The following is a 57,671-nucleotide window of genomic DNA, read 5'->3' as shown; positions in this document are numbered from 1 at the left end:
CCTAACGAGAAACCAGTCAACACCTCAATAGCTTTGGCCACCAATTTATCATTGGCTCCCAGTCCCGGCGCGAAATACTGAACCAGCACAATAAAGAGTCCGCCAAGACCCAATACTGCCAGTCCGGCAACACCCAATCCCATAACCGAACCTCCTGTAAAAGAAACGTTAAGCGCTTTGGAAAGGCTGGTACGTGCTGCCTGAGCAGTGCGTACATTGGCTTTAGTAGCAATGCGCATTCCAATATAACCGGCCAGGGCACTGAATACAGCCCCAACAATAAATGCCAGTGCAATTGTCCAGTGTGAATGTTCATTACGGCTTGCCATGAAGCCTAACAGGATTGAAACGATCACAACGAAATAACCGAGGATCTTCCACTCTGCTTTAAGAAAGGCCATGGCACCTTCAGCAATATAAGTGCTGATCTCTTTCATGCGGTCATTGCCAGCATCCTGTTTGGAAACCCATGCAAACTTCACAAAGGTGTACAGCAAGCCGATGACACCCATTGCAGGGACCAGGTAAAACAATTTGTCCATAATAGATACTTGTTAACAAAAATTTTAGAGTGGGCAAAAATAGGGGAGAAAAGCCAAAAAAGGCACTATTGCTGTTTTTGGGTTGTGTCTACAGCCGGCTTTTTCTTTCTGAGGATGTCCTTTATAAGGCCTTTTGCAGCATCTGAAGCTTTTTTCGGAGCCTGTCCGCTGCTGGTATCTCTGGCCATAAGTGTATCTTTTGCAGAGGTGCTATCCCGGCCAAATATCTGTTCCTTCACTTTTTTCTTCGCCTCCTGTACCGCTTTCTCACGGATTGCTTCCAGCGAATCCTTTGCCGCCTGTTTGGCCACCCCAAGGGCACTGTCAGCTTTTACTTTCTGCTCCATGGCCAGATCACGCACAAGGTCTTTCATTTCCGTAGCCAGGCTCTCTGTGGCATCCTGGAGATTATAACTTAGGGTTGGACTTTTAATACTGCCACCCATTTTGACCTTAAGGTTTACTGTTTCTCCAAGTTTAACGGGAATTCCTTTTTTGGTCAATTCACCTACAAGGCCATCAACCACCTGGTTCGCACCAGTTCCAAGTTTGGAGCGCGGTACTTTGAGATTGATAATATATTCAAGTGACTGGTCAAAACCGTGCATCCCTCCGATTTCCATGTCTATGTCTTTTACCTTAACCGTGAAGGGCTTTACAAGAACCTTCCCATTCACGAATTCAAAATATTGTTTTACATCTTTGAAACTTATATTCTGCAGTGACTCAATCTTAAGCTTATCCGCAAGAACTTCCAGAGGCTTGAATTTGCTCAGAAATCCTTCTATTAACAAGATCATCCCATTACCTGAGAGTGACCCAAGATCCGGCATCATTTCCTCCCCAAGTATTCCGTAAACTGTGAGTCCCGAACTTAATTTTCCGGTTATGAATTCACCTATCGGCATCAGGAACTTGACTGTATTAAAAGCGTTAAAGGTTTTTTGCACATCCAGGTTTGAAAGCTGGAAAGCCAGTCTGATCGCTGGTTTGGCCTTATTCAGGCGCGTGGAATAGGAACCATTAAGATTCATTGTACCATCAAGTGCCTGCATAGTGAGATTATCTAAGCTTATGGTTTCGTTGGCAATTGTAAGTCCCCCCTTTACTGCTTTGTAAGAAACATTATCATATACCACTTCATCAATATCAGTACTAATGTTGAAACGGATATTGGCTGGCACTTCAAATGGTTTCGTTGTAGCTTGCGATGTTTTGGTGCCGGCAGGTGTTGTACCCATCCATTTATTAAGATCAACTTTCCCCGCCTTCAGATTCATTGTACCGCTCAATGGTTCATCCTTAAGTGCATAGCCTATGGCATTATGAATTTTTCCATTGCCATTAAAGTTGGTTTGCATAAAATTTCCATTCGCATTACTTATCTCAATATCCTTTGGAGCCAGGGTTAACACAGCATTTTTCAACAAAAAACCATCCTGGTATTCGGGGGTCTTGTAGATGAGGTCCTTAACTACTACTTTACCCGATGATTGTATGGCATCATATTTCTCCTGGTCAACATAGGATTTCTTTCCCCGGATGCGAATATCCGCATCGAGATGGCCATCTATACTAGTGCCGGGTTCGAAAGTGTAAAACTGCTTCGCACGGTCGAGTTGGAAGCCCCCTTTTGCACTTACATCAAAATTTGGATCAGTGGCAGGGTGAGTAAGCAGCAGGCTGAAATCTATTTTATCTGTACCGAATTCTGCATGCCCTGCAGGAATTTTCACCACAGTATTATCGGCAATGCCATCTGTATTGCTTACTAATATTGTTGCACTCGTATTCCGGATCGGTTGAGGAAATTCCCTTGAGGCATATAGCAGATTACTCAATTCAAAGAAGCCATTTGCCTGGAAGGGTCCTCTCTGTTGTTTTAATACAACATTCAGGTTTCCCTTTCCGGAAATGTCGGCCTTTACCTGGCCCGACAGTTTCGTACCCTCTTCCAGTTTAACAAACTGTCCGATTGTACCCAGGTCAAGATTTCCTTTGGCAGCAGCATCAATAAACTGTATCGTTTCAGGATTTTTATAGAGCACCCGAAAACTGAAAGGCTCTTCCCCAAATTTCAGGGTTGCATTGCTTATATCAATTATGGTATTATCTGGTTGACCATCTACGTTAGTGGCCTTCAACTGGAGGTTAATATCCTTTACTGGTTTTGGAAGATCCGGATATTGAAAGAATCCATCTTTTATAATGGCATTCACTGAATATGCGGGAATTTTCCCAGGTGCATATATTCCTCTTACAAACCCTTCAAAAGCTGCTGTCCCTTTTGTTGTAAGATCCTTGAAATCTTTTTGGTAGATCGCTGGTACCAGTGAAAGTATATCCCTGAATTCATTGGAAGGGGTTTTGAAAACGATATCCATATTATAGGTGGAATCGTTCACCAACTGGAAAAACCCATCCCCATCAATCTTTAGTTCGTTGATAATGGCTTTAGCTTTGGCGAAGCTGTATTTGTTCTGGGGAAGGTTAACATCAATAGCAGCATCAATTGTGGTTTTTGTTCTTGCCAGGTAAGGTATTCCCGCATAGGTAAAGCTGGCTTCTCCAGCAGTGGTAGCCGTTTCCAAAAGAAAATTATCGGCTGTAAAATTTCCACTTCCTTTATGGTTAAGATGAGAGAGGTCCATATACATGTCAGCCTGAACATCATCATAACGCAACTTTCCGTCAATAAGCTCATAGCGATTTAGTTCAACAGAAACTTCTGAAGCTGAAGAATCTGCTGCTCCGGTTTCTTCAGTAGACTTAATTATATCCCAGTTAACCTTTCCCATTTCATTAACCATCAGGTGAATGGAAGGTTTGTTGAATACGACGTTATTAACTTTTACCGGACCTGAACCCAAAAGACTGAAAAGGTTTATGGCAATATCCACCCTGTCCGCAACCAGTAGGGTATCGGAGGAAAAGTTACCAGGCCCACCTATATACAACTTTTCAAGGCCAACACTAACCTTTGGGAAGTTGCGAAAAAGTGATATAGAAACATCTTTGAATGTAGACTTTGCAGTTAGTTGTTCGTTTAGCTCTTTTTCGGCGATCATCTTAAGTTTGTCCCCAAACAAAAAGGGGACGGCTGCTGCAAATGCCAGCATGGTTCCCAATATGATGGCCATGATCAGTAGTATTTTCTTCCCCATATTGTTAAATGTTTATACGTAAATATTGATTCTCTTAAATTGCGATCATGAAACAGGTCGCGCTTTTATTCTTATTCTTCTTTGCATCTGTTTGTAGCAAAGCCCAGATGGTAAAGAAAATTTCCATTAATGAGCTTGACAATTATATACGCAACAGCAATAAACCAATGGTGGTCAATTTCTGGGCCAGTTTCTGCAAGCCTTGTATAGAGGAGATCCCTTATTTCCTTGAATCAGCTGCCAAAAATGATTCAGTGGAAATGGTGCTTGTTAGCCTTGATCTGCCTGACTTTTACCCGGCAAAAGTAGAATCCTTCCTGAAAAAAAGAAACTTTCTTGGCGCTACCCAGTTCTGGTTGAATGAGACCAATGCAGATGATTTCTGCCCACGCATCCACCCTTCCTGGCAAGGTGCAATGCCGGTTACTTTATTTGTTAATAATAACCGTGCTTACCGAAGGTTTGTTGGGCGCCCCATGACGCAACTCCAGGTTATTGAAGCATTTGACCTGTTAACAAAATAAGAAATCAGCTTTTCCTCTTAATGCCACAACCCACTGATCTCGTTTCCTTTACTGAAACGTCTTTCCCTGCAATAGTTTCGTTGATGGCTTCACGAAGATGTATACGCGAAATTTTAGATTCATCGGCGGGACTATCATCAATGGCCCCATGATATACCAGTTTTCCATCCCCGTTAAACAGAAAAACCTCTGGAGTTCTTGCTGCACCGAATGCGTCTGCCAACTCATTATTACTATCAATGGCATAAGGCCAGTTATACCCTTGCTTTTTTGCATAGGCTTGCATAGCATTGTAAGAATCAGCTTTGGAACGATCACCTTCATTGGAATTCAAAAGGATCACACCAATATTTTTTTCCAGTGCATATTTGCTGATCCCGCGGGTGCGCTCCTGGTTTTTTAAAACGTATGGACAAGTATTGCAACTGAACATTACAAGTAACCCATTGGGCGTTTTTATATCAGCAAGGGAAAGGATCTTTCCCGAAACATCCTTCATTTTAATATCCGCTTTGGGAATATCTGATCCAATGGGCAATGAACCCTGTTGCATAGTGAATGCAAAAGCAGAAATAGCAATTGCGGCAAGCATCAGTAATTTTTTCATGTCCTTTTTTTTAATAAATACCGCAATCCCGTTAGGGATCCATTCTAAAGTTCGTTAAAATTTTTAAGATTCCTTCTGCTCAAGAGCTTCTTTACGGGCTCTTTCAGCCGCCATCATCTTCAGTGAATGGATACTAACGTTGAGTTCATATCCAATAAGCAGTACCAGCGCGCTAAAATCGATAAGCACCATCAGGATCATTATTGTTCCGATAGAGCCATATACTTTGTTAAAGCTTCCGAAAGTATTCACCCAAAAGGAAAAAATCAGTACTGTAAGGATGATCAGACCGGTTGCGAGGATGGTGCCAGGGGAGGAGAGCTGCCAACGTTCATGTATAGCCGGAACATACTTGTAAATGATTGCTATACTATAATATACAAGAGCCACAATAAACACCCAGCGAAGATTAGCCACAAGCCAGGAAACAAGCGGCGTATTAATATCCAGTTTATCAAGAATCCAATGCAGGAAAGTGCCCTGTGCTATCAACAGTATGATAACAATGAAAATCATTAAAATAAGAATGGTAGTGATCTTCACTGCCACCCATCTGCTTAAAAGAAAATTCCTGCTGGTAGCATAGAGAAGTGATTTATTAAAAGTTCTCATTATGCCCAGCACCGCGTTTGAGGCATAAAACACTGCTATAAAAAAACCGAGTGAAAGCAGTCCGGAGCGTGGTGTTTCCAGGAAGTCCACCAAAAAATCTTTCACCATCACGTAGGTGGTCTGGTTAGGGGTGAGGTCGTGGGTTAACAACAATAGTTCTGCCGTAATCTGTTTGGAGAATGGCATATAGGGGATAAGGGTACAGAGAAATATTGTAGCAGCAGGTATCGCCATCAGCAGATTAAATGAAATGGCCGCAGCCCTGTCATTCAATCCCACTTTTTTAACCTGCTGCAAAAAAAACACGATCACATCATAAAGGGGCAGGCCTTCAAATCCCGGTAGGGATATCTGCTTGCTTTTGCTCGTCAGGAAGCGCATCGGCGCGCTTTCGAGTATGATGCGTTCCAGTTTGATCATTTGCCGTTATTACCGGTATCTTCAGGTTGATTCTTTTTCTTCATATATGTATCCAATGCCGATTGATATGCCTTCGCATACTGCAGGTGTTGATTATAATTTTCGGCAAACACATGATAACCTGAGAAATCGGGCCTTGCTACAAAGAAAAGGTAATTTGTTTGTGGTGCCCTCAGAACAGCATCAATTGTCACTTTTTGAGGGGTGCAAATTGGGCCTGGTGGCAAACCAGCCACCCTATAAGTATTATATGGTGATTCAACCGCAAGATGCTTGTTGTATATGCGCTTAAGCCCGAAATCACGGAGTGCGAATTTTACGGTTGGGTCTGCACCAAGCCGCATCCCTTTGTTGAGCCTGTTAATATAAACGCTGGCTATAGTATCTTTTTCATCATTTTTGTTTGTCTCCTCTTCCACAATGGAGGCAAGGATAACTACCTGCTCTGGACTAAGTTTCAAACCTGTGGCTTGCTGTTTGCGCTCCTCATTCCAAAAGCTTTCCCTGGATCGCATGATCTTGGCTATCACCTTTGATGGAGTTGTATTCCAGAAATAAGTATAAGTATCTGGCATCACTCCTGTCATCACGGTATTACTATCTAACCCATATGCTTTAAGCGAATCATTATTATTCAGGAAACTGATCATGGCGGTGGAATCAAATTCCAGCTTTCGGGCTGCGAGAGAGGCAAGGTCTTCTTTGGTTCGAAGTTTTGTGATCACCAGGTTCACAGCATCCTGCTGCCCGTTTCTAAGCTTGCGGATAATACTGAGCATGCTGCTGTTTGCAGGGATGGAATAACGCCCCGCCTTAACACTTTCAGGGTAATCAAGCTGCGAAGCAATAACCCCGAATAAAGATGGATTCTTAACAACGGTATCTTTCCTAATTATTTCAAGTACCTGCTCATTGCTACTGCCAGTAGGTATCTCGAGATAATATGTTTTTGCGGTGAATCCCGTTGCAGGGCCTAAAACTTTCCAGGCACCAATTGATGCGGCCAGCACTACTAATAACAGAATTATCAAAAGGATTCTTTTCATGGATCTTCGATTGCTTTGTAAAATAAAGAAAAAACCCTGCCACTGGCAGGGTCTTTATAACTAAGCTTATCAGATTATTATTTTGTAGTATCTGTTGTAGCAGGAGCCGGAATTAGGGGTTGTGCATTCTGCGCAGGAGGTGTTTGCGCAGGTGCAGTTGCTGCTGGCTTTGTATTCAATTGCTCAAGCAGATTGTTGTTGCTGGCAGTGGTCTTCGGAATAAACATGGCACTGAAAAGGCAAAGCAAAGCAACAACGGTTGCAAAGATCCAGGTCCCTTTTTCAAGTACATCAGTAGTTTGCTTTACACCCATGAACTGATTACTGAGCCCCGCAACACTTCCTGCCAGTCCGCCGCCCTTGGGATTCTGTACGAGAATAATAAACCCCAGTATCACACTAGCCAGTATTACTAATATCAGGAAAAGAATTGTCATCTTATCTATGTTTTATATTTTCAATTCGTGCCGCAAAATAAGCGGATTTGTCGGGATAAGCCAAACTTAATTTGCGATATATATCGATGGCCCGGGCCTTATTTCCCTGTTTTAACAATACCTCCGCCATGGTTTCTGTCACAACTTCCTTCATTTCAACGGATCCTGCAGCCATGGCAACTATATTCTCACCATTGCTGGTATCAAGCAGCTGTTGCTCCATTTCAGTATTGGGAAGCCTTTTCATTGTGCGTATCCACTCAGTGAAACTTTTCAGCTGTTTTCCCAGCTTATCCCCAGGCTTGACGTCCTGGCCCAATTTGATACCCTGTGAGGCGAAATAATCTATTGTGTGATAAGGCTCAAACACCGGCATCTCGTCGGTTCGGGGACTAATATCACGCAACGAAGGGATGGGGATAGGGGATTCCATCCGAAGAAGGTCGGTGCGCAGCGGTGGTTCGGGGGTATCATCATGCTGTTCCTTAGAAAACTCCTCTGATTCCTTGCCTTCCTCTAAATATGGCTCTGGGGCAATTTCGGTTTCATCTTCTTTTATTGGCTCCATTTCCAATAATTGCTCCAGCTCTTTGACTTGAACTTCCTCTACCTCCTCAGAATGCGATTGCGCGTTCTCAATTTCATACCCCGGCTCAACTGTACTTCGCTCCGGTTCAACCTTTGGTTCCTCCTTTTCCTGTACTGGCACTAACTCCCTTACAAAAGGAGATGTAAAATTTTCATGAACCGGTCGATCCCTTAAAACACTATCGATCTGGTAAATATTGGGAACAAATAATGCGGCCTTTGCATATTGATCATCTGTTTGACTCAATTTCAGTTGTTGCTGCTTTTTCAGTAACAACAGTTGAAGTGCTCCCACATAGGGATAACGTTCGGTTGCCCGACGGATCTCATCAATATCAACCACATCCAGATGCGGCTGGTGGAAAAAATGTTGTATGGTTTTATTCAATTCCATTTAACTGGCAGGGCAATATACTGGCTTATTACCAGTTGGAGAAAATACGGTTGAAAATTTCATCACTGAGGTTGTTCACTATTGTTTCACTCAGTTGCGTTTCTGCCTGGGGTAAACTCAGGCTGGCATTAAAATCAAAATTGCGGGTTATATCTGCCTCAAAATCTTTCTTCTCATCCAGCCTGTTCTTAAATATAATATGAACTGTTACATTCAAACGGTTGCTCGCGGCCTGCTTATCTGAAATACCTGAAGTAGTAAGAGAGTAATCAGTTATGGTGGCACTGATATCATAATGCGCCTCTTCTCCCTGGATCTGCGTGAGCTTAGTCTGGTTGTTTACTTTCTGACGAAGTTTGTCTGTAAGCTGCGGACTAAGCAATGGATTAATATAGCGGGCTTTATTTTCAATGAAATTGATTCGAACCGTCTTAACCTCCGGGGGAATAGAGATATCGCGGAATGAATAACAGCCACTTAATAAGAATATGGATGCCATCAGTATAGTGAGCAATCTAGTCATTGATATCATATTCTTTTAGTTTTCTGTAGAGCGTTCTTTCACTGATGCCCAGGTCAGAGGCGGCGTCTTTTCTTTTTCCTTTATGCTTTTTAAGTGCTTTTTCTATCAACTCCTTTTCCTTATCCATAATATTCAGCGACTCTTCCACCTCCTCATGTGCATAGATATCATCATGTGGCATGATCATGGCCGGCTGCTGAACTGCCGGTTGTACATAAGAGGAGGGCAATACGGCTGTGGCCGGTTGTTGTATCTCCATATTCATGGGATATTCACGCATCAGGCTTTCCTTGGTGTATGCCACTGCAGCAGAAGCCTCTCCCGGATTCTGGAGTATCTCTACAAACATCTTTTTTAATTCTGTTACGTCCTTTTTCATATCGAAAAAGAGCTTGTATAATAGTTCCCTTTCATTGCCGAATTCCTGCTTGTTGCCGTGCATGGGACTATTAACGAGCATGGGTAATCGATTCTGGTTGGTCTCCGGCAGAAAACGGCGAAGCCCCTGCGCGCTGATGATCTTATCAGTTGACAATACAGAGATCTGGTCTGCAATATTTTTCAGTTCCCTAACATTGCCGGGCCAGGGATAATTTACCAGGATCTGCCTCGCATCATCATCCAGTTGTACAGGTGCGGTTTTATATCGTTCCGCAAAATCAACTGCAAACTTTCTGAAGAGGAGAGGAATATCCTCCTTCCTGTCTCGCAGTGACGGAACCCTGATTGGTACTGTACTCAGACGATAATAAAGGTCTTCCCTGAATTTTCCGTTCTGTGTAAATTCCAGCAGGTCTTTGTTTGTTGCAGCAATAACCCGAACATCTGTCTTCTGCACTTTTGATGATCCCACACGGATGAATTCACCTGCTTCCAATACTCTGAGAAGCCTGGCCTGGGTACCGATTGGGAGTTCACCGATCTCATCAAGGAAAATAGTTCCCCCGTTCACTGTTTCGAAATATCCCTTTCTGCTATCCACTGCACCAGTGAAAGCGCCTTTCTCGTGTCCAAATAACTCAGAGTCAATTGTGCCCTCAGGGATGGCACCACAGTTTACTGCTATAAAGGGATTATGTTTCCTGGCAGAAAGTGCATGTATGATCTGCGAAAATGCTTCTTTACCTACACCGCTTTCCCCCACGATCAGCACAGTGAGATCAGTGTTCGCCACCTGGGCTGCTACATTAAGCGCATGGTTGAGGGCAGGGGAATTGCCTATTATGCCAAACCTGTTTTTTATACTTTGAATCTCCATGTTTATTCGTCAGAAGGTCTATAGTTCAGTTAACGATCAATTCTCCGAGTAAAGTCGCCTGGGTGCACTCGGATACTTTCACCCATGCATAATCGCCTGCTTGCAAATCACCCGCTTTCGGGAATACCACCACTTTATTATGACTGGTCCTTCCCATCCATTGCTGGTCACTTTTTTTGCTTTCTCCTTCTATCAACACCTTGAATGATTTGCCCAGGTCTCTCAGGTTGCTTTCCCTGCTAAGCCTGCCCTGAAGGTCAACAATTTCCTGCAAGCGTCTTTTCTTCACAGCTTCCGGAATATCATCCTCAAAACGTCGTGCAGCAAGAGTTCCGGGCCGCTCACTATAGAAATACATATAAGAGAAATCATACTTGCTATACTCCATGATAGAAAGTGTATCCTGGTGGTCCTCCTCCGTTTCTGTACAAAATCCGGCTATAACATCTGAAGAGATTCCACAATCAGGCATGACCTCCCTGATGCGGTCAACTTTTGCCATATACCATTCGCGGGTATAGGTGCGGTTCATGAGCTGCAACATGCGCGAACTTCCACTCTGTACAGGCAAGTGGATATAACGGCAGATATTCTCATGACGCGCCATGGTATACAAAACTTCATCCGTGATATCTTTTGGATGGGAAGTGGAGAATCGAACCCTTAGCTGGGGCGATATCAGAGCCACCCTTTCAAGTAGCAAGGCAAAGGTGACGGGAGCATCCATCTGCTCGTTCACATAATAATAGCTGTCAACATTCTGCCCAAGTAACGTCACTTCCTTGTAACCTTCTTCGAAAAGATTTCTGCATTCAGCCACGATACTTTCCGCGTCCCGGCTTCTTTCCCGGCCCCTGGTAAATGGCACCACGCAGAAAGAACACATATTATTACAGCCACGGGTAATGCTTACGAATGCAGTAATGCCATTGCTGTTCAAGCGCACAGGTGAGATATCGCCATAGGTTTCATCGCGACTCAGCATTACATTCACCGCTTTCTGGCCCGTGCCGGCTTCTTCAATAAGGGCGGGAAGTGTTCGGTAGGCATCCGGACCAACTACCATATCCACCAGTTTTTCTTCCTCCAGCAGCTTTGATTTAAGCCGCTCTGCCATGCATCCGAGTACACCTACCAGCATACCCGGCCTCGCTCTCTTGGCTTTTTTAAATTCTGTAAGTCGCTTTCGTACCGTCTGCTCTGCCTTCTCCCTTACAGAACAGGTATTGAGTAAAACCAGGTCAGCCTCTTCTGCATTCCGGGTAGCTCCATAACCATATTCATTAAGGATAGACGCCACCACCTCGCTGTCTGCGAAGTTCATGGCACAGCCATAACTTTCAATATAGAAATGCTTTTTATAGCGGTTCGGGTCCATGGCAAAGGGAGCAAATGCCTCGCCCTGCCTGGCCTCCTCATATTCTTTTTGGATCATCAAATCCCCCATTCAACTCAAATTAAGAGGGCAAAAATAGCGAAAATGAGGGATTAGTGCCAAATTGACAGACCACATTCCTTACCAAAGCGGTTTGCCCTGGTAATAATCGAGGATCTTAGCCCTCAGCACATATTCATACCGGGCGATGATCAGGTTGTTATTAGCGCGGTCAAGGTTATTCCTGGCCACCAGGTAATCCACCGAATTAAGGACCCCTTCATTGAACCTGGCTTCTGTTCCCCTGAACGACTCTTCAAAGGCCGCTACCTGGTTAAGTAATGCGTTATATCTGTTGTACGTGGCGGTCATATTTAACCATGCCTGCTCCACGGCCTGCTGAAGCCTGATCTTCGTCGTTTTTTCCTCATAGCTGGCATTCTGCACCACCAGCCTGGCCTGACTGATGCGGTTCCTGTTCTGCATAGCATTCAGGATGGGAATCCGAAGACTCAGATTGATATTGGTGCTGTAGTTATTCCTGAACTGATCGCTGTAGGGAATTTTGACCTGGTCATAATAATCCACCGTAGTGAACACGGGCGACTTGGCACCATTCATCAATACATAATTGTTGGTAGCGATATCCTCTGACCTCAGTAAATTTTGGGTGCTGGCGGCATTTGAATAGTTCGTGAACAATCCCGCATTAAGGCTTAGTGTGGGCCAAAGCGCCCCTTTTCTTGCCTTAAGACCCTGCTCCGCACTCTGCGTGCGTAATACGGCTCCTTTAACTATTGCCAGTTGTTGGAGGGCCACCTGGTAGATGCTGGCGGCATCTCCCTGATAGCTCGAAAGAAAATTTTCAGCTTCTATCCTTTCCAGGCGGATACTGGTATCATAGGGTTGGTTCATCAATTGGGCCAGCTGCAGCTTCGCTGCCTCCAGCAGGTTCTTTGTATTTACCAGGCTCACTTCATCATTTGCCAGTTGCCCCTTCAGGTCAGTATATTCTGAAGGCGTAATAGTTCCTTCATCATTCAGGATCTTAAGCCGCTCCACCTGCCTTCTACTTAACTCTACCTGGCGATTGATCTGAACCAGCTGGTCTTCATTACTCAATACCTGCAGGTATGCCACAATGATCTGGAGGGTAAGATTATCCTTCTGCTGCTGAACATCCATCTGTGCGGCCTCATATGCATAGCGTTGCTGTTTGATGGCCTGCTGGTATACCAAGCCGCTAAAGAGAACCACGCCACCCGATAAGCCATAATTGGCATAGTTTATATTCTGGTTCAGGTAGGAGTTGGTAAAGGGATCAATGCTTCGTCCCTGGTTGAGACCATGCTCAGCAATACCATTCACTAAAGGCAATAAATTCTGCCGGCTCTGACGATAATCTATCTGAGAAGAAGCCGATTGAAGCTCTGCCTGCTTCAATTCAAGATTCTGACGGAATGCTATCTCCATACATTCCTGCAGGCTAAGACTGTTCGTTGAATCCTGGGCAATTGTTTCTGAAATAACCAGCGCCAGCATTACTAAAACGGCAGTTGCCCTTAACCGGTATATATCGATCTTTTTCATATTCGTTTATGCATGATGGTTAATGCGGCCGTCCAGGAGGTTGATAACCCTATGGCCGTATGCAGCATTTTTTTCTGAGTGGGTCACCTGAACAATAGTGACGCCATCTTCTTCATTTAATTTCTTAAAGATCGCCATGATCTCTTCTCCCTGCTTTGAATTCAGGTTACCCGTGGGTTCATCAGCGAGTAGTAATTTTGGTTTCGCAATGAGTGCCCTCGCAATACCTACAAGCTGTTGCTGCCCTCCGGAGAGTTGGTTTGGGAAGAGATCCTTCTTGCCAACTATATTAAACCGGTCGAGCATATCAGCCACAAGGGCTTTCCTTTCTGAAGATTTTGTGTTCTGGTAGAGCAGAGGTGTTTCAATATTCTCATAAACCGTTAACTCATCAATCAGGTGGTAGGCCTGGAAAACAAAACCGATATGTTGCTTATAAACCTGTGCCCGTTGTTTTTCTTTGAGTTCGTGAATGGGTTGGCCAAGGAACCTGTATTTGCCTTCATCAGCATCATCAAGCATACCGATAATATTCAGCAGGGTCGATTTTCCCGAACCGGAAGGTCCCATCACAGACAGAAACTCCCCTTCATTGATATCAAGATTAATATCTTTCAACAAAAACACCCGGTTACCGCCATTGGTCACCCATTTTGTTATATTCTTTAATTCTATCATGGAGATCTTATTCTGCTTTTAAACTGGTCACGGGCTTGGCCAATGCCGCACTATATGCCTGGAATCCGATTGTCATTAGCGCGATCAGCGTTACAAGCATACCAGCCGATACAAAGATCCACCAGCTTATCTCCGTGCGGTAAGGATAGTTCTCTAACCATTTATTGGTAGCCCACCATGCTATCGGAAAAGCAATTAATGCAGCTACCAGTACCAGCTTCAGGAAATCAAGGGATAGGTTTCTTACAATGCCATAAACAGATGCTCCCAATACTTTTCTTATGCCTATTTCCCTGGTTCTTTTCTGTGCCGCAATGGTTGCCAGTCCAAGTAACCCGATACTGGAAATAACAATGGTTAAGATTGCACCCATCGTTATGATCTGTTTCCACTTGGCTTCAGATTCATAAGCAGCAAGGTTTTCATCCTCCTTGAATTTTATGGAATATGGTCTGAAGGGAAAGAATGATTTGAACGTTTTCATCATATGGTCCTGTGCTCCAGCCAAACTACCGGAACTTATCTTCAGGTAAACGTCATTATATGAATGGGATGGATGAAATGTAAAGAGCTGCGGCTGGATGGTTTCATTCAATGAAGCATAATGGTAATCGCGGATAACACCCACTACCTTCATTTTCCGGTTATGGTAAAAGAAATCTACTTCCTGGTCGAGCGGGTTTTTCCATCCTGCTTTCTTCACGAAACGCTCATTAACGATTACTCCGTTTGCAGTATCAAGGGGAAAGGAAAAATTCCTTCCTGCAATCACAGGTATTTCAAACAAAGGCAGATAGGTTTCATCAATGTATTTATAGTCAAAAGTTATGTCTGTGCCATTATTAATTCTGGCACCTGTAATCCATCCGCCTCCCTGGTCGGCAGCTACTTTTTCTATACCTGGATGCTTCATCAGTTCTGTTCTTAGTACGTCAAGTTTAGCTTTGTCCATCCTGCCTGCCGATACATGTGCCACACCCTTATCATTATAGCCAAGGTCATAACGGGTGAGGTAATTGAATTGTGTATATATAGTTATAACAGCTATTATCAGGAAGGTACTGAGGGTGAACTGGAATACCACCATCCCCTTCGATAGGTAGTTTTTACCGCCATAGGTTTCCCTTCCGTATAATGTTTTCACCGGGTTGAAACCCGACAATACCAGTGCCGGATAAAAACCTGCAAGGAATGCAGTAACACATAACAGCAAGGCATAACCCAAAACCAGTTTTATATTGAAAAGATAACTGAAAGAGAGCGCCTTATTAGCCAGCGTATTGAAATAGGGGAGTACCAGATTTACCAGCACCAATGCAAACCCAAAAGCGATCACAGACACGATAAATGATTCTCCCAGAAATTGTACTATGAGCTGGCTTCTTTGTCCCCCAACACATTTCCTTATACCGATTTCACGGCTTCGCTTAAGCGACCTTCCAATGGTAAGGTTCACAAAGTTGATGCATGCGATCAGCAGTATCAGAATCGCAATTGCGGAGAGTATATAGGAGTAAACCGGATTACTGGCATCATAAAGCCCGTTCATGGCCTGGAATCGTGTGCTCAGGTGCATATCAAGCAGAGGTTGCAAACCGAAACTTACCTTCTCCTTAAAGCCATATTTTTCGGCATTCACCTTCAGTTGTTCAGCAGCCTCCCGCTGGAACACCTGCTGGAACTTGTTTTCAACCGCCGTAATATTGCTGCCCGGTTTAAGTGCCACAAATGTGTTGAGGTAAAAATTGATCCACTCCGTATCCTTGTTTCTCGACTCGGCAAACTTCATGGGCAGCAGCACCTTGATTTTCAGTGATGAATTCTGCGGCGTTGTCTTTGCCACCCCTGCTACCTCAAAGGGCTCGAAATCTTCGCCAAATTTTAATTCCAGCGTTTTACCAATGGCATCACGGGTCCCGAAATATTTAATGGCAAGTTCTTCGGAAAGAACTACGGATCTCAAATTGTTGAAGACAGTTGTAGGGCTGCCACTTAATAAAGGAAAACTAAAGAACCTGAAAAAGTTCTCATCAACATATTGCGCTTCCTGGTCATATACCTCATTGTTATGGCGAATCGTGAGTCCTTCATTCTGTATCCGCACATAACTCTCTATTTCGGGTATGCTGTTTTTGAAAGCAGGCCCCGGCATCATGCCTGTAATTCCTGTTTCATTTTTTGATCCATCAGGTGATACTATGGTTGATGTAATGCGGTAGAGATTCTCTTTATTGGCATGAAACTTATCATAGCTGAGCTCATCCATGGTGTATAGATATATCAGCATACAACAGGCAAGGCCGATACTCAATCCGATGATATTGATAGCGGAAAACACTTTGTTTCTCCAAATATTCCGGATGCCGATCAGGAAATAATTTTTTAGCATGAGATTGGTTTTACTCTGATCGTAATGATTGTGTGGGATTGTTAAGTGCAGCGCGAAGGGCCTGGAACCCTACAGTGAAGAGGGCTATCAATGCGGCCATCAATCCGGCAACAATAAACACCCACCAGCCGATATCAATGCGGAAGGCAAAGTCCTGCAGCCATTTGTTCATTACAAGCCATGAGATCGGGAACGCTAGACAGGCTGAAATAGCCACCAGCTTCAGGAAATCCTTTGATAACAATACCATGATCTGGTTTACCGAAGCACCCAGCACCTTCCTCACACCGATCTCTTTGGTGCGCTGCTCAGCCATAAATGCAGCCAATCCAAATAAACCCAGGCAGGCAATCAGTATTGCAAGCACCGCAAAACTGAAGGCCAGTTTACCCGCCTTTTCTTCAGCCTTATACATTTCATTGAAAGACGCATCTAGAAATGAATACTGGAAAGGGAAGCCGGCCGCCTGTGCATCAAATTTCTTTTCAATCTCTTTCACCATGGTGGGAATACGCGCAGCATCCACTTTCATGGCAATGGTATAGTCGGCCCTTCCCAGCCGCATGCAAAGTGGACCAATCTGTTGCTTCAATGATTCAAAATGGAAATTCTTTACTACTCCAATAATGGTAAATGCTAACAGCTCCGATCCTACATTACTATTACTCTTGTATATTTTTTTGCCAATAGGATCCTCATATCCCAGCATCTGGGCAGTGGTTTCATTGATCAGTAATGCCATGGAATCAGACTGGAATTCCCTTGAAAAATTACGTCCCTGCTTCAATTCCATTCCAAGTACGGGAATATAATTTTCATCAATATTCCATACCTGCATATTGAACCCATTTTTCATATCCATCACCGCTTCTTTCGAAAAGGTGTTGTCATTTCTGCTGCTATTATCTACCGGCAGGTATCCACCATCGGTAACCATCTTCACCCCGGGAATGCTTAAAAGTTCATTTTTGAACGCCTTCGTGCCTTCTCCCAAAACCTGTGTATTATGGATCACCACCACCTGGTCTTTAACGAAGCCAAGTTTTTTCTGCTGGATATACCCCAGTTGACGGTATACAACAATGGTACCCACAATCAGTAATATCGCCATTGAAAACTGGAGTATTACCAGCACACTCCGCAGGTTGCTCTTTTTACTGCCTCCACTGAGCTTGCCTTTCAATACGGTAATCGGTTTGAAAGAGGATAAGTAAAATGCGGGATAGATACCTGCCAGCAATCCTATCACAAAGGGTATGGAAATTAATACTACCACGAACAAAGGCTGGAAAAATTGGGAGGCACTTATCTGTTTTCCTGCAATACTATTAAAGAGCGGCAGGGCAAACACCGCTATTGCAATGGCAATTACCAGTGAAAAGAAAGATAATAGTGTTGATTCTGTGAGGAACTGCCTGATAAGTGTCTGGTATGTGGTTCCTAATACTTTTCTTATGCCCACTTCCTTTGCCCGGTTGGCAGACCTTGCCGTACTCAGGTTCATAAAATTTATACAGGCAATCAACAGGATGAAAATGGCCACCGCCATAAATATGTATACATACTGTATATCACTGTTGATAGACAATTCAGCTCTTCTTCCTGAATGCAGATGTATATCTTTTATGGGCATCAGGCTATAGGTTAAACTGTTGCCTGATTTTTTCATATCATCCAGGTTTTTAACCTGCATCACCTGTTGTAGTATAGGGAAGATATGCCTGTTCATATAATCAGGGAACTTTGCTTCCAGACTTTTAGCTGTAACACCTGGCCGGAGTAACAGGTATGTCGCGAAATTGTGACTAAGGTGATCGCCGAAACCATATTGCAGGTTATCCATTGAGAAGAGAAAATCATATCGGAAATGCGATTGCTTTGGCATATCCTTAATTACCGCAGTAATCTTGTAAAGGGTACCGCCATTATCGTTTACATCCAGCGTTTTTCCTACTACATCAAGATTGTTGAAATATTTTTTTGCTGCTGTTTCTGAGATCACCACAGTGTTGGGTTCATCCAGGGCGTTTTTGAGATCGCCTGCAACAGGCTGAAAACTGAATACCTCAAAAAAAGTGGAATCAACATGGCATACCAGCATCTCTTCCAGGTAATCACTGCCTTTTTTTATAAGCCTTGAACCATTGGATGCATATATCCTGGTAAATTGCTCTACTTCGGGATAGTCTTTTTTCAAGGTTTGACCCATCATGTCTGAACTAACTGCCAGGGCCATACTATTTCCTCCAAATAAAATATCTGAGTTGACCCGGTATATGCGATCCGCTTTCTCATGATAGCGGTCATAACTCAGTTCATCAATAACATATAGGGCAATCAGCAGGAAACAGGCAAGGCCCGTTGCCAGTCCGATAATATTAAGCAGCGAAAAAAACTTATTCTTTATTAGTGTTCGCCAGGCGATTTTAAGATTGTTGAATAACATAGAATTGGTTTATTCGGAACGCAATGATTTTACCGGATTGCTCAGCGCCGCACGGGAGGCATTGAGACTAATAGTGATAAAGGCAATTAAAAGGATTATCAGGCCTACCAGCACAAATACCCCGGCACTGATATTTACACGGTATTCGAAGTTGTTCAGCCACTCTTTCATGGCCCACCATGCTGCGGGTATTGCTATCAGGAAGGCAAGCCCGATCAGCACCAGAAATTCAGCTGACATCGGAAGCAACAATTGCTGCAGACTTGCACCCAATACTTTCCTTATGCTGATCTCCTTACTTCTTCTTTCGATGCTGAAGGCGAGCAGACCGAATAACCCTAAACAACAAACGAAGATGGCAAGCGCAGAGAAGATAAGGGCCAGCTGGCCTATGAGCTTCTCATTCGTGAACTTCTCCTGGAACACCTCATCCATGAACCTGTACTCAAATGGATTTTCCGGATTATGCCTGGAGAACACCTGCTCAATTTGCACCAGGGCTTTCCTGATATCCACTCCCTGGTTCAGGCGGATATTTATCTGGTTCGACCAGTTGGGTTCGTATACGATCATGGCCGGACTCGCACTGGTATAGGGCGAGTTCACCACCATATTTTCTATCACACCACTGATGATCCGTCTCCGGCCGGCCCACTCAATTTCTCTTCCTACCGGATCCTGTATTCCCATAACCTTAATAGCTTCCTGGTTAAAGATCACATGGTTGGTATCATTGATCCGGAAATCCTGCCCCGAAGCCATCCTGGCACCAATGGTCTTCGCCAGGTCATGACCCGCAAACATGAACCCGATCACCAGGTTATTGTTCTCAGGAGCCCCCGGCCAGCGGATGCCTGAAGTAAATCCGAAGATATCACTCACGGCGCTGCTGGTATGGGTTACAGATTCTACCATGCCTGTTGTGCGCAGGTCATTGCGAATGGCCTCAAGATTTCGATGTGCCTGACCTGATGAACTTACCAGCACCAGATTATTGACATCATACCCAAGCTCACGGTTACGCACATGCTGTAATTGCTGGTAAATGATCAGCGTAGCAGAGATCAGCAATATTGAAATTACGAACTGCGCAGTAACAAGGATCTTCCGCGGCAACAAAGCTTTCTTGCCGGGAAGAAAAGTTCCCTTCAATACTTTCACCGGCCTGAAGCTGCTCAGGTATATCGCCGGATAACTTCCCGCGATAATGCCGGTTAATAATATAATGGAAAGGATGATGATCCATATGGATGGTTCGTTAAAGGGAATATTAATTTCCTGGTTGAGCAACTGTCCGAATGCCGGCAGTACTAACCAAACTACCAGCGATGCAAGGATAAATGCAATGATGGCGAGCAATACCGATTCAGAAATGAATTGAAGCAGCAACTGCTTCCTGCCTGATCCCAGCGTTTTGCGGATGCCTACTTCTTTTGCCCGCTTTTCAGATCTTGCTGTAGAGAGATTCATGAAGTTGACGCAGGCGATCAGCAATATGATGATGGCTACCCAGGTAAATAATTTTACATAAGCAATACGTCCTCCGGTATTTCGGCCATCCCGGAATTCTTCATAGAGCCTCCATTTGCTCATGGGATGCAGTATAATAGAACCACGCGTCGTCACGTTTTCGCTGGATGCATTCTTTCTGATCAGCTCTAAGGTCTTTTTTTCCAGTGATGCGATATTGGCACCCGGCTTCACAAGGAAGAAAACACGGTTGCCGCAGTTCACCCAGTCTGTTTGTGCCTCACGGTACTCGGGTGTGGATTGATTGAATGGTTGCAAAACTTCAAATCGGACTGTTGAATTTTCGGGAAGATCTTTTACAACTGCCTTTATGGTCGCACTGCGGCCATTATTCACTTTAACCGTTTCACCTATCACCCTTGTATGACCGAAAAACGCTATCGCAGTACTTTCTGTTACCACCAGCGCATCCGGATCCTGCAATACTTTTGCACTTCCTTCAATGAATTGCGCACTGAAAACATTAAAGAATTCGGGGGAGGTGGTAAGGGTTTGCCGGCGGATCATTTTATCTCCTACAGTAAATAGTGGTGTGCCTCCAAAATCCACGATCACAGCCTCTTCCACTTCCGGGAAACTGGCAGCGGCAGCAGCAGGCAGCGGAAACATCATATCCGGACCAGAAGTGATCTGCCCATTAAAATCTCTGTTCGCATACACATGGTAAACATCCTGGTAATGTTCATTATGCTTATTCCAGGAGCGCTCATGGTACACCCATAAAAAGATGAGCAGGGTAGCTGCCATCCCTATGGTGAGTCCCGCAATATTCACCAGCGAAAAGATCCTGTTCTGCCGGAGATTGCGAAACGCTATTTTGAAATAATTGAATAACATGGATACGGTTTAATGATTATACCATTATATTCTGCATCACTGTTTGTCCGTCGAGCATCCTGATGATGCGATGGCTATAGCGGGCATCATGCTCACTATGCGTCACCATCACGATAGTGGTGCCCTGCTCATTGAGGTCGGTCAGTAACTGCATCACTTCATTGCCATTACTTGAATCAAGATTACCGGTTGGTTCATCTGCCAGTATCAGCTTGGGATTGTTCACAACAGCCCTTGCTACGGCTACGCGTTGCTGTTGTCCACCCGATAATTGCTGTGGATAGTGATTGCGCCTGTGCATGATCACCATCTTGTCAAGCACTTCCTCAACAATCTTCTTTCTTTCAGCGGGTTTAACCCCGGTATAGATCAGCGGTAACTCTACATTCTCGAAAACAGTGAGCTCATCAATCAGGTTGAAGCTCTGGAAAACGAAGCCAATATTATGTTTGCGAAGATCGGCCCGCTTGCGTTCGTTAAAACCTGCCACCTCAATGCCATTGAATAGAAAGCTTCCGGCATCAGGGTCATCCAGCAGTCCAAGGATATTCAGCAGCGTACTCTTGCCACAACCCGATGGGCCCATCACGGCAACGAATTCTCCTTCCTTTACTTCAAATGATAGTTTGTTGAGTGCTACCGTTTCCACCTCTTCGGTCCGGTAAATTTTTTCCAGGTTCGAGATCTTGATCATATTATGGGGTTGAATATATTAGATATAAAGTAATACGGATAGGGGGGAAGCTGCTTCTTCAGGAGCTTCTTCATATTCTGCATCGGGCAGATCTGCCGGTAACACTGTCGGTTTAGGCATGATGCCAGCCACACAATAGTGTTCACCACTTTTGGTTTCCGCAGAAACAACCAGGAGCAGTGCAATTGCCAGGCTGATCTTTAAAAAGGACTTTCTCATAAAAAAAGGTTCAATGGTTAATGGTTGTTTGGTTGCCTATTTATTTTTCAGGATAAGCTCCTGGTTGTTTCCGAAATTTTCATAACTGCTGGTGATCACTTTATCGCCGGGATTCAATCCCTCAAGCACTTCATAGTAATCCGGGCTCTGCATGCCCAACTGTATATCAACACGGTAGGCCTTGCTGCCATCTTCGCTCACCTTGTAGATCCAGTTTCCACCGGTCTGCTGGTAGAATCCACCCTTCGGCAACAGTATGGCCTGCTTCTCCTCACTCAATGCGAGTTTTACCTGCAATGTTTGTCCGCGGCGAACACCCTTCGGCACTTCACCTTCAAATTCCATATCTACCTGGAAGCGTCCGCCTGATACCTGCGTATATACTTTCCTGATAGTAAGTGCATAATCCTTTCCGGCAAAGTTGAAACTGCCTTTAAGGCCGGTGATGATCCGACTTATATAATGTTCATCAATATCCGCACGTACTTTGAATCCACTGAGTACATCCAGTTGCCCAAGCCGCTCACCTTTATTCTTCTGCTGACCGATTTCGGCATCAAGGGAGGTTAGCTGTCCATCCACTGGGGCACGAACCACCAGGTCGCCTACTTTGCGGCGCATCAGCTGAAGGGCATTCTGCATGCGCTCAAAGGATTGCTGCATCTGGTTTAATTGCTGGCGACTTGAAATAGAATCTTTCCGCAAAATATCAACAGTAAGCGCTTTTCTTTTCTGCTGGTACTGGTGCAGGTTCTCCGACGATTTATATTCTTGTGATCCAATAGCCCTCTGATCGTAGAGACGTTTGTTGGCCTGGTAAACACGCTCCGCTTCCTTAAGGGCATTGTCAACTTCTGCCATCTGGTTCAACCGGGTGATGGTATTCTGGTCGGCATTGTTGCGCGATATCTGCATCTGGGTAAGTACATTGAAAACCTGTGTTTCCTGGTTACTTAAACTCAGTTCCAGGTCGGTATTACTAAGCCGCAGGATAGGCTGGCCCTTGGTCATGATGGCACCATCATCCACATATTTCTCTTCCACCCGTCCGCCTTCAATGGCATCGAGGTAGATGGTGGTAACCGGGAGAACAATACCATTTACCGGGATGGTTTCCTGGAAGGCGCCCTTCTTTAATTCATTGATGGTGATCCGCTCAGTATCAACATTCAGGCGACTTGCACCGGCGGTATAATAATAACTGGCAGCTATAAGCGCCACCAGCGCGGCTATTCCGATGATCGTCCAGATCTTCCGGTGAGTCCATTGCTTTTTTTCGATTACTCTGTCCACTTTATTAGAATTGATTGTTTGGCTGCAGTAATGCTTATGCAATGGCGTGCCAATTTCTAACTGATTTAAAATGAAATAGTTATATTCTTATCATGAAATCAACTGTCCGCTTTTGATACAGTCACTGTCCGCTTTTGCTGCACGCGTACAGTGTAAATAAATCCTATCATTGTGCTTTCAATTATGACACTGAAAGAAGCCACTATACTGGTAGTTGATGATGATACCGATGTACTCACAGCGGTTCGCCTCCTGCTTAAAACGGAAGTAAAAGAAGTTGTCACGGAAAAGAATCCCGAGCACATCCCCAACCTGCTGGCGGCCAAACGGTTTGATGTGATCATGCTCGACATGAATTTCACCAGCTCCATCAACACCGGCAATGAGGGACTATTCTGGCTTCGTCGTATCAAGGAACTCAAGAGTGATGCAGGGGTTATCATGATCACTGCTTATGGGGATGTTGACCTGGCAGTGCAATCACTTAAGGACGGTGCGGCCGATTTTGTAGTGAAGCCCTGGCATAATGATCGCCTGGTGGGAACCATCAAAGATGTTCTACGTAAGCGGTCAGGAATTAAGTCAACAGAAATTACAGATACAAAGGATATCATCCGGACAGAACTGCTGGGCGAGAGTGAGCAGATGGAAGCCATCTTCTACAAGATCGAAAAGATAGCACCAACGGACGCTAATATCCTTGTGCTGGGAGAAAATGGAACGGGCAAGGACCTTATCGCCAAAGCCATCCACCAGCACAGTCTCAGGGCCACTAAACCTTTTGTAAAAGTGGATGTGGGAGCACTTACCGATTCACTTTTTGAAAGTGAATTATTCGGACATGTGAAAGGCGCGTTTACTGATGCCCGTGAGGATAGGGTGGGTAGGTTTGAATCAGCCAGCGGTGGCACTATCTTCCTCGATGAAATTGGAAATATTTCACTGCAGCAACAGGCAAAACTCCTCAGTGTATTACAGAACCGGCAGGTGACAAGACTTGGGTCCAATACTCCCATACCGGTTGACCTTCGATTGATCTGCGCCACCAACCTGCCCATTGCTGAGCTGGCCAATGAGAACCGTTTCCGAAAGGATCTTATCTACCGGATCAATACTGTTGAGATCATTGTACCTCCTTTACGAAAGAGAGGCCGTGATATCCTCCTGCTGGCAGATCATTTTAACCGGATCTATAGCAACAAATATTTCAAGCCCCTGCTGAGTTTTGACAAGAGTGCAAGAGATAAACTTTTACAGTACCCTTTTCCAGGTAATGTGCGCGAGCTGCAATATACGATAGAGCGCGCGGTGATCATGGCAGAGGAAGAGGAACTTACTGCCGGCGATCTGCTTTTTTCTCCCATAGAGTCGGCCATGGAAAAGGAAGAGGAGACAACAGATACCAAGCTGAGTGCAGTGGAGAAGAATGCTATCCTCAAAGTAATCGAGAAACACAATGGCAATATCACGCGGGCCGCAAAAGAACTTGGACTCACTCGTACGGCCCTGTACCGCAGACTAAGCAAATATGATATTTGATAAATTCGAAACCAGGCTTGCCATCAGGGTATTACTGCTTTTCGCAGTGCTCTTCGTTACCTCCTGGATATTGGTGAAGGGTGATTACCGTTTTCTGATAATGGCAGTCCCCATTTTATTATACCAGCTTTTTGACTTGTACCGTTCACAGCGCAAGGCACAGGATGAACTAAAACAGTTTGTGGAGTCTGTGCATTACCGTGACTTCTCCCGTTATTTCGATGTAAAGCATGCCCCCATGGAACTTCAGCCGCTGCGCCAGGGCTTCAACGATATTAATACCGCCTTCAAAGGGATCAGCAAGGAGAAGGAAACACAATACCAGTACCTGCAGCGCATACTGGAACTGGTTGATACAGGCATATTATCCTATGATACAATAACTGGTGAGGTGGAATGGATGAATGAGTCGTTGAAGAAGATGTTGCAGATACCTTATCTTAAAACCATTCAAACGTTAGCACGACGCGATGCCGAACTGGCTGCTGCTATTGAGACGATCAAACCCGGTGAGGTAAAGATCGCCACGGCACATATAGAAAAGGGAAGTTTCAAAGTGCTGGTATCCTGCTCCGCTTTTCAGACGGAGGGAAAGATCTATAAGCTGATAGCATTCCAGAATGTAAACGAAGCCCTTGATGAAACGGAAAGTCGCGCCTGGTCGAGACTGCTGAGCGTCATGACCCATGAGATCATGAATAGTGTTGCGCCGATTTCATCATTGGCCGACACGTTAAAGAATCGCCTTCATAAGGTGGCCGAAGAGATGAAGGAGCAGTCGGGTAGTTTCGATGATCTTGAGCTGGGCATTGATACAATCAAGCGACGCAGTGAAGGGCTGCTGCGTTTCGCGGAAACCTATCGCAGCCTTAATAAGATCACCACGCTCAATCTCACCAGGGTGAAAGTGCTGGACCTCTTCCAGAACCTGAATCTGCTGATGCAGCCAAAGCTGGAGCAATTGGGTATTGAGGTGGAGGTAATACTTAAAGAGCCGGAAATAGAACTGGAGGCTGATACAAATTTGGTTGACCAGGTGATGATCAACCTGCTGGTGAATGCCATGGATGCGGTGAAAGATCGTGAGCAGCCGCGTATCGTACTTTCTGCCAGTAAGGATAGCAACAATCGAACGCTGATCAGGGTGGCCGACAATGGAGCGGGTATGCCGGCGGAGGTGCTCGACAAGATCTTCATTCCCTTTTTCAGCACCAAGAAAAGTGGCAGTGGAATCGGCCTTAGTTTATGCAAACAGATCATGATGCTCCACAAGGGGAATATCCAGGTGCAGAGTGTGGAGGGAGAGGGGACTGCTTTTATTCTGCAGTTTTGAGAAATAATATAAGATAGCCGTGTATTATTTAGTATTTACGAACATGTAGGAGAATGATAGTCCAATATATGACCCTGTTGAACTATAGGAACCATCTGAAATTATTATTCCGTTTTGATAAATATCATAATTGCCTGCAACATATTTCGTAAATGATATATTGGATGTCATCGAAAGTCGGGCAATATTTTTATTCTTTAGCATACGATTATATCCTGCTTTAATTAATCCAGATACCCATGGTGCAGCATCATTATTGGAATAGGTTATGATCTCTGCAAGCTTTATATTTTCACCATTAATATTTTCACCGTGTACCTGTTGAAATTCAAGATCTGATCCTGTACTATAATTTAATCTAATGCCGGGCTCCACCTGTATAAATTCATTTCGGCTTAAATTGTATCTCCGTTCAAATGCAATTGGCAGACTTATCACGAGATCCTTCACATTAGTTTCCTTGCCACTCAATACAAGAGAATTTTTCAATTCAGGAGAATACTCAGAACGGTTAAATCTTGTATTAAAATTTCGTTGCAATAAAGTTGCTTCCAGACCAGTATTTACTCCAGTGTATGGATTGATATTGATATGATTGAGAAAGCCTGCATTCACTCCGGGTGTTACAGATGCGTTGATAGGATAGCGCCCTTCATTGGTGCTGTCTTTGCTGGAAGACCACCTAATACGGCTGTGTGAATTGAAAAATAATTCTCGATGAAAGCCGATTTCCAGTCATCAGGGTTAGTTTCCTTTTTAAATGTATCGGAATTGATTAGTTCCTCTTTTTTACGCTTTGCTACTTGTTTTTTTGTGCCTGTAAATTGATAACTCGTAGACAAGCCGAAGAACGATCCTTTATTACTATACTTTCCGAAACTTTCAGGATGACCCGGAATATTTACATGATAACTACCATCAACAATTTTCGAAAAGGAGATATCAGCAGTTAATCCTAATCGCAGCATATTTAGATTCTTGAGCAACCACCCATAGCCAGTACCAAAGCTAGCGCTGACCCACGGATTATTATTGTTGTTGGTATTTAATTCAACTCCAAAAAAATCAATCTGATTTTGATCAACATCAACAAAATAATTACTAACACGCTCAGATTCGTACCCCAAAGAATAGTGTTATCTTGCTCCTGCCTGAAAATATATTAAGTCTGTTCGTGTTATCTCCAGGTTTTTTTCAATCGTCAAAGGGATAGAGATATTAAGATTGTAATTTTTTATTTTGATAGGTGGAAATGGCTCTGTGTAATCAGGATTGACTTCCTTAAGAGGAGCATTAAATAAAGCTGAATGTCCAATTGCTGTGCCTCTTATTCCTGACATTATACTTTATGATTTATTTATCTGATGCCTATAATCAATTCCCACTTCAAAAGCTGGCTGGGGAGTAGATCTTATAGAATATTCTCCTTCCTGTTTTACTATGGATGATCCTGGAGCCAATCCGCCCATGAGATGAATTTGTATAGATGATTTTTGCGCTATACAAGGTAAACTGGCTAATACGAATAGAAGTAAATAAAACTTCTTCATAGGGTTAGTATTGATTTCCAAATAAATAGGATTTATTTGAATTAACAATTCTCGCGCTTTGATAGTGCAACGATAGAGCAATGGTGGTGCAATGATAGAGCAACGGTTAAATCAGCATTATTTTGGCCTCTAAAAGCACCAGGAGAACCTGGACCCAGGATCAAAAAAAGCCTTTTACCATAGTCTAATAGTTGTCTAATCCTTGTCTAAACCTTGTCTGGTGTAGTACTCAAATGCCCTGTTGGAGCGGGTTTAGACTTATTTTACCCTGTTTTTATGCGTTGGGAGCGGGGACAGGAGGTAGGCAATGGTCAACGATATGGAGGCTAATTTGCTAAATTTACTGGAAAGAACCCCGGATGGCAACCATTAAAGAACTGATCAGAAACAGGGATTATGCCGGACTGGAAAAAAGTCTGTCGGAGAACCCGGCTCTCGCCAATGAATGCATTCCTTATGATGAATTAAATACCTCGGAAGCTCATCCCCTTCACAGAATCTGCGATGGCGTTTTTTCTTGCCAATACACTGATGATGAAGCGGTTGAAATGGCAAAGATATTTTTGGCAAATGGTGCAGCGGTAAATGGCAATAGTTTAATCCCTAATAAGGATTCACCACTGGTTGCTGCGGCAAGTTTGCATGCCGACAAAGTTGGGATTCTTTATATCGATAATGGTGCCGATATAAACCATGGAGGATGTCATGGTGGAACCGCCTTGCATTGGGCAGCATGGTGTGGAAAGCCCCAATTGGTGGAAAGGCTTATTAAGGCGGGTTCGGAGATCAACCGGCTTTGTACTGATTTCAAGGCGACCCCGCTTTTCTGGGCAGTTCATGGATTGAAAAATGGAGGCAATAAGGATAGTAAAAAGTATTTGGAAGTTGTTGATTTGCTTATAAGCGCAGGCGCCGATAAGTCAATTACAAACGGCGATGGTTCCTCTGTTTTTGACCTTTTGCAGGAAGAGGATAGGGAGATATGGGCTTTGTTGGAGAAACAAGTCTGAAATCTCCATTATTGTTAAAGCAAAAGCGGGATAGGATAGATACCTTTATATACCTAAATCTTATGTTATGAAGGAAAGTCGCTCAACCCCCATCAATATGGATATTGAGGAGTTCAGGGCTATCGGGCATCAATTGATCGACAAGATTGCTTCTTTCCTGGATACTATCGATGAAAGATCCGTTACATCGGGTGAAACACCAACACAAATCCAGGCAGTTCTGGGTAATGATAAATTGCCTGAGCAAGGCATTTCTGCGGATGGATTAATGGCTAAGGCAACAGACCTTGTACTAAACCATTCCCTCCTTAACGGCCATCCGAAATTCTATGGCTATATCACTTCATCCCCTGCACCCATCGGCGCCCTGGCCGATTTACTAGCAGCATCTGTTAATCCAAATGTTGGTGCCAATGTATTGAGCCCTATGGCCACCGCCATTGAAAAGCAAACGATAAAATGGCTGGCAGAATTTATCGGGTTATCTCCCAGTTATGGAGGGGTTTTGGTAAGCGGAGGTAATATGGCGAATTTCACCGCTTTCCTGGCAGCAAGAACAGCGAAAGCGCCCAGAAATTTCAAGGAAGGCGGACTAAAACAACTGCCCGGAGAAATGGTGCTATATGCTTCCAGGGCTACCCATACCTGGATTGAAAAGGCTGCAGTTCTTTTTGGACATGGAACCAGCGCCATCCGCTGGATAGATACTGATATCAATAACCGGATGAACACTTCGCAATTGAAAGAAACCATCGAGGCTGATCTCATGGCTGGTAAAACACCTTTTATGGTGGTGGGTAATGCAGGCGATGTTAGCACGGGCGCTGTAGATGATCTTAGCAAATTAGCAGGTGTATGCCGAAGTTATAATCTATGGTTTCATATTGATGGTGCCTATGGTATTCCTGCAGCAGTAATACCTTCGCTCAAATGGATGTTTGCCGGACTGGAAGAAGCTGATTCTATTGCCCTGGATCCACACAAATGGTTATACGCTCCTCTTGAAGTGGGTTGTACGCTGGTGAAAAATCCACAGCATCTCATCGATACATTCAGTTCGCATCCTGTCTATTATAATTTCGACACCATGGCAGAGGAACCATCCCTAAACTTCTATGAATATAGTCTCCAGAACTCCCGTGGATTCCGTGCATTGAAAGTATGGCTCGCATTACAGCAGGTAGGTCGAGATGGATACCAGGAAATGATCAGTGAGGATATTGAGTTATCGAAGCAATTATTTATGGCTGCAGAAAAACATCCGGAACTTCAAGCTGTCACGCAAAATCTGAGTATAGCTACTTTCAGATATATCCCTTCTTCATTTATGCAGGAAGATGATTCACGCGACAAATACCTGAATCAATTGAATGAGAAACTTCTTAATGCACTTCAGCAGGGAGGGGAAGTGTTTTTATCTAATGCAATGGTATCAGGGAAATATTGTCTGAGGGCATGCATTGTGAATTTCAGGACATCGCAAAAAGATATTCTTGAGACGATTGACATCATCGTTCGCGAAGGCCGGAAAATGCACCAGCAATTGCAAAAGGAAACTATTGAAGTTGTGTAGTTACCAGGTTGAATATGATACCACGAGGCAATTGTTTATACAGCAGTCTTTATCCTGCTCTTCAACCAACTATCCTTAACCGGTACTATCCAGTTGTTTTCCAATGCCGCTTTGGTATCTACCAGGTTGTTGAAATAAAATGTATCCTGTGTGATGAACTGGTTCTCCATCGCATGATTGAACTGGGCAAGCGGTAGTAACTGTACCTTATCTTTCACCACGAAGGCCAGTAGTTGCCGGTCGAATAAGTTCACCCCAAACTTCTGCTCAATTGACTTGATCAGTCTCACCGAACTGTCAGTACTACATCCGCTAACTCCAGTAGCCGTTTCGTCTGCCATCAGGATTATGAACTGGCCAAAGAAAAGGTTGGAATAACCCTTTACAGGATCACCATGGGCCTGCCAGCCATCAACAAAACTATTGAGCATCTTTTCTACTTCCAACGCTTCCATCAGGCCGAAAATGCGATTGCTCTGGTAGATCCAAACCCTTGAACCGGGATGGAAATTATCGGGGAGTAAATTCTTGTATTCAAGGTTCATACTGCAAAGGTAGGAACTACTACCGATTATCGGCATTGCAGGCGTTGAAGCATTATCGTATATTTAATTAAAAGCATGTAAGGCCTTCCGGCAGAAAAAATTTGGTTGATATCGTTGCATGATGTGCCCAATTGATATAACCCCCATATGAATGTATCTGTTCCCATACCTGAAAATATAACAAGGAATGATCGCAAAACGATCAATGCCTGGGCTATGTATGATTGGGCCAACTCCGCCTATGCATTGGTCATTACCTCCGCCATCTTCCCGGCTTATTACAATTCAATCACAAAAGTTAATGGCAATTCCAGGATAGATTTTTTCGGCACCAACATCGAAAACACAGCTGCTTATTCCATCAACCTGGGTATTGCTTTCGGCGTTGTCGCCCTTATTTCTCCTTTGTTATCTTCTATTTCAGATTCCGGAGGCAACCACCGTAGCTACATGAAATTCTTTTGTTACATGGGAGCCATAGGATGCATGCTGCTTTTCTTCTTTAACAATCACCAACAGGTTCACCTGGCCCTTGGAGGTATGATGCTGGCTACTATCGGCTATTCCGGCAGCATGGTTTTTTATAATGCCTACCTGCCTGCTATTGCAACGGAAGACAGGCAGGATAAAGTGAGTGCACGGGGATTTGCATTCGGGTATATTGGCGCCACCACCTTGCTGCTGCTGAATCTGCTGTTTATTCTCAACCAGGAAGCCCTTGGAGTTTCAGATGATACACTTTTTCCAAGATTATCATTCCTGCTGACCGGACTATGGTGGTTTGGTTTTGCACAGATCCCTTTTCATGTATTGCCTAAAGGGATTTATAAGGCAAAAACTGAAGGTGGCAGTTTCATCAACGGCTACCGGCAACTCGCTAAAGTCTGGAACCAGTTGAAATCAATGCATACCCTAAGAACTTTTTTAACCGGCTTTTTCTTTTATATCATGGGCGTACAAACGGTAATGTTCATGGCCTCTTCCTTTGGTGATAAGGAAATTCATTTAACCATTACCCAACTTATCATTACTGTTCTGCTACTCGAATACCTGGGCATCGCCGGGGCTTTCCTCTTTGCATGGATATCCAAAAGAATAGGAAATATTCCAGCCCTAATGATTGCTGTCACCATGTGGATAATGATCTGTGCTGGCAGTTATTTTATCATCACCCCGATGCATTTTTATATAGCGGCATTCTTTATCGGACTGGTGATGGGAGGCATTCAATCACTGAGCAGATCTACTTATGCCAAGATGATCCCCCAAACCCATAATAACGCGGCCTACTTCAGCTTCTATGATGTATGTGAGAAAACTGCCATGATGTTCGGACTGGTAATGTGGGGCTACCTCGATAACCTCACCGGTAGTATGCGCAATTCAATTGTGGCACTGGGTATTTGGTTTACAATCGGGTTGTTATTTTTATTCCTGGTAAGGGGAAGAAAATCGGTCCACCAACATTTAGCCTATGAGTGATAATCGCGAACAATATATTCCTCCACAAGGGGAAGATGCCGCTCAGATCCTTGAACAGATAAAGAAGATGAAGGAAGAAGATGTTCACTGGAAGGAGGGAAGGGCATGGAGCCTGGTGTATTATGTAAATGAAGAACACGACCAGCTTCTCAAAGCAGCCAGTAACGAATTATTCAGTGCCAACTGCCTGAACCCCTTCGCCTTTAAAAGCCTGCATCGCATGGAGCAGGAAGTTGTGCATATGACTGCGCATATGCTTCATGGTAATAAAGATGCAGTTGGTGTGATGAGTTCTGGTGGAACCGAAAGCATCCTCCTCGCAATGTTCTGTTACCGGCAGCGCGCAAGGAAACTCTATCCCCGCATTACCAATCCGGAAGTAGTGGCGCCCCTAACTATTCATCCCGCTTTTGATAAGGCTGCCATTCTTTTCGGTATCCGGATTCGTAAAGCCAGGGTTGATGAAAACCAGGTTGCCATCCCGGGTGAAATGGAGAAGCTCATCAATGCCAATACTATTCTGCTTGTTGCTTCAGCACCCTCTTATCCCAATGGCGTATTGGATCCGATTGAAGCTATTGGTAAAATAGCATCGCAACACCAGCTTCCCCTGCATATTGACGCCTGTATAGGTGGCTTCATGTTGCCCTGGGTTGAAAAGCTTGGATACAATATTCCGCCCTGGGATTTCAGGGTGCCGGCCGTAACCTCCATTTCTGCAGACGTCCACAAATTCGGTTATGGGGCTAAAGGTGCTTCCGTGTTGGTATATAAGCATATGGATTACCTGCATCACCAGTTTGTGATCACCACCGATTTTCCGGGAGGAATATATATATCTCCCACCTTATTGGGAACAAGGCCCGGAGGCCCCATCGCCGCTGCCTGGGCCGCCTTGAAACACCTTGGGGAAGATGGTTATTTATCCCTCGCCGGCAAACTGATGGAAGGCATCCATAAGTTGAGAGCAGGCCTCTCTGCAATTCCTGGAATCAACATTATCGGACAGCCCTGCATGAACCTCATTTCCTATACAACAGTTAATAACAGTCCGGATATTTTTATCATCGCCGACCAGCTTGAAGACAAAGGCTGGATGGTAGACCGCCAGCAACTTCCCAATTGTATACACCTTACCGTGCTGCCTACCAATGTGGATGTGATAGATCAATATCTCCTCGACCTTAAAACCGCGATTATGTATGCCAGTGAAAACCCCCGTGCCGCAGCCAAAGGCAATGCCGCCATCTATGGCTTGATGGCAAGGATACCTTTCAGGGGAATGGTGGAAAAATCAGTTAAAAAAATAATGGTTGATATGTATGGGGCGCCGCAACCATATGAAGTGGATGCCAATGGTAAAAAGCAATCAACTATATCTGATCGTCCATCCTGGATGGGATTCATCAACCGCCTGCTCGCCGCCTGGGGAAGGTTCAGGGGATTAAAACTGCTCTTCCTGTTAATGCTTTTACATCCTGAACTCATGGCACAACCCTATGTAGATCCCCTACAAGTGCGCTACACACATGGATTTCGCAACAGCAATGCGGAAGCTACTCCTTTCAATCATATATGGGTAGGGTCCGATATTCCCATCAAACTCAAAGATAAAACTTACCTGCTGCTAAGTCCCTTTTATGAACAATGGCGCATTGACTCTGCCGATAGATCAGGCATATTCCCGACAATAAAAAGTATAGTATTTCCGGTTGGATTGATATTGCCTATCGGTAGTTCAAAATGGTCACTAACGGTGATCCCTATGGTACGTACCAACGGGGAGAAACTTTTTGGTGATAATACCCTGCAGGTTGGAGGTGCCAGCTTTGCCAGCTATGCAAGAAAGCAAAATCAAAAATTCCGCTTTGGTGTTTATGTAAATAATGAATTCACTGGTTTTTTCATTTGGCCGCTGCTGGGGGCCGACTGGCGGCTTGATGAGAAGAACTATATTTTTGGCCTCCTGCCGGGCAGACTTACCTATGAACATAAATGGTCGGAAAAATTTTATGGAGGAGCTTCCTTCCGCGCCATCACCAACAGCTATCGGCTTTTAAATGGTCATTTCCTTCGCATCGAGGATAACCAGGTCTCCCTTTACCTCGATTACTATCCTGCCAAAAAACTCTGCCTTACCCTTGAGCCGGGTTATGGCGTTCTCCGGAAAATGCGAACCGGCATCAACAGCAAAAACTACATCAGCGATGATAATATGGGGGATGGCCCTTTTATCCGCCTTAGCAGCTCTTACAGAATAAGGTTATAGATAGCTGAAATAATATGACCTTTAGGAGGAAAAATATTATGCCATGATCAGATTACTTGCCTTCTTCCTGAGTTGCTTTATTATTAATACTTCACAGGCACAATCACTGGGTGACCATATCAAATCAAGAATTGGCATCCAGGCCTATACATTCCGGAACAGTTTCAAGAATGATATTCCAGCCACCCTGGATACCATTAAGCAAATGGGACTGACCAATCTTGAACTCTATACCCTTTGGGATAAGTCGGCTTCCGAATTGAAGCAATTGCTTGATTCGAAAGGAATGACCTGTACATCCCTGGGTGCAGGTTATGAAGATGTGGTTTCAAAAACAGATGAAGTGGGCAGCAATGCTAAAACATTAGGTGCATCCTATGTAATGGTAGCCTGGATACCTCATCCTAAAAATGGCTTCAATGCTGAAGTGGTTAAAAAAGCAGCCGCCGATTTCAATAGGGCAGGAAAGATCCTTAAAGAGAAATATGGAGTGACGCTATGTTACCATAATCATGGCTATGAATTTATTCCACATGATGATGGCGACCTGTTTGATATGCTCGCGGCATCTACTGATCCTAAATGGTTAAGTTTTGAGCTCGACCTGTTATGGGCACAGTTTCCGGGTGTGGAACCTGCGACGCTACTGGAGAAATATGGCCCGCGAATAAAACTCCTGCATGTAAAAGATCTGAGGGTTGGCGTGAAAGGGGATTTCTCCGGCGGAACCTCAACAGAAAATGATGTTACAGTTGGAACCGGACAAGTGAATATCAGGGCCGTGATGGAGGCTGCACGCAAGGCAGGTGTTGCTTATTATTATATTGAAGATGAAAGCAGCAGGATACACCAGCAGGTTCCGCAAAGTCTTGCTTTCCTGTTCAGCCTTTGAACCAAACAGGAATAATAATTGTACATACAACACAAATCTTAAGAATTATGAGGCAGCTACTCTATGTAATGCTAATACTTTTAACAGCTATCAATACCAGGGCACAGAGTGATACATTCACAACTGCCAAAGGTTTACTGGTAGTGAATCCTGTTTATCATGGATCACTCTGGATGAAATGGAATACCCTGACCATTGCCGTTGACCCCTATGGTGGAGCAGAGCGCTATGCCGCCATGGGAAAACCTGATATTGTATTGATCACAGACATCCATGGCGATCATATGGACAGCAGCACACTCGTGAATTTAGATCTTTCTAAGGCAACCCTTGTTGTTCCACAGGCCGTCCAGGAAAAGCTGGTTAAAATTCTTCCGGCCGGCACCAAAATGGAATGGCTTGCCAATGGAGGAACTAAAACATTACAGGGTATCCATATCAGTGCGCTGCCAATGTACAACCTTCCTGATACCCCCGGCATAAGACATCCGAAGGGTAGGGGTAATGGTTATATCCTTGAGATGGGAGGTAAAAAAGTTTATATCTCCGGCGACACGGAAGATATTCCCGAAATGAGGACATTAAAGGGTATTTATATCGCCTTTGTTTGTATGAACCAACCTTATACAATGGATATAAAGCAGGCCGCAAGTGCAGTGCTCGAGTTCAAGCCCGCTATTGTATATCCTTTTCACTATCGCGGACAGGGTGGATTCAGTGATGTGGAAGAATTCGCCAGATTGGTAAAGGCGGGAAGCCAGCCAATTGATGTGCGTCTTCGAAAATGGTATTGATCACCCAAAGAATGGTCTTTGTTTTATCTCCTTTCAGTTCAAAGATTTTTTGTTGTGGAAACTATCACTGTTCATATGGCAAAAAAATTAAACCATATTACAAAAGACAGTTTAAAAAGTAAAAAGAGAATCTTTCCTTTTATTGGTAATAGCAGCATAACATTTCGCTAATGATTCCTTTAAATGTGCATTTGACATTTGCGGCAAATAACCAAGCATGCAAGTCAAACCATTACTGCTTTTCTTGCTTTTCCTTTTATTTTCATGTGCAGGATTCGCACAATTTGATGTGAAAGGTGAAGTCAGGAATGAAAAAAAAGATCTCCTCGAAGGCGTTTCCATTTTATTAAAGAACAACACAGGCTCAGTCCGAAAATCAACCCAGACCGATAGTAATGGTCAGTTTCGTTTTTCGGATATCCCAGGGGGTGAGGATTATTCTATCTCACTCACCTATGTGGGCTATACAGCCCGTGAATTATCGCCGCTTCGGATTACTGCCGGTTCGGAACTGTTTTTCCCGGTAGCATTGCAGCCATCCGCAAGTGTGGGAGAAGAAGTTGTTGTAGTTGCCTACTCAACTCAGAAAAAAGCAAATCTTACCGGTGCCGTTGACCAGGTTTCCGGAAAGATCTTTGAGAATCGTGCATTGCCGAATGTTTCACAAGGGCTTCAGGGATTTATCCCCAACCTGAACCTTGTTATGGGTGACGGTAAGCCCACCCAATCTCCTGCCTACAATATCAGGGGTAATACTTCAATCGGGCAGGGTGGTAATGCACTTGTTTTGATTGATGGAGTAGAAGGTGATCCATCTTTGCTTAACCCTAATGATATCGCAAATATCACCGTTCTCAAAGATGCATCCTCAGCATCCATATATGGGGCAAGAGGAGCATTTGGAGTTGTACTGATTACCACTAAGAACCCTGCAAAGGGAAAGACCACCATCAATTATTCAAGCAATTATGCACTTAAGTCGCCCATCGTAGTTCCTGATTATGTAACCAATGGTTACACTTTTGCTAAACTTTTCAATGAAGCATGGAGCGCCTGGAATGATTATTCTCAGTTCCCGCAGAACGTAAATAAGACCGTACGTTTTTCACAGGAATACCTGGCCGAACTGGAAAGAAGAAACAATGATCCATCGCTTCCAAAAGTGGACGTGAATGCAGCGGGTGAATATGTGTACTATGACAATACTGATTGGTATTCGCTTCTTTATAAAGACCGGACCAGTTCAATGGACCAGAACCTGTCTGTGAGTGGTAGCAGTGATAAGGCCAGCTTCCTTGTAAGTGCGCGCTATTTTGGACAGGATGGTTTATTCAGGTATAATAGTGACGATTACAAGATGTACAATTTCAGGGCCAAGGGCAGTATTCAGGCACTTCCCTGGTTGCGGATCGAGAATAATATGGACTACTCCAATATGCTTTATCACAACCCGCTGAATGTTGGAGAAGGTGGTGGTATCTGGAGAAATATTGCAGATGAAGGCCATGAGATGTCGCCCCTGTTCAATCCCGATGGTAACCTGTCTTATTCAGCTGCCTATACCGTTGGTGATTTTGTGTATGGTAAGAATGGAATTGACTTCGATAAGCGGATTCTGCGTAACCGCACCGGGATTGTTACAGAATTCTTTGATAAAAAACTAAGAATCAAAGGTGATTTAACCCTGCAGGAACTGGATAATAATACGCGCACAAGAAGGGTAGCGGTGCCGTATAGCCGAAAACCAGGAGTGATTGAATATGTGGGAACAACCACTAATGACCTCTCTGAATCCTATACTGAAACACAATACCTGGCTACCAATATTTATGCTGAATATGAGAATACTTATTTAGATAAACATTACGTTAAGGCGTTGGCCGGGTATAATTATGAACAATCAACCTACAAAGGTTTAAGTACACAAAGGAATGGTCTGATCTATGATGATGCCGAGAGCATGAACCTGGCGCTTGGTACGGCTATCAACACCTCCGGTCCATATGATGAATGGAATGTAAGGGGAGGTTTTTTCCGCCTGAACTATGGCTTCGATGACCGTTACCTTATTGAAGTGAATGGTCGCTATGATGGCTCTTCCAAATTCCCTTCTAATAAACGCTATGCTTTTTTCCCCTCTGTTTCAGCAGGCTGGAGAGTTTCTAAAGAAGCATTCTGGAATCTGTCTCCTTCAATCATTTCTGACCTGAAGTTCAGGGCATCTTATGGTTCATTGGGAAATGGAAGTATTGCTTCCTATGCATTCATTGAACAATTCGGCATCAGCCAGAGCGGCAGGGTGCTGGGAGGAATTCGTCCGCAGACAACCTCGCAGCCCAATGTTCTTCCTGATAACCTCAGTTGGGAAACTGCCACCACCACTGATATCGGTATGGATGTGAATTTTCTCAATAACAGGCTTCAGTTAACAGCCGACTGGTATGTTCGTAATACAACTGATATGTTCACCAATGGCCCTACCCTGCCTGCTGTTTTCGGAACCAATGTTCCAAAAGGCAACTATGCCGACCTTCGTACAAAGGGCTGGGAGCTTGTTGCAGCATGGAGAGATAATGGTAACCTGCTGAGCAGGCCTTTCGGATATGGTATCCGCTTATCTCTTGCCGATTACCAATCAGAGATCACACGCTATAACAATCCCAATAAATTATTGAATGATTACTATGTAGGGCAACAACTTGGTGAGATCTGGGGCTATACAACAGATGGATTTTTCACAGCAGAAAATATCGACCAGGCTGCTACTCAATCACAGATCAAGAGTTCAAACTCAGGAACTACACTTATAGGTGATGTTAAGTTCCTTGACCTTAACAAAGATGGTTCCATTAATGCCGGAGCTAATACAGTTACCAACCCTGGCGATAGGAAAATTATCGGTAATTCACAGCAGCGTTACACCTTCGGTGCCTTATTTGATTTCAACTGGAATAATTTCTTTCTGAGCGCCTTCTTACAAGGTGTTGGCAGGCAGGATTGGTGGCCAGGTGCGGAGGCAGATGCATTCTGGGGCCCTTATAACAGACCCTATAACCGGATTCCAACTGAAATGGTGGATGAGATATGGTCTGAGGAAAATCCTGATACTTATTTCCCACGATTGCGCGGTTATATAGCTCAGGGAACAGGCCGTGCACTAAATGTTGCGCAAACAAAATACCTGCAGAACGCTGCTTATATCAGATTGAAAAATCTACAGTTCGGTTATAATCTTCCGGCAAGCCTGATTGGTCGTTTAAAAATGACCCAGGCCAGGGTTTATGTATCAGGTGACAATATCTGGTCCTATTCACCAATGTACAAAGTGACCCGTAACCTCGATGTGGAAAATATACAGGGCTCCGACAGGGTTTTAACAACTGGCGGAAGTGGTAACGGTAATAACTACCCGATGTTGAAAGGTTGGACCATTGGATTAAATATTGGATTTTAAAACGCATCATTAATTAATTGTATGAAACATATTATTATCTTTTTCAGTTGTTTCACCCTTATGGTGGCAGGCTGTAAGAAAATGGATCTGGAACCGGAAGCTACCGCCTCAAGGAGCGCAGTATTCGGGAGTGAAAAAGGTTTACAATTGTATACCGCTTCTTTTTATAATAACCTTCCAAACGGAGGTGATATTGTTCGTGCCGATAATATGAGTGATTATGGTGCCAGAACAGATGTGCCTTCCTTCCTGACCGAAAGTGGATTTACAGCACTGCAGGGCTCAGGTTGGAACTGGACCGCCCTACGTAATATCAATTATTTTATTGAGAACAATAATGACCCGGCTGTTCCTGAAAATATTCGCACCAACTATACAGCAACAGCGCGCTTTTTCAGGGCCCTGTTCTATTTCGATAAAGTAGTGCGATTTGGAAATGTGCCCTGGTACGGAAAAACCATTGCAGTAAATGATTCTGCAGCATTGAAAAAGCCACGCGATGCCAGGAGTCTTGTGATGGATTCAGTTCTTGCTGATATTACCTACGCTGCCGAAAATATCACAACAACGGATGCTACACGAAGTATGATTACCAGGTATGTAGCACTTGCTTATAAATCGCGTATCTGCCTTTTTGAAGGAACATTCCGTAAATATCATAGCGCAGATGGTGGTCTGGCTGCTGGCCTGGGAGCAACTGCCTCAACCTGGTTGCAGGAAGCAGTTGACGCATCCAAACAATTAATAGAAGAAGGTGGATTCAGCCTGAATACTGCCGGTGGTACAGATCTCGCCTACAGGCAGATCTTCATTAGCAAGCAACCTGTTAGGAATGAGATCATACTTTCCAATATTGCAGATGCCACCCTCAATGTTTTGAATGATGCTAACTGGTACTGGACTTCTGCTACCTATGGTTCGCGATTGAGCTTTACCCGCGGTTTTGTTCATACCTATCTTAAAATCGACGGTACTCCCTATACGGCAACACCCGGTTATGAAACAGCTGTATTTGCTGACGAAGTAAAAAATCGTGATAAACGATTACAGCAAACCATCCGTATGGGAAATTATAAACGAATCAATGGTGGTGCCAGTGAACCAGCCCCACCTGTGTTTTCCTATACCTATACCGGTTACCAGCCTATTAAGTGGACACTGGATGATATGTTCTTTGACGGGGGAACCCGGAATGATAATTCCATTTCACTTATCCGTTATGCCGAAGTGCTCCTCAATTATGCAGAAGCAAAAGCAGAGCTTGGAACTATTACCGATGAAGACTGGGCCGCTACAGTGGGTGCGCTCAGGGCCAGAGCTGGTATCACCGGTACACTAACAAGTTTGCCGACCATTGTTGATCCATATCTACAGCAGGAATATTTCCCCTCCATATCAGATCCTGTGCTGTTAGAAATCAGGCGTGAACGGGGCATTGAATTGGCATGGGAAGGATTGAGATTTCAGGACCTGATCCGTTGGAAAAGAGGGGAATTGCTTACAAAGCCCTGGAATGGTTTCTACGTTCCGGAACTGAATGTTGCGATGGACCTGAATGAGGATGGGAAGAATGATGTATTGTTCTATAACGGTACAGCACCAGCGCCCATGGCTGGAGTAACATTCGTGAATGTTTCCCCTAAACTGGGCAATGGTTCTAATAACCCGCAGCGCCTTTCCAATGATAGTTTTGGAGAGATCAACTGGCTGAATAATATTTCCCGCAAATGGGATGACAAAAAATATTTGTATCCTATTCCAACAGCAGACCTTTTAATCAATCCGGCCCTGGGACAAAACCCTGGTTGGGATTAATTTATTTTTATGATCAGTAAAAAATTGGCAATAACCTCCTGTCTGCTGTGCGCATTACTCCCGGTTTTTGGACAGTCTATCATTGCCGGCAGCTTTAATCTGAGATATGATAATCCGCGCGATACCGGTAATCTCTGGCAACAACGTGCACCTATAGCCGCTGCATTGATCAGGTTTCACCAGTTTGATATCGTTGGAACACAGGAAGGCCTCCGCCACCAGCTAGATGACCTCCAAAATGCGCTGCCCCAATATGCTCAATACGGAATTGGAAGAGACGACGGCAAACGAAAAGGAGAGCATTCCTCCATATTATACAGGAAAGATAAATTCCTGGTTAAAGACAGTGGCAGTTTCTGGTTATCTGATAATCCGGATGGGCCCGGATTTGGCTGGGATGCAAAGCATAACAGGATCTGCTCCTGGTTAAAACTGGAAACCATAAAAGGCAGGAAAAGCTTTTATGTTTTCAACGTTCATTATGATCACCAGGGAGTGATAGCCCGCCAGCAAAGTAGTAAACTGGCGTTGGAGAAGATCAGCAGCATCGCTGGAAGATCACCGGTTATTTTCACCGGCGATTTCAATGGAAATCACCAGAGTGAATGGTACTTATCGCTCAAGGAGAGTACACTTCTTGAAGATGCCCTGAACCATGCACCTGATCCTTACCTGAATAATGGAAGTTTCAATAGCTTTAAGGACAACAACCCCAGTAAGGATATCATTGATCATATCTTTATTACAAGTCACTTCAAAGTGAAACGATTTGGGATACTGACTGATACCTATCACGGCAAATATCCTTCTGATCACTATCCTATACTGGCAGAGCTGGTTTTTTAGGAATAGTTTCTGACTTTAATTATAAAGGCCGCAAATCATTTGCGGCCTTTACTCTTTACTAGCATCCCTCATTAAGTATGGAAATATTAAATCATATCCTTATATTAGGGAAGGCCTTTTGCACTTCTTCTGTCCAGGGCCCTAAACTCTAACTGATGTTAATTAATCCTAAACCGGTTCGGCATCTTTGGCTGGCCCTGGCATCTGTTTTCACAGGCATATTTTTGTTTATCCCCTTACTGCTTTCTGCCCAATCTGCAGCAGAAGCAGGGATGCCCATCATAACTAATTACGCTACCCGCATTTATAAAGGACATCCACAGGTATGGAGTATTATTCAAAATGATGAGGGATTGATGTTTTTTGGCACCACTTCCGGCATCACCGTTTATGATGGGGTAAACTGGCGGCAGATCAAGATTTCAAAGGGCCTTGGATCTTTTAATGTAAGGTCGATGGCAAAATCTCCGGATGGCAGGATATGGTTTGGAACAATCGGAAACATCGGATACCTCGAAACAGATTCGCTGGGAAAATATAAAACAGTTTCCCTTGCCCACCTTATCCCGAAAGAATATAAGGATTTCAATGATATCTGGTCTATTCATTATACCGGAGATCATATTTATTTCCAGGCCCGGGAAACTATTTTTCGGTTAGATTACAAGGATGGTAAGAACGGAAGGTCAATTAAAGTGTGGAAGCCCGAAACGGAATTCATGTATGCTTTTTACCAGAACGGAATATACTATGCACACCAGGTAGATAGAGGATTATTCAAATTGATAAATGATGAATTCAGGTTAATTGCCGGAAGTGAGTTTGCCGGGAAGAGCCGTATCCAGGTTATGCTTCCTTATCCGGGTGAAGAGACGAATAAGGATAAATTCATGGGAAGCAATTTTGAGGGAGGATTTTTCCTGTATGATGGCAAAAGCTTCAAACCTTACCCAACAAAATTTGATGGTCAGTTAAGCAATGCCAGGGTATATAAAGGGGTGTTGCTCTCCAATAATCAAATGGCCATTTCACTTGTTGGCGCAAGTGGGGGACTTATTCTCAGCGACCAGCAAGGAAAAGTGTACAACCTCATCAATAGTAAGTCGGGTTTGCAGGACGAGTCGATTTATGCCATTTACCAGGATCGGTCTGGTATGCTATGGCTGGGTCTCGATAACGGGATTGCCAAAATGGAACTGAATTCACCCATCACCACTTTCACTCAGCAATCGGGATTGAATTCAGGCGTATTATCCATCCTAAGGGCCAATAATGTTTTATATGTTGGAACCCCTGTTGGTCTCTATTCATTTGATACCACGGAACGTAAATTCAACCTGGTTAATGGTGTATCGTCAGCCCAGATATTTTCACTTAGTAAATCAGGGGAAGATGTATTTGTGGTAGGTGAACGGGTTGCACTGCTGAGGAATAATAAAGTTAAGCTTCTGCAGGCAGGTTTATCTGCGGGATTCAATGCGGTAAGTTTACTGCTCTCAAAAATTCATCCGGGAACCCTTTACACAGGCGGCATAAATGGTGTTGCTGTTTTCATTAATACAAATGATAAAAATAATCCCTGGCATTTTGCTGGATATTTTCCAAATACCTTAAAAGAGATCTGGACACTATCCGAAGATGCGGATGGCACCCTTTGGTGTGGCACACAAAACAGTATTGTTTATCGCGTAAAACCTTTTGTGGATGTTAATGGGAAAATAGATATAGCACGCAGCAATGTGAAAACCTTTGGACGGGAAGCTGGTCTTGAAAATGCACCCGGCTCGGTATTCTCGATCAAACGAAAATCATATTTCCCCAGTCTGGGAATGATGCTCACTTTCGATCCCGCTAAAGAACGTTTTGAACCCGACAGCACCTTTGGCCGCATTCCGGAGAATATCACCCTTACCGAAGATTTCATATTGGTGGAAGATAGCATGGGCAGGGTATGGATGCCTCTTGGCAATAAGATCAGGCTTGCAACGCCAAAACCCGGTGGCGGTTATTTATTGGAAGATGATCTCTTCAATGCCTTCCCCTGGGAGAATATCACCACTATTTATCCTGAGAAAAATGGACTGGTATGGCTGGGTAGTGGTCAGGGATTGATACGCCTGGATGAGCGCGTGAAAAAGAAAACAAAACAGAAATTTTCTGTCATATTAAGACAGGTTAGTACAGGTAAGGATACCCTGAGTCACCTCAATGCATCGGCACAGAATCCCGCTTTAAAACACCAGCGTAGTTCTCTCCGCTTCACTTATGCGGCACCGTTCTTTGAACAGGAAGACAGAACAGTGTACCAGACCATGCTGGAAGGTTTTGATAAGGAATGGTCGGAGTGGGATAAGAATTCTTATAAGGAATACACCAACCTCCCTTCAGGCAAATACACCTTTCGGGTAAGGGCAAGAAATAATTACAATACAATCAGTGAGGAAGCAAAATATGCTTTCAGTATCCTGCCGCCATGGTATTCTACCTGGTGGGCCTATGCGCTTTATTTAGCAATAGCGGCATTGTTGTTTTTCGTGGTAGACAGATTCCAGCGTAAACGACTGCAGGCTATAGAAAGAAACAGGACCCGCGACCGTGAGCTTGCGCAGGCAAAGGAAATCGAAAAGGCCTATAATGAATTGAAGGCAACACAGACCCAACTGGTTCAATCAGAGAAGATGGCGAGTTTGGGTGAACTGACAGCAGGCATTGCTCATGAGATACAGAACCCATTGAATTTCGTCAATAATTTCTCTGAAGTAAATACCGAACTGATCGATGAGCTGGAACATGAATTAAAGAACCAGAATTATCCAGAAGCCGCAGCACTTGCTAAAGACATCAGGGAAAATGAAAAAAAGATAAACCACCATGGCAAAAGGGCTGATGCCATTGTAAAAGGGATGTTGCAGCATAGCAGAACCAGTACGGGTCAGAAGGAACCTACAGATCTCAATGCGCTGGCTGACGAATACCTTCGGTTGTCATATCACGGATTGCGTGCCAGGGATAAATCTTTCAACGCAAATTTTGATGCTGATCTTGATCCCACGCTGGGTAAAGTGAATGTTATTCCGCAAGACCTTGGGCGGGTTATTCTTAACTTATTGAACAATGCATTTTATGCTGTTACAGAAAAAAAGAAACAGGACCTGGCGGGATACCAGCCTAAAGTGAATATCAGTACAAAAAAACTTAACCATCGTGCCGGGCGAGGTGAGTTGGTAGAGATCAGGGTTTCTGATAATGGGAATGGTATTCCGCGGAATGTGATGGATAAAATATTCCAGCCTTTCTTTACCACCAAGCCAACAGGAAAGGGAACAGGGCTGGGATTGAGCCTCAGTTATGATATAATCACCAACGGACATAATGGCGAGCTTAAGGTTGAAACCAAAGAAGGAGAGGGAACAACATTTATTATTCAACTTCCAAATAATAGTGCATGAAAATTTTAGTAGTGGACGACGAAACAGATATCCAGGGTCTTTTTGAACAGCGCTTCAGGAAGGAGATAAAAAATGGAGAGATAGATTTTGCTTTTGCATTTTCTGGGGAAGACGCGCTTGTTTATATGAGTGCACATCATCATGAGGCGGTGCTGATACTATCTGATATTAATATGCCCGGTATGAGTGGCCTGGAACTACTCAAGCATATCAAGGAGAAATATGAAAAACCTCCGCCTGTAGTGATGATGATAACTGCCTATGGAGATAGTGAAAATTTCAATAAGGCAATGCAGTTGGGAGCAGATGATTTTCTCAGCAAACCCGTTGATTTCATTACATTGAAGGAAAAACTTAAAGCACGCGTACAATGACGAAGATTTTAGTAGCAGATGATGAAGCCGATCTTGAAATACTGATAAGGCAGAAATTCCGTAAGCAGATAAGGGACAATAAATATGAATTCGTGTTTGCCCGGAATGGTATTGATGCGCTTGAAAAATTACTGGAACATCCTGATGTGGCAATCATTCTGAGTGATATCAATATGCCTGAAATGGATGGACTTACCCTTCTTACAAAATCATCTGAAACATCTCCACTCACAAAAACGGTGATGGTATCAGCCTATGGTGATATGGAAAATATTCGCATCGCCATGAACAGGGGCGCTTTTGATTTTGTGACCAAGCCGGTAAATTTTGAAGACCTGGAACTTACCATGCAGAAAACAATTCAGCATGTAAACCAACTCAGGGCTACATTACAGGCGATCAAGGAGAACAATATCCTCCGTATGTATGTGGATGCCAATGTGCTGAATTTTATGGGCACCAAAGAGTATGAACATTCCCTCAACAATAATGAAACAGTTGATGCGACTGTAGCGTTTATAGATATCTGTGGATTTACCTCCATCAGCGAAACGGAGAGTCCGGATACTGTTGTGCAACTGCTTAACCGCTATTTTGACGTTATGGTTAAGGAGATCATTGCGCAGGGTGGTATGGTAGATAAATTCATTGGAGACTGTATCATGGCGGTTTTCAGGGGAGAGTACCATCTCGACAGGGCTTTGGATACTGCGCTGGCGATCCGGCTTAAGATTGATGACCTGCCAGATATCGGAAGCTTCATGCCTAAGGTTTCCATCGGCATCAACAGCGGGGAGATGGTATCAGGTAATATCGGGTCTCACAGCCTTCGCAGGCTCGATTACACGGTAATTGGCGATACGGTGAATACGGCACAAAGATTACAGTCGGCAGCGGGCATTGGACAAATATTGGTAAACGAAGATTGTTATAATAAGATTTCGCATGCATTCAATTGCAGGAAAGTAGGAGAGATCAATCTTAAGAATAAATCGAAGCCGATGATAGTTTATGAAGTTTTAAATTAATGAGGCAGCTATCATTTCCGCGATATCAAGTACCTGCATATTATCCTCTTTCTCTTTAGTTTTGATACCATCAGTCATCATGGTATTGCAGAATGGACAGGCAGCAGCAATTACAGATGCCCCTGTACTGATAGCTTCATCCGTGCGTTCCCAGTTAACGCGTGTGTTGCCTTTTTCTTCTTCCTTAAACATTTGTGCTCCACCCGCTCCGCAACAGAGTCCGTTAGAACGGCAACGTTTCATTTCAACCAGTTCGGCATCCAATGCTTCCAGTACCTTTCGCGGTGCCTCATAAATGTTATTGGCACGGCCCAGGTAACAACTATCATGGTAGGTAATTTTCTTACCCTTAAAAGCACCATCATCCTTGAGCCTTATTTTCCCTTCATCAATAAGCTGTTGAAGGAAACTTGCATGATGAATCACTTCATAGCTGCCACCCAGTTGGGGGTATTCATTCTTTAATGTATTGAAACAATGGGGGCAGGTGGTAACGATCTTTTTGATGCCATAACCATTAAGGATCTGGATATTCTGGTAGGCCATCATCTGGAACATGAATTCATTTCCAGCGCGGCGTACAGGATCGCCGGTGCACATTTCTTCCTTACCGAGTATAGCGTATTTTAACCCCACCACAGTTAGTATATGCGCAAAGGCTTTGGTGATCTTCTGTGCCCGCTGGTCAAAGCTACCCGCGCAGCCTACCCAGAACAATACTTCGGGCGACTCGCCACTGGCCATCATTTCAGCCATTGTTGGAACCTTCATGTAACAACTATTTTTTGTAAATCTATAGGAAATGGTTCAATCCTCCGCAGGAGGAAACCTATATTTGCAGGTGCCGGAAAATATTAAATTCGGTATTTAACTTTATTTGCATGCAGTTAGCGTACGCTGTCAGAAATGCTTTCGGCCAGTTACAGGATATCCTGCAACAGCTTTCACAGGAACAATACACCCAATCCTGTTCCACTCTTTCAGGAGCTACCCTTGGCCAGCACAATCGCCATATCATTGAGATGTACCAATGCCTGCTGGAGGGATATGAAAATGGCAAAGTGAATTACGAGGAAAGAAGAAGGGATATCCGTATTGAATCAGACCCTTTTTTTGCTGCTGAACTCCTGGAAAGTATATGTAAAATGCTTGAACGTTCCAATAAGCCTATGAACCTGCATGCAGGTTATGATGCCGCAACAATGGAAACAATTCAACTGGAAACAAATTACCATCGGGAGATCGCCTACAACCTGGAGCATACCATCCATCATATGGCGCTTATCAAAGTGGGATTGATTGACCAGCCCGGCATCCGCATTCCGGAAGGTTTTGGGGTGGCCTCCTCTACCATGAAGTATAGAAACGCATGTGCACAGTAAGCTACCTGCCAATTCACAATGGGGCCATTATCACCTCCAACCGTGATGAAAAGATCGGCCGCTCGCTTGCCTTGCCACCACAATGGTATGTGATCAATGGTGAAAAGGTTTTATTCCCCAAGGATCCTGATGCGGAAGGAACCTGGATCGCGATGAAGCCATCCGGACAAATGGCCGTTCTGCTCAATGGCGGATGGCAGAAACATGAGCCGGTGTATCCTTATCGTAAAAGCAGGGGACTTGTATTTCTTGACATCGTTTCTGCAAATGATATGTTCAGGGGATTCCGGCAGGCCGACCTTCAACTTATTGAACCTTTCACGATTCTGCTTTTCCAGGATGGTATACTGGAAGAAAACCGCTGGGATGGCAATATGAAATCTTCCCGCTTAATGGATATAAATCTTCCACATATCTGGAGTTCGGTTACCCTTTACAGCGAGGAGAAAATAGAACAACGGAAGGGATGGTTTTCTGAGTGGCTTGAATTGAATCCTGACCCAATGGCAGAATCCATAAGGCAATTTCATCTGTTCGGGGGAAAGCGGGGTGAGGAAAATGGTGTTAGGATGAATCGCAATAATGAGATGCTAACAGTTAGTGTCACCTGCATGGAAAAAATAAATAATAAGGCAAGAATGCATTATACCGACCTTCTTCTAGATGCGCAGTATGAAACGCAGGTGAATATAAATACAGTACACGAAACATTTTCATGAACATCATACAACGGCTTCTTCACAAGCCTTTTTTCATAAGGTTATTAAATTGGGAATATTGGAGTTTCAATACGGTTTATGCGCCCATCATTCCCATCTGGCTTCTACTTTGCGTAAGGGCCAGATCACTTTTCTTTTTCTCCGCTTCAAATCCAACTATCATGAACGGGGGATTCCTGATGGAATCAAAGAAGGAGATCTATGACCTGATGCCACCACAATATTATCCACGCACCCATTTCTTTGCCCTGCCTGCCGAACCTCACCATGTTATCTCAACGCTTAAAGCTTTGGGATTTCAGTATCCGCTGATAGGCAAGCCCAATGTGGGATGCCGCGGAATGGGCGTACGAAAACTGAATGATGAGCAGGCACTTACCAACTATTGCAGAGAGTCACCGCTTGATTTCCTGGTGCAGGAGTATGTGCCTTATGAAAAGGAGGCCGGCATTTTCTATTGCCGTATGCCGGGAGAAGAAAAAGGGCGTATAACCGGGATAGTTAGTAAAGAGCTACTCGGCATAACAGGGGATGGCTTAAGTACCATCCGGCAGCTCGTAATGAAAGAGAAGCGGTTCATTCTTCAACTGTATGCACTGAAGGCTATGCATGGTGAATACCTTGAATCCATCCCGCAAAAAGGGGAGAAGGTTGAACTGGTTCCTTATGGCAACCATGCAAGGGGAGCAAAGTTCCTTGATCACAGTCACCTTAATGATCCTGAGCTGGAATACCATATTGATAATATCAGCAGGATGATCCCGGGATTTTATTATGGAAGGCTGGATGTTCGTTATAACAGCTGGGAAGAACTGCGCCAGGGGAAAGCCCTGTCCATCATTGAACTGAACGGAGCAGGTTCAGAACCAACCCATATCTATGATCCGCGTCATTCGATTTTCTACGCCTGGAAAGAGATCATCAGGCACTGGATTATACTGCTTCGTATCAGTATGCGCAATCATAAAAATGGCATACCTTATATGCGCTTTCGTGAAGGACGAAAGATGTTCCGCGACAATACTGAATTCGAAAAGCAGATAGCAAAACTCTATGTTTAGCCTTATCAAGATCTATTTTGCCGGCATGCTGATCAGTTTCCTGGGTAGTCTTCCTTTGGGTACACTCAATATCACTGCAATGCAGATCGCTATCCAGGAAACCTTGAAAAGATCGTTGATCTATGCACTTGGTGTGGCCATTGTTGAAATTCTATATGTGCGGTTATCACTTAAGGGTATTGATTGGATCCTCAGCAACCAGAAGGTTTTTTATATACTGGAATGGATCACCGTTGGATTGTTCTTACTGCTTGCTGCCAGCAGTTTCTGGACGGCAAGGAAAAAAAATTCTACCCAAAAACATATTCTCCTTAATAACCGGGTCAACCGTTTCCTGTTGGGATTAGGCATGAGTGCAATGAATCCCGTTCAATTACCATTCTGGTTTCTCTGGAGCAGTTATCTTTTCAGTACCGGTGTTCTCGAATCATCCACCATCTCATTTAACATATATACATTGGGGATAGGAACCGGCACAATTATAGGATTGCTGTTTTTTATTTTTGGTGGCAAGTGGCTTGTGCGCAAATTAAATACAGGCCAACGCACCATCAATATACTGGTGGGACTGGTATTTTTAATATCAGCAATAATTCAACTCAGCAGAGTGGTCAGTAAGCCAATGGAACAAAGGTTGAAAAGCGGATTTAATCAGCAATTACCACCTGGCAAAAACAATATTCTCAAAGCATAGTCTTCTAATAAGAACGCCGCTAAAAATAGCGGCGTTCTTATTAAAATCATTAGCACCATTATCAGAACTGGTCACCCATATTCTGGTTATCACCACTCGGCCTCATATTCTTACGCTTGAATAGCGAAGTGTCAAATTTTCCAAAGCGATAACTGAAGTTCAATCGCGCTACCTGTGGATCACGTAACCTCCAGGTATTCTGTTCAAATCCAGGTGCTGAAGAATATACATCGTTAACATCAGTTCGGAAGATATCAGAGATGGCAAGAGTCAGGTTAGCCCTGTTCTCCTTCAGGAAATCAAGTCGCAGCGCGGCTTCGATCTCATACTTAGGACGAATATATCCCTGCGCTGTTGTTTGCGGCGCACCCCACATTCCACCACCACCGCCACCGCCCGGCGGAAGAATGGTCTTGGAAGTATAATCACCCGAAAGCTGGAGTGTCAGCTTCTTGCCGAGCTTAATATTGTTGTTCAGTTTTATGAAATAACTGGTGATGGCTTCCTGGTCGGGTATACCCGGCTGACCTGCATTAATTTTTGATTGATAGAGGTTGAAGTTCGAAATTAGTTCCCACCATTTTGTGATCTTATTTCTGCCGATCAGTTCCAGTCCGGAGATATAACTGTTATCGGCATTGATATAACTGATCACAATTTCTTCTTCCTTGGTATAAGGATTCACATCCCGAACCTGGTTTCGCGTTATAAGGTTATTGGTATGCTTATAATAAACGCTGGCAATGAATGAATTTGCCTGACCATATTTCTTCTGGTAACTCATCTCTGCAGATGCCGTGAACTCTGGCTTCAGATTCGGATTACCCCTGGTCAGGTTCAGCGTATCAGAATAATCGGTGAAGGGGAACAACTGGAAGAAATTAGGCCTGTTGATCCTGCGTGTAATATTCAGCGCCAGTTCATCATTATCACTTAACTGGTAAGTGAGGAAAGCACTTGGAAAAAAGCTTATGGGAAAACTGTTGCCTGCATTCAGCAATGTATCCTTACTATTAGGTGGGGCAGTGGTGGTAAGCACCTCTCCATCATATTCTGAACTTTCTGCGCGTAGCCCTACCTGGTAGCCCAGTTTTTTCCATTTGCTGGTGTAGGTAAGGTATCCTGCATATACCCTTTCGGTATATTCAAAATTTGAGGAAAGGGAAGGCACCAGAACAGGCTGACCACTACCACTGATAACGCTGATCTCATTGAGATTTTCGCGGGTGTTGGTGTTTAAACGGAACCCTGTTTCCATTTTACTGTTTTCATTCAGCGGATTTACAAAATCAGTCTGAAAGGTCATATTGCTCCCTGTTCCGTCACCTGTGTTCAATTGGCCGTAGCGCCTTGTTTCACTACCATTGTTGCCACTTAGCAAGAGGTTTGTAATATTGGTATTGTTAAGGTTATTGTTCCTGTTGAAGTTGATATCAGCCGTGAGTTCTCTCCCAGGTTTTGTAAATAATCGTTTGTAGTAAACCTGCGTTCCAAAGTTTCTGAATTCCCTTTCGCCATTAGATAGTCTCTCACTGAAAGCAGACTTAATTCCACTGTCAAAAAGGCTATCAGTCCGGATGGTGCTTTCATTGTCAAATTTGAACTGTCCCCTTACTGCATTCACCGCAACGCCAATGGTATTGCGATTATTCATGAAATAATCAAAGCCAGCTCTTCCAAACATGAAACTACCAGTATTCACACTGTAGTCGTCCTGGTTCAGGCGCGTAGTTGGGTCTTTGAGGAAGGTAGTTCTGCTGGTATTTCCTTCGGAGATTGATTTGCGGGTGCGGTACATACCACTCACAAACATATTCACTTTGCCCTGCTTCACATTAAGGTCGCCTCCGATGTTTGGTTTCCAACGGCTATCAATACCCGCACGGATACTTCCGTTATAGCCAGCTTTGCGGTTCTTTTTCAAAACTATATTGAGGATACCCGCGGTTCCGCCCGACGCATCAAATTTTGCGGAAGGGTTGGTGATGAGTTCTACGCTCTCAATAGCATCGGCAGGAATCTGGTCGAGCGTGAGGGTAGTAGGTCTTCCATCAACAAAGATCTGAGGAGCGCTGTTACGTAGGGTAACATTACCATCTATATCAACCGAGATGGAGGGGATATTCCTCATCACATCTTCTGCGGTTCCACCTGTTGATACTAAATTTTTATCTACATTGAAAACCTTCCTGTCAATACCCATCGACATCAACGGCTTTGCGGCAGTAACCGTTACCCCTTCCAGCAGTTTAGGATCTGTTTCCATTTTAAAATTGCCGAGGTCTTTATCAATTGCATTAAGTGCGGCCTGCATGTCGCCACCACCCATCTTAATATTGAAGGCAACTTTCTCTTCGATATCCTTAAATCCGATTGCAGTTATGCGCATCCGGTATTGCGCCATTACGTTAAGCCCTTCAAAGGTGAATTCACCCCTTTTATCAGTGAACATTCCTGCAACCACTGTATCTTTTCTTTGCTTGGAGAGTGTATCAAATTTGGTTGTAACGAGCTGAACGGAAGCTGCCTCGATTCCCTTATTACTGGCAGCATCAACGATTCTGCCATAGAAACGGCCCATGTTCATATTTGCGCCGCCGGCCCTTCCACGGGCTGCACCTCCCTGCATAGTGGGCATCTGGGCATAACTAATACTGCCAGCCATCACGGCAATGGCTATAAAGATCTGTTTAAGCATTTCTAAGGTTTTCTCTGAGTGGCGCAAAGTTCCGGAATGGTTTTTTTCCGGCTTCCCGCATTATGATGAATGGTATTAGACAACTAAGTCGGGCTAATGTTTACCGGGTGGGATAAATGGGGTAATAAAGGTATAAATGGTAACACTTACCCTGATCAGGCGGCAAAATAGGTAATGGCAACCTGAACCATCCCGATGAGCAGTCCCACAACACCGCCAAGGATTTCAACGAAACGAAACTCTTTGGCCATGATCTGGAGTAAGATCTCTTCGAGTTTATCACTGGAAAAAGAACTCACCTTATCAACAACTATTTTTTCAAGGTCAAGTTGTTCCTGCAGGCTTACCATATATCTTTCCATCAGGGTTGGAAAAAGCTCCCTGAGTTCTTCCACAAACACTGCCTTTAATTGCCCTACTGTTTTATCGCCAATGAACATGCCAACAACCGGCATCGACTCCTTCAGCTTTACCTTGAGGAAATTATCTATATGATCCTCAACATGAGGAAGCAATTGGTCGAGGTTAGAAGGATCTGTGATCTTATGGGAGATGTCTTTAAAGGAGAGTAGTTCTTCACTAACCAGCTTTCCGAGTTTCTCTGCGAACTGCTGCTGCCGTTTGGGAAAGATGCCCTGGATGGTAAGTCCCAGGAATTTTTTTGGCTCCCTCGGGTGAAATAGCATTTTGATAGCGATCCAGTTGGTAAACCAACCAATAAAGGCAGAGATGACGGGGATGAGTAATAGCCAGTAATTCATGCTTCATTTAAATTAAAATCCCTCACCGAAGTGAGGGAAAGATGGGAGGCTGATGGGTCTCGAACCCACGGCCTTCAGTGCCACAAACTGACGCTCTAACCTACTGAGCTACAACCTCCAGGATTCTTTGAGAAACTTGATTATTTCCAAAGGGGCACAAAAATAGTCAAAAATTTGAAACAGTTGCAAGTTGATAGAAAAATATACGCTGCCATTCATCATAATCACATGTTAATTGCCTGCCTATGGCAACAAGCCGAGATGATTTATCGTTATTTTTGATACAATGCAAAAACTGGTTGATTATATGTTCAGTAAAAAAAGCTTACCCGTGCTGGCGGTCTTGTTGATTGGTGCTCTTTTCTTCGGTTTTAGTTCTATGGGAACCAATAGTGCCAATCCTCCCGGCAAATATGAAAAGATTCTGCACAACGTAGGTGACATCCTCCAGGAAGTTCACTACAGTCCTAAAAAAGTTAACGATGATTTCTCCCGCGAAATCTTCACCAAGTTCCTCGGTGTGGTAGATGCGGAAAAGAATATCCTTATGTTGCAGGACGTTCAGCAACTCAAAAAATTTGAGACCTCGCTTGATGATGAGATCAACGGCGCCGAAGTTGCTTTTGTTCCTGCAGTTTCTGCCCTTTACAAAAAGAGGATCCTCGAAGCCGAAGCTTTCACCAAAGAGATTTTATCAAAGCCATTTGATTTCAGTACCGATGAAACCATTGTGATGGATTCTGAGAAATTGGAGTTCACCAAAACAGATGCTGAAAGAAAAGAAAGATGGCGCAAGCGTTGGAAATATATGACACTGGAAAGATTTTCTGACCAGCTGGAAGTACAGGAAAAGAATAAGGGTAAGCAGGGATTTGAAGTTCGCAGCAATACCGAGTTGGAGAAAGAGGCCCGTGAGAAAGTTGTTCGGATTGCAACCAGGATGTTCGATCGCCTCAAGCTGAAATATAGTGACGACGACCGTTTCAACCAATATGTGAATACGGTTACCAATGCGATGGATCCCCACACCACCTTTTTCCCTCCGGTTGATAAAAGATATTTTGACGAACAGATGAGTGGCCGGTTCTTTGGTATCGGTGCATCCCTTCGTGAGGAAGATGGCAATATCAAAATAGCATCAGTTATCAGTGGTAGTCCTGCCTGGAAAACAGGTGAGATAACAGTAGGGGATGTTGTGCTGAAAGTTGCACAGGGAGCTGAAGAACCCGCCGACCTGGCTGGCTATGCAGTGGAAGATGCGGTTAAGATCATACGCGGTAAAAAAGGAACGGAGGTGCGTCTGCATTTGCGCAAAGCGGATGGTTCGGTTAAGATCGTTACCATCATCCGTGACGAGATCGTTCAGGATGAAACCTTCGCACGCAGTGCTATCGTAGGAAATGGTAAGAGTAAGATAGGTTACATATTCCTCCCTGAATTCTATGCTGCATTCGATGATCCTAAAGGGGCAAGAAGTGGCGCTGATGTGGCCAAGGAAGTGATCAAACTTAAAGAGCAAAAAGTTGATGGTATAATCATCGACCTCAGGAATAATGGTGGTGGTTCTTTATATGATGTTGTTCAGATGGCCGGACTCTTCATTGAAGAAGGCCCGATCGTTCAGGTTAAAGACCGTGATGGAAGACCAAGTGTTCTGCGCGACCGTGATAAGTCACTTCTCTATGATGGTCCGCTGGCAGTGATGGTGAATGAGTTCAGTGCCTCTGCTTCAGAGATATTCGCTGCCGCCATTCAGGACTATAAGCGTGGTATCGTGCTGGGAAGCACCACCACCTATGGAAAGGGTACCGTTCAGCGGAATATTGGCCTGGATAAGGAAACCGGCATGTTCACTTCCAATAGTGAGTTGGGTACTATAAAACTTACCCTGCAGAAATTTTACCGGATCAATGGTGGGTCTACCCAACTAAAAGGAGTGAGCTCTGATATCGTCCTGCCGGATATTTTTGAAAAGTCGAAGCTGCGTGAAAAAGATGATCCGGATGCACTGCCATGGGATGAGGTTGCCAAAGCGCCTTACACGCTCTGGAAAGCACCTTATGATATGGAAATGGTTAGCAAAAACAGCCAGGTGAGAGTAGATAATAACCCTGCTTTCAACCTGATCAAAACCAATACCGATTGGCTGGCAGCACAGAATGATAAGGTATATTCACTCAACCTTCAGAAGTTCAGGGAAAACAAGCAGAAGATAAGTTCTACCGTTAAGCAGCTTGAAACACTTAATAAGCTTTCCAAAGAGCTTACTGTTGATGACCTTCCCGGTGCGCTCGACCGTTTCTCTTCTGATGCTGATAAGCTGGAGCGGTATAAGAACTGGAAGAAAAACCTCCGCAATGATATCTATCTGGATGAAACGATCAATGCCGTGAATGATATGATCTTCCAGAAGAACCTGGCGTTCGGTAAGGAATAATTTGAAATGATTTTGATATAGTTTAAATAAACTGGCCGTCTCAGTAAGGAGACTGCCAGTTTATTTTTTGTGCCGGAAAATAGGGACCAGATAGGGACCAGATAGGGACCCGGGGCAAGGTTGTTGCTTCAATGTCAGGTAGAAACAGCGGACTGCCAATTTCCTTACAAGTATCTTTCCCGTAATATATTCAGATGATGTTCTGCATGGCCGGCAATTATAAAACAGAGGGCGGCTACACTGATCTCTTTTTCGCTGGCAGTGCCGGTGGCAGCCAGTTCCTCTTTGGAGAAAGATGCAATCATCAGGATATTGCTTTTACGCAACTGACTGAATTCACGAAGCATCTCCTTCCATCCCCTTGCCGATACATCGGCAGTATCAGCCCATTTGTTCTCATCAAAACCGGCGAGGGGCGTTTGGTCATAACGCGCGAATCGAAGTGCCCTATATGCAAATACTCTCTCGGCATCAATCATATGCTGAACCAGTTGCTTGATAGTCCATTTTCCCTCAGCATAAGCATAATCGATCTTTTTGCGGGGTATATTTTCAAGCACGCTGATTAGATCTTTTGTATTCTGCTTCAGCGCCTTAGAGATCTTTCCATGTTTGGTAGCCAGTTGGATATAGTTTTCATAGAAAGGCGCATACAGCAGGTGGTAGGTAGACATAAAACTTGGTTATTAAGAGTTTTTGAATCAGTAGGACAACAAATTTAATATTTTAAATGCTGCACCAATGTTATCAAACAGGCGGACGCCAGAGCGTTAGCAAAATGTATGCACCTGAAATAGCTA

The 57,671-nt window shown here is 44.0% G+C and carries 46 protein-coding genes and 1 tRNA gene (1 of these 47 running past the window's edge); 20 read left to right on the top strand and 27 right to left on the bottom strand.

Translation table 11 applies throughout. The annotated features are described in order from the left end of the window. Positions 1-542, bottom strand: partial view of a sodium-translocating pyrophosphatase gene (locus HY58_RS11945; RefSeq protein ID WP_052324080.1) — the 5' portion only. It extends 1,885 nt beyond the left edge of the window; 542 of the gene's 2,427 nt are visible here — the first part of the coding sequence; its start codon is at positions 540-542; the stop codon falls past the left edge of the window. A 65-nt stretch (positions 543-607) separates the two neighbouring features. Further along, complete coding sequence (locus HY58_RS11940; RefSeq protein WP_039132237.1) at positions 608-3,706, bottom strand: AsmA family protein; 3,099 nt, start codon at positions 3,704-3,706, stop codon at positions 608-610. A 47-nt stretch (positions 3,707-3,753) separates the two neighbouring features. Between HY58_RS11940 and HY58_RS11935 the strand changes: the two genes are divergently transcribed. Then, the gene (locus HY58_RS11935) at positions 3,754-4,230 is read left to right on the top strand and encodes a TlpA disulfide reductase family protein (RefSeq protein WP_039132235.1); all 477 of its coding nucleotides are present in this window, start codon (positions 3,754-3,756) and stop codon (positions 4,228-4,230) included. A 4-nt stretch (positions 4,231-4,234) separates the two neighbouring features. Here the strand turns inward: HY58_RS11935 and HY58_RS11930 are convergent, their stop codons facing one another. From HY58_RS11930 to HY58_RS11855, 16 genes are all read right to left on the bottom strand, one after another. Then, entirely contained in the window at positions 4,235-4,837 is a 603-nt protein-coding gene (locus HY58_RS11930) for a thioredoxin family protein (RefSeq protein ID WP_039132233.1), read from the bottom strand. Positions 4,838-4,900: 63 nt separating this feature from the next. Further along, on the bottom strand, positions 4,901-5,869 hold the full coding sequence (locus HY58_RS11925) for a YihY/virulence factor BrkB family protein (RefSeq protein WP_039132231.1): 969 nt from the start codon (positions 5,867-5,869) through the stop codon (positions 4,901-4,903). After that, complete coding sequence (gene mltG, locus HY58_RS11920) at positions 5,866-6,915, bottom strand: endolytic transglycosylase MltG (protein ID WP_039132229.1); 1,050 nt, start codon at positions 6,913-6,915, stop codon at positions 5,866-5,868. The genes HY58_RS11925 and mltG overlap by 4 nt, the downstream gene beginning before the upstream one ends. A 77-nt stretch (positions 6,916-6,992) precedes the next feature. Continuing rightward, a complete protein-coding gene (gene secG, locus HY58_RS11915; protein WP_039132226.1) occupies positions 6,993-7,352 on the bottom strand; it encodes a preprotein translocase subunit SecG in 360 nt (119 codons plus the stop codon). Position 7,353: 1 nt separating this feature from the next. Further along, on the bottom strand, positions 7,354-8,334 hold the full coding sequence (locus HY58_RS18910; protein WP_052324079.1) for a hypothetical protein: 981 nt from the start codon (positions 8,332-8,334) through the stop codon (positions 7,354-7,356). A 28-nt stretch (positions 8,335-8,362) separates the two neighbouring features. Continuing rightward, positions 8,363-8,857 (bottom strand): LPS assembly lipoprotein LptE, encoded by a 495-nt coding sequence (gene lptE / locus HY58_RS11905; RefSeq protein ID WP_253271559.1) that lies wholly within the window; start codon positions 8,855-8,857, stop codon positions 8,363-8,365. Next, positions 8,850-10,115, bottom strand: coding sequence for a sigma-54-dependent Fis family transcriptional regulator (locus HY58_RS11900; RefSeq protein ID WP_039132222.1), 1,266 nt, complete (start codon positions 10,113-10,115; stop codon positions 8,850-8,852). Before HY58_RS11900 ends, lptE begins: the two co-directional genes overlap by 8 nt. A 25-nt stretch (positions 10,116-10,140) precedes the next feature. Further along, positions 10,141-11,550 carry a tRNA (N6-isopentenyl adenosine(37)-C2)-methylthiotransferase MiaB gene (gene miaB / locus HY58_RS11895; RefSeq protein ID WP_156123673.1) on the bottom strand — a complete coding sequence of 470 codons (1,410 nt, stop codon included), beginning with the start codon at positions 11,548-11,550 and terminating at the stop codon, positions 10,141-10,143. A gap of 81 nt (positions 11,551-11,631) precedes the next feature. Continuing rightward, the gene (locus HY58_RS11890; protein WP_052324078.1) at positions 11,632-13,080 is read right to left on the bottom strand and encodes a TolC family protein; all 1,449 of its coding nucleotides are present in this window, start codon (positions 13,078-13,080) and stop codon (positions 11,632-11,634) included. A 6-nt stretch (positions 13,081-13,086) separates the two neighbouring features. Further along, on the bottom strand, positions 13,087-13,758 hold the full coding sequence (locus HY58_RS11885) for an ABC transporter ATP-binding protein (protein ID WP_039132218.1): 672 nt from the start codon (positions 13,756-13,758) through the stop codon (positions 13,087-13,089). A 7-nt stretch (positions 13,759-13,765) separates the two neighbouring features. Continuing rightward, positions 13,766-16,147, bottom strand: coding sequence for an ABC transporter permease (locus HY58_RS11880; RefSeq protein ID WP_039132214.1), 2,382 nt, complete (start codon positions 16,145-16,147; stop codon positions 13,766-13,768). A 10-nt stretch (positions 16,148-16,157) separates the two neighbouring features. Further along, the gene (locus HY58_RS11875; RefSeq protein ID WP_039132212.1) at positions 16,158-18,593 is read right to left on the bottom strand and encodes an ABC transporter permease; all 2,436 of its coding nucleotides are present in this window, start codon (positions 18,591-18,593) and stop codon (positions 16,158-16,160) included. Between the two features lie 9 nt (positions 18,594-18,602). Beyond that, on the bottom strand, positions 18,603-20,960 hold the full coding sequence (locus tag HY58_RS11870) for an FtsX-like permease family protein (RefSeq protein ID WP_039132210.1): 2,358 nt from the start codon (positions 20,958-20,960) through the stop codon (positions 18,603-18,605). A 16-nt stretch (positions 20,961-20,976) separates the two neighbouring features. Then, positions 20,977-21,654 carry an ABC transporter ATP-binding protein gene (locus HY58_RS11865; protein WP_039132208.1) on the bottom strand — a complete coding sequence of 226 codons (678 nt, stop codon included), beginning with the start codon at positions 21,652-21,654 and terminating at the stop codon, positions 20,977-20,979. An 18-nt stretch (positions 21,655-21,672) separates the two neighbouring features. Then, the gene (locus tag HY58_RS11860) at positions 21,673-21,873 is read right to left on the bottom strand and encodes a hypothetical protein (RefSeq protein WP_039132206.1); all 201 of its coding nucleotides are present in this window, start codon (positions 21,871-21,873) and stop codon (positions 21,673-21,675) included. Between the two features lie 36 nt (positions 21,874-21,909). Further along, entirely contained in the window at positions 21,910-23,166 is a 1,257-nt protein-coding gene (locus tag HY58_RS11855) for an efflux RND transporter periplasmic adaptor subunit (RefSeq protein WP_039132494.1), read from the bottom strand. A 171-nt stretch (positions 23,167-23,337) separates the two neighbouring features. On the opposite strand from HY58_RS11855, the gene HY58_RS11850 reads away from it, so the two are divergent. Together HY58_RS11850 and HY58_RS11845 are read left to right on the top strand one after the other, a co-directional pair. After that, complete coding sequence (locus HY58_RS11850; RefSeq protein ID WP_253271558.1) at positions 23,338-24,705, top strand: sigma-54 dependent transcriptional regulator; 1,368 nt, start codon at positions 23,338-23,340, stop codon at positions 24,703-24,705. Further along, positions 24,695-26,038, top strand: a complete 1,344-nt coding sequence (locus tag HY58_RS11845; protein ID WP_039132203.1) for a PAS domain-containing sensor histidine kinase — start codon at positions 24,695-24,697, stop codon at positions 26,036-26,038. The genes HY58_RS11850 and HY58_RS11845 overlap by 11 nt, the downstream gene beginning before the upstream one ends. Before the next feature lie 24 nt (positions 26,039-26,062). Here HY58_RS11845 and HY58_RS11840 read toward each other — a convergent pair whose 3' ends face one another. Genes HY58_RS11840 through HY58_RS11830 form a run of 3 tightly spaced genes read right to left on the bottom strand, consistent with a single transcriptional unit; the run spans position 26,063 to position 27,378 of the window. After that, positions 26,063-26,653 carry a hypothetical protein gene (locus HY58_RS11840; RefSeq protein WP_039132201.1) on the bottom strand — a complete coding sequence of 197 codons (591 nt, stop codon included), beginning with the start codon at positions 26,651-26,653 and terminating at the stop codon, positions 26,063-26,065. A gap of 8 nt (positions 26,654-26,661) precedes the next feature. Further along, a complete protein-coding gene (locus HY58_RS11835; RefSeq protein ID WP_039132199.1) occupies positions 26,662-27,165 on the bottom strand; it encodes a hypothetical protein in 504 nt (167 codons plus the stop codon). Positions 27,166-27,174: 9 nt separating this feature from the next. Beyond that, the gene (locus HY58_RS11830) at positions 27,175-27,378 is read right to left on the bottom strand and encodes a hypothetical protein (RefSeq protein WP_039132197.1); all 204 of its coding nucleotides are present in this window, start codon (positions 27,376-27,378) and stop codon (positions 27,175-27,177) included. 569 nt (positions 27,379-27,947) lie between these two features. Here HY58_RS11830 and HY58_RS11825 point away from each other — a divergent pair. Together HY58_RS11825 and HY58_RS11820 are read left to right on the top strand one after the other, a co-directional pair. Continuing rightward, positions 27,948-28,598, top strand: a complete 651-nt coding sequence (locus HY58_RS11825; protein WP_039132196.1) for an ankyrin repeat domain-containing protein — start codon at positions 27,948-27,950, stop codon at positions 28,596-28,598. A 67-nt stretch (positions 28,599-28,665) separates the two neighbouring features. Next, positions 28,666-30,171, top strand: a complete 1,506-nt coding sequence (locus HY58_RS11820; protein ID WP_039132194.1) for a pyridoxal-dependent decarboxylase — start codon at positions 28,666-28,668, stop codon at positions 30,169-30,171. Between the two features lie 35 nt (positions 30,172-30,206). On the opposite strand, the gene HY58_RS11815 is transcribed toward HY58_RS11820, so the two are convergent. Next, positions 30,207-30,716, bottom strand: a complete 510-nt coding sequence (locus tag HY58_RS11815) for a hypothetical protein (protein WP_039132191.1) — start codon at positions 30,714-30,716, stop codon at positions 30,207-30,209. Between the two features lie 147 nt (positions 30,717-30,863). Between HY58_RS11815 and HY58_RS11810 the strand changes: the two genes are divergently transcribed. The 10 genes from HY58_RS11810 (at position 30,864) to HY58_RS11765 (ending at position 47,119) form a co-directional block, all read left to right on the top strand. Beyond that, a complete protein-coding gene (locus tag HY58_RS11810) occupies positions 30,864-32,198 on the top strand; it encodes an MFS transporter (protein WP_052324077.1) in 1,335 nt (444 codons plus the stop codon). Next, complete coding sequence (locus HY58_RS19220; protein WP_072037619.1) at positions 32,191-34,467, top strand: aminotransferase class V-fold PLP-dependent enzyme; 2,277 nt, start codon at positions 32,191-32,193, stop codon at positions 34,465-34,467. The genes HY58_RS11810 and HY58_RS19220 overlap by 8 nt, the downstream gene beginning before the upstream one ends. Before the next feature lie 43 nt (positions 34,468-34,510). After that, a complete protein-coding gene (locus HY58_RS11800) occupies positions 34,511-35,359 on the top strand; it encodes a sugar phosphate isomerase/epimerase (protein ID WP_039132188.1) in 849 nt (282 codons plus the stop codon). 47 nt (positions 35,360-35,406) lie between these two features. After that, a complete protein-coding gene (locus HY58_RS11795) occupies positions 35,407-36,153 on the top strand; it encodes an MBL fold metallo-hydrolase (RefSeq protein ID WP_039132185.1) in 747 nt (248 codons plus the stop codon). Between the two features lie 217 nt (positions 36,154-36,370). Next, positions 36,371-39,607, top strand: a complete 3,237-nt coding sequence (locus HY58_RS11790) for a SusC/RagA family TonB-linked outer membrane protein (protein WP_039132183.1) — start codon at positions 36,371-36,373, stop codon at positions 39,605-39,607. A 21-nt stretch (positions 39,608-39,628) separates the two neighbouring features. Continuing rightward, the gene (locus HY58_RS11785; RefSeq protein ID WP_039132180.1) at positions 39,629-41,422 is read left to right on the top strand and encodes a RagB/SusD family nutrient uptake outer membrane protein; all 1,794 of its coding nucleotides are present in this window, start codon (positions 39,629-39,631) and stop codon (positions 41,420-41,422) included. A 9-nt stretch (positions 41,423-41,431) separates the two neighbouring features. Continuing rightward, complete coding sequence (locus tag HY58_RS11780) at positions 41,432-42,268, top strand: endonuclease/exonuclease/phosphatase family protein (RefSeq protein WP_039132177.1); 837 nt, start codon at positions 41,432-41,434, stop codon at positions 42,266-42,268. A 155-nt stretch (positions 42,269-42,423) separates the two neighbouring features. Continuing rightward, the gene (locus HY58_RS18905; protein WP_052324076.1) at positions 42,424-45,717 is read left to right on the top strand and encodes an ATP-binding protein; all 3,294 of its coding nucleotides are present in this window, start codon (positions 42,424-42,426) and stop codon (positions 45,715-45,717) included. After that, positions 45,714-46,091: a response regulator gene (locus HY58_RS11770; protein WP_039132175.1), complete on the top strand. Its 378-nt coding sequence runs from the start codon at positions 45,714-45,716 to the stop codon at positions 46,089-46,091. The genes HY58_RS18905 and HY58_RS11770 overlap by 4 nt, the downstream gene beginning before the upstream one ends. Next, a complete protein-coding gene (locus HY58_RS11765) occupies positions 46,088-47,119 on the top strand; it encodes an adenylate/guanylate cyclase domain-containing protein (RefSeq protein ID WP_039132172.1) in 1,032 nt (343 codons plus the stop codon). The genes HY58_RS11770 and HY58_RS11765 overlap by 4 nt, the downstream gene beginning before the upstream one ends. Here HY58_RS11765 and HY58_RS11760 read toward each other — a convergent pair. Then, on the bottom strand, positions 47,111-47,890 hold the full coding sequence (locus tag HY58_RS11760) for a (Fe-S)-binding protein (RefSeq protein WP_039132170.1): 780 nt from the start codon (positions 47,888-47,890) through the stop codon (positions 47,111-47,113). The genes HY58_RS11765 and HY58_RS11760 overlap by 9 nt on opposite strands. 110 nt (positions 47,891-48,000) lie before the next feature. On the opposite strand from HY58_RS11760, the gene HY58_RS11755 reads away from it, so the two are divergent. The 4 genes from HY58_RS11755 to HY58_RS11740 are packed head-to-tail and all read left to right on the top strand — an operon-like array spanning position 48,001 to position 50,975. After that, a complete protein-coding gene (locus HY58_RS11755) occupies positions 48,001-48,501 on the top strand; it encodes a hypothetical protein (protein ID WP_039132167.1) in 501 nt (166 codons plus the stop codon). Next, positions 48,489-49,220 carry an NRDE family protein gene (locus HY58_RS11750; RefSeq protein WP_039132165.1) on the top strand — a complete coding sequence of 244 codons (732 nt, stop codon included), beginning with the start codon at positions 48,489-48,491 and terminating at the stop codon, positions 49,218-49,220. Before HY58_RS11755 ends, HY58_RS11750 begins: the two co-directional genes overlap by 13 nt. Continuing rightward, a complete protein-coding gene (locus tag HY58_RS11745; protein WP_039132163.1) occupies positions 49,217-50,281 on the top strand; it encodes a hypothetical protein in 1,065 nt (354 codons plus the stop codon). The genes HY58_RS11750 and HY58_RS11745 overlap by 4 nt, the downstream gene beginning before the upstream one ends. Next, on the top strand, positions 50,274-50,975 hold the full coding sequence (locus HY58_RS11740) for a LysE family translocator (RefSeq protein WP_039132161.1): 702 nt from the start codon (positions 50,274-50,276) through the stop codon (positions 50,973-50,975). Before HY58_RS11745 ends, HY58_RS11740 begins: the two co-directional genes overlap by 8 nt. A 61-nt stretch (positions 50,976-51,036) precedes the next feature. Here HY58_RS11740 and HY58_RS11735 read toward each other — a convergent pair whose 3' ends face one another. The 3 genes from HY58_RS11735 to HY58_RS11725 form a co-directional block, all read right to left on the bottom strand. Next, the gene (locus HY58_RS11735; RefSeq protein ID WP_039132158.1) at positions 51,037-53,673 is read right to left on the bottom strand and encodes an outer membrane beta-barrel family protein; all 2,637 of its coding nucleotides are present in this window, start codon (positions 53,671-53,673) and stop codon (positions 51,037-51,039) included. Between the two features lie 155 nt (positions 53,674-53,828). Further along, positions 53,829-54,434 (bottom strand): DUF445 domain-containing protein, encoded by a 606-nt coding sequence (locus HY58_RS11730; protein ID WP_039132157.1) that lies wholly within the window; start codon positions 54,432-54,434, stop codon positions 53,829-53,831. A gap of 44 nt (positions 54,435-54,478) precedes the next feature. Continuing rightward, a tRNA-His gene (locus HY58_RS11725) sits at positions 54,479-54,552 on the bottom strand. A 168-nt stretch (positions 54,553-54,720) separates the two neighbouring features. Between HY58_RS11725 and HY58_RS11720 the strand changes: the two genes are divergently transcribed. Further along, positions 54,721-56,871 (top strand): carboxy terminal-processing peptidase, encoded by a 2,151-nt coding sequence (locus HY58_RS11720; RefSeq protein WP_253271557.1) that lies wholly within the window; start codon positions 54,721-54,723, stop codon positions 56,869-56,871. Between the two features lie 164 nt (positions 56,872-57,035). On the opposite strand, the gene HY58_RS11715 is transcribed toward HY58_RS11720, so the two are convergent. Continuing rightward, on the bottom strand, positions 57,036-57,545 hold the full coding sequence (locus HY58_RS11715; protein WP_039132154.1) for a DinB family protein: 510 nt from the start codon (positions 57,543-57,545) through the stop codon (positions 57,036-57,038). Between the last annotated feature and the right edge of the window lie 126 nt (positions 57,546-57,671).

The sequence above is a fragment of the Flavihumibacter sp. ZG627 genome (assembly GCF_000814325.1).
In the GTDB taxonomy this organism is placed as follows: Bacteria; Bacteroidota; Bacteroidia; order Chitinophagales; family Chitinophagaceae; genus Flavihumibacter.
The sequence above is the reverse complement of the archived record's forward strand: the minus strand, read 5'-3'. Positions and strand labels throughout refer to the sequence as shown.

Excerpts from the sequence above, each read along its gene's own strand:
- HY58_RS11930 (WP_039132233.1), bottom strand. The coding sequence starts at position 4,837 with ATGAAAAAATTACTGATGCTTGCCGCAATTGCTATTTCTGCTTTTGCA.
- HY58_RS11770 (WP_039132175.1), top strand. The coding sequence starts at position 45,714 with ATGAAAATTTTAGTAGTGGACGACGAAACAGATATCCAGGGTCTTTTT.
- HY58_RS11755 (WP_039132167.1), top strand. The coding sequence starts at position 48,001 with ATGCAGTTAGCGTACGCTGTCAGAAATGCTTTCGGCCAGTTACAGGAT.
- HY58_RS11860 (WP_039132206.1), bottom strand. The coding sequence starts at position 21,873 with ATGAGAAAGTCCTTTTTAAAGATCAGCCTGGCAATTGCACTGCTCCTG.
- HY58_RS19220 (WP_072037619.1), top strand. The coding sequence starts at position 32,191 with ATGAGTGATAATCGCGAACAATATATTCCTCCACAAGGGGAAGATGCC.
- mltG (WP_039132229.1), bottom strand. The coding sequence starts at position 6,915 with ATGAAAAGAATCCTTTTGATAATTCTGTTATTAGTAGTGCTGGCCGCA.
- HY58_RS11845 (WP_039132203.1), top strand. The coding sequence starts at position 24,695 with ATGATATTTGATAAATTCGAAACCAGGCTTGCCATCAGGGTATTACTG.
- HY58_RS11740 (WP_039132161.1), top strand. The coding sequence starts at position 50,274 with ATGTTTAGCCTTATCAAGATCTATTTTGCCGGCATGCTGATCAGTTTC.
- HY58_RS11925 (WP_039132231.1), bottom strand. The coding sequence starts at position 5,869 with ATGATCAAACTGGAACGCATCATACTCGAAAGCGCGCCGATGCGCTTC.
- HY58_RS11785 (WP_039132180.1), top strand. The coding sequence starts at position 39,629 with ATGAAACATATTATTATCTTTTTCAGTTGTTTCACCCTTATGGTGGCA.
- HY58_RS11870 (WP_039132210.1), bottom strand. The coding sequence starts at position 20,960 with ATGTTATTCAATTATTTCAAAATAGCGTTTCGCAATCTCCGGCAGAAC.
- HY58_RS11810 (WP_052324077.1), top strand. The coding sequence starts at position 30,864 with ATGAATGTATCTGTTCCCATACCTGAAAATATAACAAGGAATGATCGC.
- HY58_RS11820 (WP_039132194.1), top strand. The coding sequence starts at position 28,666 with ATGAAGGAAAGTCGCTCAACCCCCATCAATATGGATATTGAGGAGTTC.
- HY58_RS11885 (WP_039132218.1), bottom strand. The coding sequence starts at position 13,758 with ATGATAGAATTAAAGAATATAACAAAATGGGTGACCAATGGCGGTAAC.
- HY58_RS11735 (WP_039132158.1), bottom strand. The coding sequence starts at position 53,673 with ATGCTTAAACAGATCTTTATAGCCATTGCCGTGATGGCTGGCAGTATT.
- miaB (WP_156123673.1), bottom strand. The coding sequence starts at position 11,550 with ATGATCCAAAAAGAATATGAGGAGGCCAGGCAGGGCGAGGCATTTGCT.
- HY58_RS11715 (WP_039132154.1), bottom strand. The coding sequence starts at position 57,545 with ATGTCTACCTACCACCTGCTGTATGCGCCTTTCTATGAAAACTATATC.
- HY58_RS11935 (WP_039132235.1), top strand. The coding sequence starts at position 3,754 with ATGAAACAGGTCGCGCTTTTATTCTTATTCTTCTTTGCATCTGTTTGT.
- HY58_RS11745 (WP_039132163.1), top strand. The coding sequence starts at position 49,217 with ATGAACATCATACAACGGCTTCTTCACAAGCCTTTTTTCATAAGGTTA.
- HY58_RS11795 (WP_039132185.1), top strand. The coding sequence starts at position 35,407 with ATGAGGCAGCTACTCTATGTAATGCTAATACTTTTAACAGCTATCAAT.
- lptE (WP_253271559.1), bottom strand. The coding sequence starts at position 8,857 with ATGACTAGATTGCTCACTATACTGATGGCATCCATATTCTTATTAAGT.
- HY58_RS11875 (WP_039132212.1), bottom strand. The coding sequence starts at position 18,593 with ATGTTATTCAACAATCTTAAAATCGCCTGGCGAACACTAATAAAGAAT.
- HY58_RS11720 (WP_253271557.1), top strand. The coding sequence starts at position 54,721 with ATGCAAAAACTGGTTGATTATATGTTCAGTAAAAAAAGCTTACCCGTG.
- HY58_RS11765 (WP_039132172.1), top strand. The coding sequence starts at position 46,088 with ATGACGAAGATTTTAGTAGCAGATGATGAAGCCGATCTTGAAATACTG.
- HY58_RS11780 (WP_039132177.1), top strand. The coding sequence starts at position 41,432 with ATGATCAGTAAAAAATTGGCAATAACCTCCTGTCTGCTGTGCGCATTA.
- secG (WP_039132226.1), bottom strand. The coding sequence starts at position 7,352 with ATGACAATTCTTTTCCTGATATTAGTAATACTGGCTAGTGTGATACTG.
- HY58_RS11880 (WP_039132214.1), bottom strand. The coding sequence starts at position 16,147 with ATGCTAAAAAATTATTTCCTGATCGGCATCCGGAATATTTGGAGAAAC.
- HY58_RS11815 (WP_039132191.1), bottom strand. The coding sequence starts at position 30,716 with ATGAACCTTGAATACAAGAATTTACTCCCCGATAATTTCCATCCCGGT.
- HY58_RS18905 (WP_052324076.1), top strand. The coding sequence starts at position 42,424 with ATGTTAATTAATCCTAAACCGGTTCGGCATCTTTGGCTGGCCCTGGCA.
- HY58_RS11830 (WP_039132197.1), bottom strand. The coding sequence starts at position 27,378 with ATGTCAGGAATAAGAGGCACAGCAATTGGACATTCAGCTTTATTTAAT.
- HY58_RS11800 (WP_039132188.1), top strand. The coding sequence starts at position 34,511 with ATGATCAGATTACTTGCCTTCTTCCTGAGTTGCTTTATTATTAATACT.
- HY58_RS11750 (WP_039132165.1), top strand. The coding sequence starts at position 48,489 with ATGTGCACAGTAAGCTACCTGCCAATTCACAATGGGGCCATTATCACC.
- HY58_RS11790 (WP_039132183.1), top strand. The coding sequence starts at position 36,371 with ATGCAAGTCAAACCATTACTGCTTTTCTTGCTTTTCCTTTTATTTTCA.
- HY58_RS11900 (WP_039132222.1), bottom strand. The coding sequence starts at position 10,115 with ATGGAGATTCAAAGTATAAAAAACAGGTTTGGCATAATAGGCAATTCC.
- HY58_RS11940 (WP_039132237.1), bottom strand. The coding sequence starts at position 3,706 with ATGGGGAAGAAAATACTACTGATCATGGCCATCATATTGGGAACCATG.
- HY58_RS11890 (WP_052324078.1), bottom strand. The coding sequence starts at position 13,080 with ATGAAAAAGATCGATATATACCGGTTAAGGGCAACTGCCGTTTTAGTA.
- HY58_RS11825 (WP_039132196.1), top strand. The coding sequence starts at position 27,948 with ATGGCAACCATTAAAGAACTGATCAGAAACAGGGATTATGCCGGACTG.
- HY58_RS11730 (WP_039132157.1), bottom strand. The coding sequence starts at position 54,434 with ATGAATTACTGGCTATTACTCATCCCCGTCATCTCTGCCTTTATTGGT.
- HY58_RS11865 (WP_039132208.1), bottom strand. The coding sequence starts at position 21,654 with ATGATCAAGATCTCGAACCTGGAAAAAATTTACCGGACCGAAGAGGTG.
- HY58_RS11760 (WP_039132170.1), bottom strand. The coding sequence starts at position 47,890 with ATGAAGGTTCCAACAATGGCTGAAATGATGGCCAGTGGCGAGTCGCCC.
- HY58_RS18910 (WP_052324079.1), bottom strand. The coding sequence starts at position 8,334 with ATGGAATTGAATAAAACCATACAACATTTTTTCCACCAGCCGCATCTG.